A 56,505-nucleotide genomic window follows, 5' to 3' on the forward strand; every position below is an offset into this window, starting at 1 on the left:
CGTACTGGAGCTGGCGATCGACTACGCGCGCAACGGTCATCCCCTGGTGCCACGGGTCGGCGACACGGTTCGCACTGTGCAGCAGTTGTTCGAGGAGCACTGGCCGACATCAGCAGCGTTGTGGTTGAAGGACGGGCAGGCACCGACGGGCAGGTTCCGCAACGAGGCGTACGCCGCGACCCTCGAGAAGCTCGTGATCGAGGGCGAGTCGGCGGGCGCGGATCGGGTCGCGCAGATCGAGCAGGCCCGGAAGACGTGGCGGGAGGGGTTCGTTGCGGAGGCGGTCGACAAGTTCTCGCGGTTGCCGCATCGGGACTCGAGCGGTTCGGATCACGGTGGGTTGATCACCGGGCAGGACCTGGCGTCGTTCGAGGCGACGTGGGAGGACCCGGCCACGGTCGACTGGAACGGGTACACGGTCGCGAAGACCGGTCCCTGGGGCCAGGGACCGGCGCTGCTGCAGTCGCTTGCCGTACTCACCGAGCTCGGTGACCTCGACCTGGACAGCGCCGAGGGCGTGCACACGACTGTCGAGGTGATGAAGCTGTCGTATGCGGATCGCGAGGCCTGGTACGGCGACAGCACCGACGTGCCCCTGGACACGCTCCTGTCCCCCGCTTACGCCGCGGAGCGGGCCAAGCTGGTCGGGTCGAAGGCGTCGCTGGAGCAGCGGCCCGGCTCTCCCGACGGCCGTCAGCCGGTCCTGCCGTCGATTGCCCTAGGCAACAAGGGTGACGCGAGTACCGGCGAACCGACCGTGGCCCCGACCGGGGAGACGCGCGGAGACACCTGCCATGTCGACGTGATCGATCGGTGGGGCAACCTCATCTCGGCGACGCCGAGCGGCGGCTGGCTGCAGTCCTCGCCGACGATTCCGGAGCTCGGGTTCTGCCTCGGCAGCCGTGCGCAGATGTTCTGGCTGGAGGAGGGCCTGCCGGCCTCGCTTGCGCCAGGCAAGCGCCCGCGGACGACGCTGACGCCCACGCTGGTCCTGCGGGACGGGCAGCCCGTGATGGCGTGTGGGTCGCCGGGTGGCGATCAGCAGGACCAGTGGCAGTTGCTCTTCCTGCTACGTCATCTGGGCGGCGGGATGGATCTGCAGGAGGCGATCGACGCGCCGGCTTGGCACACGACCGGCTTCGCATCGTCGTTCTACCCGCGCGCCACCGAGCCGGGCGGGCTGGTGATCGAGAGTCGTCTCGGCGCCGCCGTACGCGACGAGCTGGTACGACGGGGGCACGTCGTGACCGAAGGTGATGCGTGGAGCCTCGGCCGGTTGTGCGCCGTACGGAAGGAGGCCGACGGGGTGTTGGCCGCGGCGGCCAACCCGCGCGGGATGCAGGGCTACGCGGTCGGCCGCTGAGCCAGCGCCGCCTTGGCGGCCGCTTCGACGTGATCCCGCGCCGCGCTCGTCGCGGCCGCGGGGTCGCCGGCCGCGATGGCGTCGACGAGGCGGATGTGTTCCTGCCAGGAATGCGGTGCGCGCTGGGCGGCGCCGACCCGGAAGACCCAGTGCACGTGGTGGTACATCGCGGCGGACATCGACAGCAGCCAGCGGTTGCCGCTGATCTCGATCACCGCGCGGTGGAACGTGCTGTTCAACTCTGCGACCTGGTCGAAATCCTCCGCGTCCGTCGCGGCGCTCGCCTCATCCAGCAACCGGCGCAGTCGTGCCACGTCCTCCAGCGTCGCCCGCTCTGCAGCCAGTCCGCCGGCGAGCGTCTCCAACTGCGCGCGTACGGCGAAGAGGTCACGCACGGCTGTTTCGTCGAGAGTCACCACCACAGCCCCGCGGCGAGGCAGGATCTGGACGAACCCCTCGGCCTCAACCACCCGCAGCGCCTCACGCACAGGGTTGCGGGACACTCCGAAGTCGTCCGCGAGCCGGGTCTCGGTCAGCCGCTCGCCCTGGGCGTAGTCGCCGTCGACGATCCGCCGGCGCAGCTCCGTGAGCACCTGCTCGCGCAGAGCCACATGGTCGGCGCCGATCGTCCGCACCGCAACCTCACTCAACTCCACCACCCCGAACTCCCTCTCCCCGTTGGCTTCCGCGCCACGGTAGCGGATATGACACGCGCTCGGTTTATGTTGGCGGCTTGAATATCAGACTGACGCCTTTGACGGATCCCGACTACCGGCCGTTCAGTCGCCGGATCGCCTGGCTCGCCTCGGACGCCGACGGCAACCCGGTCGGGTCCGCGTTCCTGCGTCTCAACAGCCGCGAGTCGATGTCGCATCTGGCCGAGCTCCAGCTCAACGTGCACCCGGCCGAACGTCGTCGGCACATCGGTTCACGGTTGCTCGACGCGGCCGCCGGCGCCGCCCGCGAGCACAACGTCCGCACTCTGCTCGCGGACGCGACCGCCGGCTCCCCCGCCGACCTCTTCCTCCAACACAACGGCTTCGCGATCGGCCTGACCCTGGTGTACGCGCGGCTCCGCCTGGCTGACGCGGACCCCAAGGCCGACGACGTCCGGGGCTATCACCTGGTCTCGTGGCGTGGCGTCGTACCCGACCCGTTGCTGCAGACGTTCACCGACGCGCGGACCGGTATGAACGACGCACCGACCGGGGACATCTCGTACGGCGAGGACCTGTGGGACGTCGAGCGGACCCGGCACGCCGCCCAGGTCATCGAGCAGCGTGGTGAGCAGCTGATGACTGTCGCAGCCGTCGACGAATCCACGGGCTCAATCGTCGGCTTCACCGAGCTCGTCGTACCGGGTGATGGCACGGGCGAGGGCCAGCACTACGGCACCGCCGTACTCCGCGAACACCGCGGTCGTGGCCTGGCCCGGTGGATGAAGGTCGAGCAGATCCGTCAGACCCGCCTGCGCTTTCCCGACCTCGCCGCCGTCTGCACCGACACAGTCGACACCAACACCGCCATGCGCCGGCTCAACGCGCACCTCGGCTATGAGCCCACCGCAACCATCCATCGGCGCGCGTTGACGCTCTGACCCTACTGACCCAGGATCTTCTGGACTGCGGCTGTGGTGATCGGGTGGTAGCCAGGGCGGGCCTTGGCAAAGACCTCGGCGGCGAAGGCGCGGTCCGTGCCGGCCAGCGCCCGGTAGACCGGGAGGACCAGCTTCATCCGGCCTACCTTGGTGAGGAATTCGGCCAGTTCGGCGTACGCCGCCTCGTAGCTGCTCGCGGCAACGATCTGGTACCAGCGCCGCGCGATCTCACCGTTCGCCGTGCCAGTCAGACCGAACGCGCGATCGAGCTGCTGCAACAGCAACGGACTCAGTACGTCGGGAGCTGCATCGAGGAATCGCAGCCACTCCTGCGTCGTCCACTGCGCCGCGCCACCCGGGAGCTCCCCGGTCGTCAGCCACCGCGTCCGAGCCTCGTCCACCGCCTGGAAGCGCTCCGACACCGCACGCCGCGCGAACGGCGGGATGCCCGGCTCATGCAGCCACGCCGACAGCTCCGCCGCGGTCACGACCCCAGGGTGCGGCTCGAGCAGGTGCTCCCGCAGGTGTGCCACGAAGTCGTCGGTGTTGATGCTGCGGAACGCGAACCGGTCGAAATACCCACGCAGGAACGGATCGAACACCTCCCGCGAGAACCGCTCCTCCAGCCACGACAGGAACCACGACCCCTTCAACGGCCCGGTCGCGGTCTGTCCGTGGTACTCGGAGCCATGGTTGAGCCCCGGCAGCTCGACCGCCAGCTCGGCCGGCGTCAGCGGGTCCAGCTTCACGACCGTCGCGTGCTGCTTGATCGCCGTCTCCATGACCGCGAACTCGGCGCCGTACACCGCCTCGACGATCCGGTTCTCGACGTACGACGTGAAGCCCTCGTTCAGCCAGATGTCGTCCCAGCTGTCCTGGGTGACCAGGTTTCCGGACCAGCTGTGCGCCAGCTCGTGCGCGACGACGCTGACCAGCGACTTGTCCCCGATCACCACGGTCGGCGTCGCGAACGTCATCCGCGGGTTCTCCATCCCGCCGTACGGGAACGACGGCGGCAGCACGAGGAGGTCGTAGCGACCCCATCGGTACGGACCGAAGAGCTCCTCGGTGACCCGCATCATCTCCTCGGTGTCGGCGAACTCGGTCGCTGCCCGCCGCGCCATCTCCGGCTCGGCCCACACCCCGGACCGCTCGCCGATCGGCTCGAACACCAGGTCACCGGCAGCGATCGCCAGCAGGTACGACGGAATCGGCTCGGGCATCACCACGTCGTACGAACCCGTGCGCCGCGACGTCGTCCCGTTGTCGGCACTCATGAGGACCATCAGCTCCGGCGGTGCGGTCACGTGCGCCGCATAACTGAAGCGGACGCTCGGAGTGTCCTGCACGGGGACCCAGCTGCGCGCGTGGATTGCCTGCGACTGACTGAACATGAACGGCAGCACGCCACCGGCCGTCATCGACGGCTCCAGCCACTGCAGACCGGTCGCCGTCGGAGCGGTCCGGTAGCTGATCCGCACCCGCTCGTGGTGAGCCGTCCGGATGGTCAGTGCCGAGCCGAGCTCCTGGTCCGGCAGGGCGAGGCTGTACTCCAGGGGCTCCCAGTCGCCCGACGACGCGCCTTCGACCGCGAGCACCGTGAGGTCGCGCGTGTCGAGGACGAACCGGTCCCCGGAACCCGACCAGGCGAGCGTGTGCGTGGCCGTACCAGCGAGCACCTTCGCGCTGAAATCCAGCGCGAGATCGAGCTCGAGATGGGTGGTCCGGACCAATGCTGGTTCGGCGTAGGAGTGGCGATCGTGCGTCACGGATAACTCCCCGAGTCAGTTGTCCGGGGAACAGTACCCACGCCTACGCCCGATGAGGCGGCCATTCTGAGCCAGCCGCACCATGGTGCCAAAACCCCGGTTTGATCCTGACGGAATTGCCACTTTATGCAGCTCGAATAGCAGACTGTCACTATGCTCACGCACGGAAGTCCCGAGCTGGTGCTGAAAAGGCGGCCGTTCGGTTCCTGGCTGCTCGGCCCGGCCGACCAGAGCGCCCGGCGGCTGCGCGTACGGCTGCAGGTGCTGATGACGACGTTCTCGATCGGGACCAACCTGATCGGCGCCGCGGTCGTGTTCATCCTCGCGTCGTTCGTGCTGCCGGGTCCGCCGCTGCTCGACCAGCTCCAGCTCGCCGAGGGCATCGTCGTACCGCTGTATTTCCTGGTCGCGGTGACGGTCGGCTGCGTGTGGAGCACGCGGCTCACGCGGCGGGTGACGAAGTGGGTGGACCTGGAGCAGCCGGCCACCCGCAAGGATCAGATCGCCACCCTTCAGCTGCCGCTGCGGCTGACGGCGATCGAGGTGCTGCTCTGGCTGATCGGTGTGCTGATCTTCACCACGATGGCGATCGTCCTTCAACCCGAGAACGCGCTGCGGGTCGCGGTCACGGTCTTCGACGGCATGATCGTCACCTGTGCGGTCTCCTACCTGTTGACCGAGTTCGCGCTCCGGCCGGTCGCGGCCAGAGCGCTGGTCGACTCGCCCCCGCCCCGCCGAATGCTCGCCGCCGGTCTCGAGGCGCGGATGGTCTTCTTCTGGGCGGTCGGTTCCGGGGTACCGGTGGCCGGGCTGATGCTGACCGGATTCCTCGCGCTCGTCGAGGGCGATGTCTCGTCCACGCGGCTCTCGGTCGTGATGCTTGCCGTGGGCATCGTGGCGCTGGGCAACGGTTGGCTGCTGACCTTGCTGTCGGCCCGTTCCGTGGTGGCACCGGTCCGCTCGGTGCGGACCGCGTTGAACCTGATCGGCGAGGGGAAGCTGGACGTAAGCATTCCGGTCTTCGACGGTACCGAGCTCGGCTCACTGCAGGCGGGCTTCAACCGGATGGCCGACGGTCTCCGTGAGCGCGAGCGGATCCGGGACGTGTTCGGGCGATACGTCGGGCCTGGCGTCGTTCAGGAGGCACTGTCCAGTGATCGGCTCGGCGGCGAGGAGCGGTTCGTCGCGGTGCTCTTCGTCGACCTGGTCGGCTCGACCGAGCTGGCTGCCAACCGGCCGCCGACCGAGGTCGTGCAGTTGCTCAACCGGTTCTTCGCGATCGTGGTCGACGAGGTGGACCGCGAGGGCGGGTTCGTCAACAAGTTCGCCGGTGATGCGGCGCTGGCGATCTTCGGCGCGCCGGCCGAGCTTCCGGATGCCGCGGGGAGCGCTCTGTCGGCGGGACGCGAGCTGGCCCGGCGGCTGACCGAAGAGTTGCCGGAGGCAACGGCCGGCATCGGGGTGACGGCCGGGATCGTGGTGGCCGGCACGGTCGGCGACGTACGGCGGCTCGAATACACGGTGATCGGTGATCCGGTCAACGAGGCCGCGCGACTCAGCGACCTCGCCAAGTCGGCGCCCGGGCGATTGATCGCCTCGATGACTGCCGTCGCGGACGCGGCGCCGACGGAGGCCGAGCACTGGCGGCCCGGAGCCGAGATCACTGTGCGCGGCCGCTCCCAACCAACCCAGCTAGCCGTGCCGCACTAGCTCATCAGCCCTGTCTTCGATCAGTTGGTAGAGCCGCGAGGCCCCGTGGAGCATCGCCCTGGTTTGGCGGTCGTGGGCCGCACGCCGTTCGGCGATCGCGTTCCGCAACGCCTCCGTGCTGCCGGTGCGACGCAATCCGTCCACCACCGGCATGATCTGCTCGAAGGAATACCGGCCTTGCCGCAGCATGTGGATGATCCGCGCATCCCGCACCTGCTCCGGCCCGTACCGCCGGTATTTCGTCCCGGGCTCCCGCATCGGCGCCAACAATCCGGCCGCCTCCCAGACCCGCAACGCCGACGTACGCACACCCAACCGATGCGCCAACTCCCCCACGAGCAGCGAAGGCCCACTCAGCGGCGGCTCGTCGACATATTCGGCAGCCATCGCGGCGAGCGCCTCGCTCGCGGCATCAGTCGCCAACCGCTGCTCATGCAGCGCCGCGTGCGCGGCGTCCACCAGCCGGTAGGCCTGGGCCTCGTCGCCGCGATGCACGGCCCGCATGATCTCGGTCGCCGGCTCCGGCCAGAACCCAGGCGCCAACGCCCGGTACGTCAGCAACGCCGACAGATGCTCGGGCCCATACTGCCGGTACCCCGTGGCGGACCGCGGCGCCGGCGGCAGGATCCCGGCCGCCTCGTAGTTCCGCACCAACTGCGTCGAAACCCCCGCCTGCCGCGCGAGGTCAACCGGCCGCAATCCCATGGGGCCTGAGACTATCGCCCACCGGAGACATCGACGGTCGTTCCAGTCATGTACGACGAGCGGTCCGAGGCCAGGAACGCGATCACCTCGGCGACTTCCGCCGCCGCACCAGGCCGTCCGAGCGGCGGCGTCGTACCCATGCGGTCGAGCCGGCCGGGCGCATGGATGTCGGTTTCGATCAGGCCGGGGCGGACGCCGAGTACGCGGACACCTTCCTTGGCGACCTCGCCGGCCAGGCCGATCGTGAGCGCATCGACAGCCGCCTTGGTGGCCGCATAGTCGACGTACTCACCGGCCGCACCCAGCACGGCCGCCCGTGATGACAGGTTGACGATCACTCCACCGGAACCGCCGTACGCCGTGGACATCCGTCGTACTGCCGCACCCGCGACCAGGAACGCACTGATCGCGTTGATACGGAAGACACGGTCAAGCCGGGCGGCGTCGTACTCGGCGACACGGCCTGCCGGGGACACGATGCCGGCGTTGTTGATCACGGCACCGATGGGCCCGAGCTCAGCGGTGACGGTGTCGAAGAGCCGCTCGATCTGATCGGCTTCAACCACGTCGGCCGGTACGGCGATCGCCCGCCGACCGAGCTCCGCACAGGCGTTCACAACCCGGGCGGCCTCATCCGCACGAGCCCGGTAGTTGACGCCGACGTCCCAGCCGTCGGCCGCGAGCGCCAGCGCCGTTGCGGCACCGATCCCGCGACCTCCACCAGTGATCAGCGCAACCCCACGTCCAGTCATGCGTCCAGCCTGTCACGGGGCGGGATCGCGAACCCCAGCTGCGTCTCGGTGTCGGTGAATCCGAGCGCGCGGTAGATCCGGATCGCGAGATACTCCGGATCCGCGACCATGACCAGCGTCTTCGCGCCACCCTCGGTGAGTCCGTACGTCGAGGCCCGATGGACCAGCGTGCTCGCCAGCCCGCGACCACGGTCTTCCACCGACGTCTGGACATCCTGGAACCGGGCAACACCCTCGCCGTCGAAGATCAGCCCGAGCGAACTCTGCAGCCGATCGCCGTCGAACGCGCCGAACCATTGCCCGTGCCCGGCCTCGACCAGCTTCCGCTTCGCGACCAGCTTCCGCCGGGTGAAGAGCACGTACTCGTCGTCGACCTGCATCGTCGCGGTCCGTAGACCCAGCTGCAGCAACTGCTCCCAGTCGTCGTCACCAGCGAGGACCCGGTACGTCGACTCGCCGTTCGGTCGGCGCGGTGGGACGACCTCGGTCGCGGTCATCACCACGTTCGGCTCGATCCTGAGCCCGGCCGCGACCACCTCGCCCTCGGCACCGATCGCGCCGTCCACGGTGTCGATGCCCAGGGCAACATGTTCCGCGGCCGGAAACTCCTGGCGGAACGTGTCGATCCGGGCCGTGGCGTCGCCGGGGGCGAACGGCGTACGGAACAAGAGGAAGTTGCCCCACCAGAAGCCGGGGTTCTCGGGCGTTCGCACGACGACGTACTCCCCCGCGTCGTGGAGCACGCTGCCGCTCAGCCGCAGCAGCAACAAGTCGGTCCGGAAGCCGAGGTTCGAGATCTCCACCCGCCTATCTTCACCGGGGCGTCAATCGGGTTGCGGTTGACATGCAGCCGTACGGCTGCCTATTGTTCATATGCAGCCAAACAGCTGCATGAATCGATCGGAGCGGGGATGGACGACGAGGTGTTCCGCGCCCTGGCCGACCCGAGCCGGCGGCTACTGCTCGACCTGCTGAATGCGCGCAACGGGCAGACGCTGCGGGAGCTCTGTGCCGGTCTGGAGACGGCCGGTCTGGAGATGGCCCGGCAGTCGGTGAGCAAACACCTCACCGTGCTGGAGGCCGCGAATCTCGTCACCACCGTGTGGCGCGGCCGGGAGAAGCTGCATCACCTCAACGCCGAGCCCATCAACGCCATCGCGGACCGCTGGATCAACCAGTACGACCGGAGGCGGGTCCAGCTGTTCGCCGATCTCAAGACGGCTTTGGAGGCCGAAACCATGAGCGACAACGAGTTCGTCTACACGACCTACATCAAGACCACGCCGGAGCGGCTGTGGGCGGCATTGACCGATCCGAAGTTCACCGAGCAGTACTGGGGCCTGCACCACGAGACCGACTGGAACGTCGGCTCAGAGGTGGTCTGGAAGATGGGCGACGTGACGATGGCCGGGCCGGGACAGGTCGTCGTCGAGAACAACCCGTACACCCGGTTGTCGTACACGTGGCACCACATCACGCCGGAGTTCGCGAAGGCGGTCGAGCTCTCCGACGACCTGTATCAGCGGGCCAGTCGTGAACCGCTGTCCACGGCCACCTTCGAGCTCGAGCCTGTCAACGGTCAGGTCAAGCTGACGGTCATCCACACCGGCTTCGAGCCGGGCAGCGCCATCCTGGAGATGGTGAGCCAGGGCTGGGTCAGCCTCATCTCCGACCTCAAGTCCTTCGTGGAGTCCACCCCCGCGCTCTCCGCCTGACCGGTCTCGTGCAGCCGGTCTGTCCAGGTGTCCGCCTAAGGACGTTTGTGGATGAGGAGTGGGAGGACGGCGGCGGCTCCTGCCTCGCGGAATTTGGCGGCTGCGACCGTCACCGGCCACTGCGATGAGCTGGCGTCGACCAGCAGCAGAACCGTGCGAGCGGTGATCGCCTGAGCGGTTGACTCGTCGATCGACAGGCCGTCCCGCCAGACCCTGGCTTCCTCGGCCGAGGAGAGGTCATCGGTGAAGCCACTGCGATCGACCGTCAGCTCCGCACGGTCCAGCCGCCCCACGGTGGCAAGGTGATCGGCGATCGCCACCGTCAACTCCCGGCGGCCGGCGGCCGGTAGCGCAACGACAACCTCCGGACGAGCCGACCACGAACCACGCCACCGCGACAGGGCCGCAACGGCACCGGCCTTCAGGACCTCAACCGCATCAGCCGTCGGCGCGTCCGAGAAGGCCGAGGTCAGGACCTCGCGCCACTCGGGGGCGTCGGCGTACACGATGATGCGGCCGGGCTCGGCGGACAGCTCGGCGGGAATCTTGCCGCGGGCACCGAACGCCCCGCCCGGCCACATCTTCCGTGTCTCGAGCACGTGCACCTCGCCGCGGAGCAACCGCGTGATCGTGGCGACGGTGTCCGCATCCGGCCGCTCCCCCAGCGGATCCGGCAGCGCCCCCAGGCACACCGAGCAGCGGCCACACGGCTCGGCGGACGGATCGTCCAGCGACTCCTGCAACAGTTGCATCAGGCAACGGTCGCCGCGCGTGTACGCGCGCATGATGTCCGCCTCGCGCCGTCGTACGCCGACGATCCCGTCGTAATGCGCCGCGTCGAAGGTCCACTCCGTCCCGGTCCGCACCCAACCACGCTCGACCCGGTCGACGACCCCGTCCACCGCCAGCTGCTTCAACATCAGCTCAACGCGCGTACGACGAAGCCCGGTCTCGGCCTCGAGCGACGGGACACTAGCCGGCTGGTCCGGCCCGTAGCCGTCCAGACCGCGCAGCAACCGCTGAACGTTCTCCGGCACCGGAATCGTCGCCGTCGCGAAGTAGTCCCACACGCCTGAGTCCGCGTCCGACGGCAGCAATGCCACGACGGCATGATCGATCCCGCGACCCGCACGCCCGACCTGTTGGTAGTACGACACCGGTGACGGCGGTGAGCCCACATGCACCACGAACCCCAGGTCGGGCTTGTCGTACCCCATCCCCAACGCCGACGTGGCAATCAGCGCCTTGAGGCGGTTGTCCCGCAATGCGTCCTCGAGCTGCTCTCGCTCCCCGGCCTCCAGCCCACCGGTGTACGCCGCCACGGGTACGTCGCGCCCGTGCACCTCCTGAATCAACCCCGCCAACCGCTGCGCGTCCGCAACAGTCAACGTGTAGACGATCCCCGACCCCGGCAGCTTCGGCAGATAGTCGACCACCCACGCGAACCGGTCGAGCGGCGACAACTTGTCCACGACCGCCAATTGCAGACTCGATCGCGCCAACGGCCCCCGCAGTACGAGCGTGGACTCGCCCAGCTGATGCGCGACGTCCTCGGTCACTCGCGCGTTCGCCGTCGCCGTGGTCGCGAGGACCGGCGTCTTCGGGTTGAGCTGCTGCAGTACGTCGGAGACTCGCCGATAATCCGGGCGGAAATCGTGACCCCAGTCGGACACCGCATGTGCCTCGTCGATCACCAGCAGCCCGACCTGCCCGGCCAGTCCGTCGAGGACCCTCCTCCCGAAGCCCGGGTTCGCCAAGCGCTCCGGTGAGACGAGCAGTACGTCGATCGCACCCGACCGCAGATCCTGCTCGATGCTCGACCACGAGTCGATGTTGTTCGAGTTCAACGTGGCCGCTCGCAGCCCGGCCCGGCTCGCGGCCACGACCTGGTCACGCATCAACGACAGCAGCGGTGACACGACCAAGGTCGGCCCAGCGCCTTCGGCTCGTCTGATCGCGGTCGCCGCCCAATACACCGCTGACTTGCCCCAACCAGTCGCCTGCACGACGAGGACCCGCGCGGCCGGCTCGCACAACGCCGCCACGGCCGTCTCCTGGTCGGCCCGCAGCCGCGCGCCGTCGCCCGCGATCGCCCGGATCACGCCACCCGCGATCTCCGCACGTGCCTCAGTCAAAGCGAGCGTCCCACTGGAGTCAGCCATGCCGAAACCCTAGACGCCCGCACCTACAGTTCGCTCCGCCGAACCACCAACCTGTGGATAACCCAGGCTCAAGCGCATTGACCGGGATGGCAGGGTTCGCCGTCCGGGGTGACGAGACGCTGGGGACCGGGGCCTTTGGCGGCCAAGGCGTCGTACGGATTGGCGAGGGCGCAGCGGTCGAGGGAGAGACAGCCGCAGCCGACGCAGTCCTTGAAGTCGTCGCGGAGTTGCTCGAGGTAGAAGATGCGCTTGTCGAGCTCGGCCTGCCAGCACTCGGAGATCCGTTCCCAGTCCGAGCGTGTCGGCGTCCGGTTGTCCGGCAGCAGCGCGAGGATCGCGGCGACCTCGGCGAGCGGGATGCCGACCCGCTGCGCGATCCGGATCAACGCGACCCGGCGCAGCGTGTCCCGCTTGTACCTGCGCTGGTTGCCCGACGTACGGCGACTCACGATCAGGCTCTGCCGTTCGTAGAAATGCAGAGCCGAGATCGCAACCCCACTGCGCTGCGCCAACTGCCCGACGGTCAGCTCACCCGGCTCGATCTCCATCGCCCATCCTCCAACCTCAACCTAGATCGAGGCTAGCTGACGCGGTCAGGCGGTCAGGCGGCGGCGGTCTCGGGCGGTGTGACCAACCGGCGCCCGATGCTTGCGGACATCAGAGCCGCCGCCGCGCACAGGCCGCCGGCCAGGTACCAGGCCAGGTTGTAGCTGCCTTGTGCGTCCCGGATCCAACCGGCGCCCGTGGCAGCCAGCGCCGCACCGATCTGGTGTGACGCGAACACCCAGCCGAACACGATCGGACCGTCCACCCCGAACCACTCCCGGCACAGCGCCACGGTCGGCGGCACGGTCGCGACCCAGTCCAGCCCGTAGAAGATGATGAACACCCAGACACTCGGTTGAGCCGTCGGACCGAGCAGCGATGGCAGCACAAGCAGCGACAGCCCACGCAGCGAGTAGTAGGCGATCAGCAGGTACCGCGGATCCCACCGGTCCGTCAGCCACCCGGACACGATCGTGCCGCCGACATCGAACACACCCACCAACGCCAGCAACGACGCCGCAGTGGTCGCCGGCATGCCGTGATCGTGCGCAGCCGTGACGAAGTGCGTGCCGATCAGCCCGTTCGTCGACGCACCGCAGATTGCGAACCCACCGGCCAGCAGCCAGAACGCCGGACGCTTCATCGCGGTCCGCAGTGCGTTCAGAGCCCGCATCGCACTGCTCCCGGTCGTCTGCACCCGCTGTCCGGCCGTGCTGCCCTCGGGAGCGCCGTACGCGCGGAGTCCGACATCGCTCGGGTAGTCCCGCAGGAAGAACAGCACCAGGGGTACGACGGCCAGCGCCGCGCCGGACGCGACCAGCGCGGGGACGCGCCAGCCGTAGTTGCCGGCCAGGCTCGCGATCAGCGGCAGGAAGATGAGCTGACCGGTCGCGCCGGCCGCCGTCAGGATTCCGGTGACCAGTCCACGGCGGTGGACGAACCACCGACCGGTGATCGTCGCGACGAACGTCATGGACATCGACCCGGTGCCGATACCGACCAGCAGTCCCCAGCAGAGCAGCAGTTGCCAGGACGCGGTCATGAAGACCGTCAGTCCGCTGCCGAGTGCGATCAGAACGAGCGCTCCGCTGACCACCCGGCGCAGACCGAGCCGGTCCATCAGGGCGGCAGCGAACGGCGAGATCAGGCCGTAGAGCAGCAGGTTGATCGACACCGCCGACGAGATCGTGGCATGCGACCACCCGAACTCCTCGTGCAGCGGATCCAGCAGCACGCCGGGCACCGACCGGAAACCGGCCGCACCGATCAGCGTCACGAACCCCACCACGGCGACCGCCCAGGCCAGGTGCACCCGGGCAGGCTTCTTCGTCTCGAGAATCTGCGTCACACGCTCAAGCCTGACGGTTCGACCGTCATCGAACCAGTGGCCAGAATGCCATGATGTGTCAAGATATGGCCATGAGCGCTCCGCACGTGATCGCCGTCCTGGCCCTCGAACCGGTGGTCGGCTTCGACCTGACCATCCCGCCGACCGTGTTCGGTGCGGCGACGACGGCCGACGGCACCAACCTGTACGACGTTCGTATCTGTGGACTCAGCACCGATCCGGTCCGGGTCAGCGCCGGCTTCCAGCTGATCCCGGACTACGGTCCCGAGGCGCTGGCCGAGGCGGACACCGTGATCATCCCGGGCACCTACATCGCGCAGCCGCGCTACGAAGGGACGCTGCCCGACGACCTGGCCGCAGCACTCGCGACCATCCGCCCTGGCACGCGGATCGCGTCGATCTGCACGGGAGCGTTCGTACTGGGCGCAGCCGGACTGCTCGATGACCGGCCCGCGACCACGCACTGGATCCGGGCCGACTTGTTTCGCAGTGTCTATCCACAGGTCAAGCTCGACGAGGATCGGCTCTTCATCGACGACGGGGACATCCTGACGTCCGCCGGGCTGGCCGCCGGCGTTGACCTGTGCCTGCATCTGGTCCGCCGCGACTTCGGCAGCGAGGTCGCGAACCGGGCCGCGCGACACTGCGTCGTACCGCCGTGGCGGGACGGCGGGCAGTCACAGTTCATCGAGCGCGTCGTACCCGAAGAGGGCAGCGAAGGCACTGCACCTACTCGCGCATGGGCGTTGCAGCGACTGGGTGACGAGCTCAGCCTGCCCGCGATGGCGGCACAGGCACGGATGAGCGTCCGCACGTTCAGCCGCCGCTTCAAGGCCGAGACCGGGCAGTCCCCAGGCACCTGGCTGTTGCAGCAGCGCGTCCGGCACGCGCGCCACCTGTTGGAGACGACTGTCCTGTCCGTCGACCGCGTCGCCGAGGAAGCCGGCCTCGGTACGGCGGCCTCCCTGCGCCACCACCTCCGCTCCGAGCTCGGCGTCTCCCCCATCGCCTACCGCAAAACCTTCCGCGCCGGCTGAGCTAGCCCAGCGTGTGTGGCCGCTTGTTCATCGACTCGACACCGTCGGCGGTCACCACCACGATGTCTTCGATGCGCGCGCCCCAGCGGCCGGGTTGGTAGATGCCGGGCTCGATGCTGAAGGCAATCCCGGGCTCGAGGACGAGGTCGTTCCCACGGACGATGTAGGGATCCTCGTGCACGTCGAGGCCGATGCCGTGTCCGGTTCTGTGGATGAACAGATCACCGAAGCCTGCGGCCGTGATCACGTCGCGCGCTGCGGCGTCGATCGATTCCGCGGACACTCCTGGGCGCACTGCATCGACCGCGGCCTGCTGCGCTTCCTGCAGCACGGCGTGCGTCGCGGCAACGTCGGCGTCCCGCGGTTCGCCGACCGCGTACGTGCGGGTGGAATCGGAGAAGTAGCCCTCGGCAACGGGTCCGCCGATGTCCACGACGACCACATCGCCCGCCTCGATCACGCGGTCGGACACGCCGTGGTGCGGGCTCGCGCCGTTCGGCCCGCTGCCGACGATGACGAAGTCGGGTGTCGTGTGCCCTTCCTCGACGATCGCGGCCGCGATGTCGGCGCCAACCTCCGCCTCGGTCCGGCCCGCGCGCAACCATTCGCCGACGCGAGCGTGCACCCGGTCGATCGCGGCACCCGCCTTCCGCAGCGCGTCGACCTCAGCCGCGTCCTTCCGCATCCGCAACTCCCGCACGATCGGCCCGGCCAGCACCTGCTCGGCCTTCGGCAACGCATCCCGGAAGGCGAGGACATGCAGTGCGGGTGTGAAGTCACTGACCGCGACTCGGTCTGCGCCACGCAGTCGGTCCGCGGCGACGCCGTACGGATCGTCGCCGTCGACCCAGGTGACGACGTCGACGCCCAGCTCGTCGAGCGGTGCACCGGCGAACCCGGGTGCCTCCAGCTTCGGTACGACGAGAGCTACCGGCCCGTCGGCGGGGATGACCAGTGCGGTCAGTCGCTCCAACGAGCCACCGGCGTACCCGATCAGATAGCGCAGGTCGGAGCCCGGCGCGATCACCAGACCGGTGCCCGCGGCGGCTGCGCGGGCGCGCTCCAGCCGGGCGCTGAGGACGGTGGCTTCGGGTGCGGGACCTTTGGGTGTACGACTCGACATGGATTGACTCTAAAACGGCCGGTTCGGAAACTGTCGGCGGGCGTTGCTACAACTTGTGCCCTGAAGATCTGGTCCCAGGTGGTTGGGTCGGCGAAAGGGCTATCACGATGAGTCTGAACCACGTGTCGTACGGCGAAGGCGTGCCGGTGCTTGCGGTCCACGGCTGGACGCCCGACCACCGCTTGATGACCGGTTGCCTGGAGCCGGTTTTCGCCGAGCTGCCCGGATACCGCCGGATCTACCCGGACCTGCCGGGCATGGGTCAGAGCCCGGCCGGGGACATCGACAGCTCGGACGGGATCCTTGCGGCTCTCGACGAGTTCATCGACGAGCAGATCGGGAGCGAGCCGTTCCTGCTGATCGGCGAGTCGTACGGCGGCTACCTCGCGCGCGCCCTGGTCCGGGAGAGACCGGCGCAGGTGCTCGGCCTCAACCTCATCTGCCCGATCGGCACGATCGTGATCAACGAGGATCGGCACGTGCCCGAGCACGTGGTGCTACGGACCGAGCCCGGCGTGCTCGAGTCGCTGGCCGAGGGTGAGGACTTCACCGACCTCGCTGTCGTTCAGACAGCGGCCGCGCTGGAGGCGTACCGGCGGGATGTGGCGCCGGGTCTGGCGTTGGCCGACACGGCCGCACTGGAGCGGATCCTGAAGAAACGGGTGTTGTCGGTCGATCCGGACGGCGGGCCGGCCTACGAGGGACCGACGCTGATCATGTGCGGGCGGCAGGACGCGGTCGTGGGGTATGAGGACACGTGGGTTCTGCTGCCGCAGTTCCCGCGGGCTACGTTCGCCGTGCTCGATGTGGCTGGGCACAACCTGCAGATCGAGCAGCCTGCGCTGTTCGCGTCGCTGATCCGTGAGTGGTTGGAGCGCATCGGCTGAGGGCTCCCCACGGATGGCTACTTGCGGGTAATGTCTGGCGCATGGTGACTGGCTCATGGTGCTCTGGTTCATGGTGACTGGCTCATGGTGACTGGGCGGCGTCGGATCGCGTGGCCGTTGCTTGTTGCGTTGACGAACGGGCGCGCGCGGATCTCGGATGAGCGGTTGGCGGCGGCCGTTCGGGGTCAGGTGATCCTGGTGACGGGTTCGTCGTACGGGATCGGCGAGGCGACGGCGCGACGGCTGGCTCGGGCTGGGGCGACTGTGCTGCTGGTGGCGCGGACTGCGGATCAGTTGGAGGTCGTGGCTGGGGAGATCCGGGCCGCGGGTGGTTCGGCGTTCGTGTATCCGGTGAATCTGGCTGATCCGGCGGCGGTGGCGGACCTGGTGCGGACTGTGCTGGCCGAGCATGGGCGGGTCGACGTACTGGTGAGCAACGCCGGCAAGTCGATCCGCCGGTCGATCGCGGATTCGTACCAGCGGTTCCATGACATCGAGCGGACTAATGCGGTCAACTATCTCGGGCCGGCCAAGCTGGTGGTGGAGCTGCTGCCGTCGATGCGGGAACGGCGCGCTGGGCACATCGTGAATGTGTCGACGGCCGGGGTGCGGACGCCGCCGATGGCCAGGTGGTCGGCGTACCTGGCGTCGAAGAGTGCGTTCGATGTGTGGCTGCGATGTGTGGCGCAGGAGATCCGCGGTGATGGGGTGACGACCTCGACTGTTTACATGGGTTTGGTGCATACGCGGATGAGTCAGCCGACGGCTGAGCTGAACAATCTGCCCGGCCTCACGCCGGAGCAAGCCGCCGAGCAGGTGTGTACGGCGGTCGCCGAGCGGCCGAACAACCTCACTCCCCCGATGGTCCGCCCAGCCGATGCCCTCGGCAACTTGTTGCGGGTCCCTACCGATCGCCTGCTGGAGCAGTACTACCGCTGGACCACAACCAGGCCGAAACGATGAGCGGACCCCTGCGATGAGCGGCCCGACGCGAACGGGGCCGACGCGACGCGCGGGCCGAAACGATGAGCGGACCCGTGCGATGAGAGGGCCGAGCCGATGAGGGGACCCGTGCGATGAGAGGGCCGAGCCGATGAGGGGGCCGCGGCCGGTTGGGCCGATGCGGCCGCCGCAGTGGCTGATGCAGGGGGCGGTGGAGGTTGGCGGGGCGTCGGTCTCGTTGCTGAAGTCGGGTGTGTGGCGGTCGGCGCGGCCGGGGCACCTGATCGGGATCGAGCGGGCGCTGCGGACGTGGGGTCAGTCGATGGCAGCACTCGGCGCGATCGCGGCCATCCGCTATCCCGACCGCCCAGCCATCATCTCCCCCGCGGACGGAACTCAAATCACCTACCAGGAGCTCGATCGACGCTGCGAGCGCATCGCTGCGGGCCTCCACGAGCACTACGGAATAGTTGCCGGCAGCAAGGTAGCGATCCTCTGCCGCAACCACCGCGGCTTCCTCGAAGCAACCCTCGCCGCCTCTCGACTCGGCGCCGACGTCCTCTTCGTCAACACCGAGTTCGCACCCTCACAAATCAAGTCGGTCCTCGACCACCACACCCCAGACCTCCTCATCCACGACCCCGAATTCACACCCCCACCCACCACCCCAGCCATCCTCTCCACCCCCGACCCATCCGACTCAGCTGCGCGCCCCAGCGCCCGATCCACCCCCGACCCGACAAGCACAGCCGCCCGACCGCCCGACCCGACGAGCACAGCCGGTCTGCCCGGCGCTGCGGGAGTAGACGGGGGTGTGGTGAGCCTCGATGTGTTGGCTGGGGCTGCTGCGCCTTCGGCTCCGCGGCCTGATCGGCCCGGGCGGATCACGATTCTTACGTCGGGGACTACCGGGGCGCCTAAGGCGGCGCCGCGGACGCCTACTGCGGGTGGGCTTGCCGGGTTGGCTGTTAGTGCGGTGGACCGGTTCGGGCTGCGGTCGGGTGAGCCGGTGATCATCTGTCCGCCGTTGTTCCACGGGCTCGGGTTGCTGTCGTCGATGCTTGCGCTCTTCCTCGGTTCGCCGATCGTGCTGCGGCCGCGGTTCGACGCCGCCGCGGTGCTGGCCGACGCCGAAACCACCCGAGCCGGCACGATCCTCGCCGTACCGGTGATGTTGCGCCGGTTGCTCGACCTCGGCCCTGAGGAGATCGCGCGGCACGACCTAGGTTCGCTCCGCACGGTCGTCTCCGGAGCATCCGCGCTAGGAGTGCCACTGGCCGAACGATTCATCGAACGGTTCGGCCCGGTGTTGTGCGACGCGTACGGCTCGAGCGAGGTCGGGATCGCGACCATCGCCACCTCGGCCGACCTCATCGCAGCACCCGGGACGGTCGGCCGGCCGTGTCTCGGCAGCTCGATCCGCATCCTCGACGAGAACGATCGTTCTGTCGCGCCCGGCGTGACCGGACGGATCTTCGCAGGCGGCGGACTGATGTTCGGCGGGTACGCCGACGGCTCGAACAAGACCGTGATCGACGGCCGGATGAGCACCGGCGATCTCGGTCATCTGGACACGACCGGCCGCCTGTTCATCGACGGACGTGAGGACGACATGATCGTCTCCGGCGGCGAGAACGTGTACCCGGTCGAGGTCGAGGAGTGCCTCGCCACCCATCCCGCAGTCGCCGAGGCAGTGGTCGTCGGCGTACCTGATGACGACTTCGGACAGCGCCTGATCGCATACGTCGTACTCCGCGAGCCGATCACCGAGGACGAGCTGATCGCCCACGTGAAGGCGCAACTGGCCCGGTACAAGACGCCGCGGCAGATCGTCGTACTGGACGACTTCCCGCGGAACGCGACCGGGAAGGTCGTGCGCAGCAGGTTGCCTTCGCCGAACTAGAGCGACCGAGGCGGATGCCCTGTGTAGGTGGGGATCACGGACCTGGGCAGCGGGCCTTTGATGCGGGTGGGGTCCTGTTGCTGCTCGAGGGCATGGGCAAGCAGGCCGACCGAGCGCGACAGGATGAAGAGGCCGCGAGCGAGCTCAGCGGGCAGGCCGAGCTCGGCGTAGATGGTCGCCGTAGCACCATCGACGTTCATCGGGACGGGCGCGAGGACGGCTTCCAGCGCGAGGGCGATCTCGAGGTGCCGACCGTCGATGATGCCGTCGGCAACCGCCTGCTCCGCCGCGGCGATCAGCGGATCCCGGCGCGGGTCGTGCAGATGGAACCGGTGGCCGAACCCAGGGACGTAGGCCTTCCGAGCCTTGTACGACGACACCAGCTCGCGAGCTGCAGCATGAGGTTCGTTGCCTTCGTCAACCGTTGCCCGCAGCTGGTACAGCATCTCGAGACATTGTTGCCCTGCGCCACCATGAACGTCGCCGAGCAGATTGACGCCGGTCGCGATCGCGTTGTTGAGCGCAAGTCCGCAGGAGGCAGCCATCCGCGCGGCGGCAATCGACGGGGCTTGCGGGCCGTGATCGACCGCGGCGACCAAGGTCTGCTCGAGCAGCTTGGCCTGACCCGGAGTCGGCAGTTCGCCGCGAACCATCAGCCAGATCATCTGCGGGAAGCTGACGCCGCCGATCAGCTCCTCGATCGGATAGCCATGGAACCGGATCACCCCGGGCTCGATGTCCGAGATCCCCGTCGCCCACCAGTCCGCGGCAGCATTCGACCCCATCAGGTGGCTCCTTGCTCGCGCAGGACATCAATCTCCGAACGCGTGTATCCGACCTCAGCGAGGATCTCGGCCGTGTGCTCCCCCAACCGCGGCGGTCGCATCGACGGGCCGACTGGTCGACCATCGACATGCACGCTGCTGCCGAGGACCCGGAGCTCGCGGTCACGACCATCAGGCATCGGCACCGAGTGCAAGAGTTGACGCTCGGTGAGCTGCGGCAGAGCGAGCGTCTGCTCGACGGTCAGGACCGGTGCGACCGGTACGCCGGAGCTCGCCAGCAGCTCGTCCCAGTGCGCGGCCGAGTGCTCCGACAGCGTCTTCTCGAGCTCTGCCTTCAGTTCGACCCGATGCGCCTTCCGGGCCTCGCGGGTCGCGAACCGTTCGTCGGTGATGAGCTCCTGGCGGTCGAGCGCCGTACAGAGCTCGACGTACTGCTCTTGTTTGTTGGCGGCGATGTTCAGCTCGCCGTCCGCGGTGCGGAAGGTTCCCGACGGTGCCGAGGTCGCGTTTTCGTTGCCCATGGCACGCGGTATCCGGCCGCCGACCAGGTAGTCCGAGACCACCCAGCCCATCGCGGCGACCGCGGTCTCCAGCATCGAGACGTCGAGATAGCTGCCCGCGCCGGTGCGAGCGCGCTTCACCAACGCCGCCGAGATCGCGAACGCCGCCGCGTAGCCGCCGAGCGTGTCCGCGATCGGGAATCCGGTCCGCGTCGGCGCGCCCTCGGACGTACCCGTCACGCTCATGATCCCGGACAACCCCTGGATGATCTGGTCGTACGCCGGTCGCCCGCGCATCGGACCGGTCTGGCCGAACCCGGAGACCGCGCAGTAGACCAGGCCCGGGTTCAGCGAGCGCAGGACGTCGACCGAGAAGCCGAGTCGTTCGAGCACACCCGGGCGGAAGTTCTCCAGCAGCACGTCCGCCTCGCGCACCAGCCGTTCAAACGCTTCCCGACCACCCGCGTTCTTCAGATCGAGAGTGATCGAGCGCTTCCCGGAATTCTGCGCCAGGAACGAGATGCCGAGCCCGTCCTTCGACAGCGACGGATCGGCACCGAGGTTCCGGGCCAGGTCGCCCGTGCCCGGCACCTCGACCTTGATCACGTCCGCACCCATCAAGGCCAGTTGGTACCCGGCGAAGGGTCCCGCCAGCACGTTCGTGAGGTCCAGCACTCGCACGCCGGCGAGCAGGTCCGCGTCAGGCTGCACTGAAGCCGCTCCAGCCGGTCGCCACGATGGTGTCGGCACAGCGTCGTACGGCGTTCACGTACGCCGGAAGCCGGTCATCGCTGAAGCGGGTGGTCGGACCGCCGATCGCGATCGCAGCCACGACGCGGCCGTCGGGACGCCGTACCGGGGCGGCGACACCGGAGGCGCCGAGCTCGCGCTCGCCGTGGCTGATCGCGAACCCTCGCGCGGCGGCGTCGGTCACGGCCGCTCGGAGCCGCTTCGCGTATCCGGCCGGGTGCGGTGCCAGCTGCGCAAGCTCCTCGATCAGCGAGGGGTCGACATCGAGGACCGGCGGATCGGTCAGCAGGACCTTCGACGCGGCGCCTCCCCACAACGGCATCGACGAACCGACGACGACCATGTGCCGAACGTTCAACGGGCCTTGGGCTTGGGCCAGACAGACGCGGGTGCGGCCGACGCGGATGTACAGGTTCGCGGTCTCGCCGGTGTCGGCGGCGAGCTTGCCCATCGCCGCGCGGACCGCGGGTGGGATCTCCATGGTCGCGCTGCTCAAGCGGGACCAGCGCAGGAAGCCGGGACCGATCGCGTACTTCCCCGGACCGGTTGACGCGACCAGCCCGCGCTGCTCGAGCGTGGTGACCAGCCGGAGCACGGTCGTCTTGGGCAGGCCGCTGGCAGCGGTCAGCGCGGCCAGTGTCCAGGTCGGATGCTCGTCGTCGAAGCGTTCGAGCAGGTCCAGCGCCCGGTGCACACTCCGCACCCCGTCGCCGTCACTCATCCGGCCCTCTCTCCCGCCACGGGCTCACCTCCGCGACCTTGTGACGATAACCCTTCCGTACCACTGAACGGAACCTATGTACCTCCTGGTGGAATGCTGCTACGGTCCTGGGCAATTCGCTCCTCGCCCCTGGGAGGTGTTCGTATGTCGCGACCCCGTACGGCGTTGGTCGCTGCGGGACTGACCGTGAGTTTGCTGGTCAGTGGTTGTTCGGCGCTGGAGAAGACGCTCGACGGCGGTAGCGTCGCCGGCGACTTTCCGAGCCGGAACGTCGAGATCATGGTGCCCGCCGCGCCTGGTGGCGGTTGGGATCTGACCGCCCGACAGTTCCAGCACGTCGTTCAGGAGAAGCAGCTGCTCCCCAGCGGCCGGTCCGTCTCCGTCGTGAACGTGACGGGCGCCGGCGGCGCGGTCGGCATCTCCAAGCTGGTCACGAAGAACCGCAAGGACCCACACACGCTGATGATCACCGGCCTGGTGATGGTCGGCGCACTCACGCTGAACCAGTCCGAGATCACGGTCTCCGACACGACGCCGATCGCGACCATCACCGCTGAGCAGGAAGTCATCGTGGTGAAGGCGGACTCGCCGCTGAAGACGCTGAAGGATCTGGTCGAGCTCTACAAGTCCGACCCGTCGAAGGTCAGCTGGGGCGGCGGGACGATCGGCGGCACCGACCACATCACCGCGGGCACGCTGGTGAAGGCCGCCGATGCCGACCCGTCGAAGGTGAAGTACATCAGCTACTCCGGCGGTGGGGAGGCGACGGCGGCGATCCTGTCCGGCGACGTGACCGTCGGCATCTCCGGGCTGAGCGAGTTCGAGGAGCAGATCACGGCCGGCAAGATGCGCGTCCTCGCGACCTCCGGCACCGCGCCCGTCTCCCTCGGCGGCAAGGAACTGCCGACGATGAAGTCGCAGGGGTACGACGCCGACGTCCAGAACTGGCGCGCGATCGTCGCACCACCGGACATCCCGGCCGCGGACCGGCAACGCCTGATCGACTTCGTCACCAAGGTCAACACCTCGCCCGAGTGGGCCGACATCCGCACGAAGAACGGCTGGACCGAGTTCTTCAAGACCGGCGACGACGCGACCAAGTTCATCGCCGCCGAAACCGTCCGCGTCCAAGCGCTGGAAAAGGAGCTCGGGATCATATGAGTTCTGCTGAAGAGGTCGAAGCGGCGGACGCCAAGAGCTCCGAAACCCAGGGCTCCGAGGTCAGGGCCGCGGATGTCGAGGTCGAAGCTTCGCGGGTGGTCCGGATTGTTGCCGCCCTGGTGCTGATCGTGTTGAGCGCGACGTTCCTGGTGGGCGTGTTCGACATTCGTAGTCCGAAGGGGCTGGATCCGGCCGGGCCGCGGTTCTTCCCGTTGCTGGTGACGTCGGCGTGGTTGTTGCTGTCGATCGGATATCTGGTCGAAGGGCTGCGGTCGCCGCGGAGTGCCGAGAAGCCGGACCGGAGCTGGTTCGAGCCGGTGACGATCTCGGCGTTGCTGGTGGTGTACGCGCTGCTCGTCGTACCGCTGGGCTACATGCTCGCGACCGCGCTGCTGTTCTGGGCCGCGGCGCGCGTGCTCGGGAGTCGCCAGCTCGTCCGGGACATCGTCGTCGCCGTCGTACTCGCAGTGGTTGTGTATGTCGCCTTCACCCAGTTCCTTGACATCTCCCTGCCGGAAGGGGTGTTGGGGCTGTGATCACCTTGACTGTCTTCGGCGATCTCCTGCACGGGTTCGGCACCGTGCTCGACCCGATGAACCTGCTCTGGGCCATCGTCGGTGTCACGCTCGGCATGCTCGTCGGCATCCTGCCCGGAATCGGGCCGGCCCTGACCATTGCGCTGCTGCTGCCGATCACGTTCAACTTCTCCGACCCGATCGGCGCGTTCATCATGTTCGCCGGGATCTACTACGGCGCGATGTACGGCGGGTCCACGACCTCGATCCTGATCAACACCCCAGGCGAGTCGGCGTCGGTCGCGACCGCGATCGAGGGTCACAAGATGGCGCTCAAGGGCCGGGCGCGGGCAGCGCTGGCGACGGCGGCGATCGGCTCGTTCGTGGCCGGGACGATCTCGACCGTGCTGCTCACGTTCGTGGCGAAGCCGATCGGCAATTTGGCCAGTCACTTCCAGGCGACCGACTATTTCGCGATCACACTGCTGGCGATGGTCGCGGTGACCGCGCTTGTCGGTCACTCGCTGGTGCGGGGACTGCTGTCACTCACGGTCGGTCTGTTCATCGGGCTGATCGGGCTGGACAGCCTGTCCGGTGCGCCGCGGTACACGTTCGGCACGCTGCGGTTGCTGGACGGGGTCGACGTCGTCATCGTGATTGTCGGACTGTTCGCGATCGGCGAAACGTTGCATGTGGCATCGAAACTACGGTCCACTCCCGAGCGTCCGGCCGTACTCGAGAAGGGGCGGCTGCGGACCGGATACCTGAGCAAGTCGGACTGGGGGCGCTCGTGGCGGCCCTGGCTGCGGGGTACGGCGCTCGGGTTCCCGTTCGGGGCGATTCCGTCGGGTGGCGCCGAGGTTCCGACGTTCCTGTCGTACTCGATCGAACGGCGGCAGGCGCGGAAGAAGGGTCGCGACGAGTTCGGCGACGGGGCGATCGAGGGTGTGGCCGGGCCTGAGGCGGCGAACAACGCGTCGTTCTCCGGAGTGCTGGTGCCGCTGTTGACGCTGGGCCTGCCGACGTCGGCGACGGCTGCGGTGATGCTGGCGGCGTTCCAGATCTTCAATGTGCAGCCCGGGCCGCAGCTGTTCGAGGATCAGGGCACGCTGGTGTGGACGCTGATCGCGTCGCTGTACATCGGCAACCTGATCCTGCTGATCATGAACCTGCCGCTGATCCAGATCTGGGTGCAGGTCCTCAAGGTGCCGCGGCCGTTGTTGTACGCCGGGATCCTGGTCTTCGCGTGTCTTGGGGTGTACTCGCTGTCGGGGTCCGGGTACGAGGTGCTGATGGCATTGCTGATCGGTGTGGTCGGCTTCTTCATGCGGAAGCTGGACTTCCCGATCGCGCCGGTGATCCTGGGTGTGATCCTCGGCCCGACGATGGAAGAGCAGTTCCGGCGGGCGCTGGTGATCTCGAACGGCGATGGGAGCGTTTTCTTCACCCGGCCGCTGAGCCTGATCATCATCGTGCTGACCGTGCTCGCGCTGTTCGTGCCGTACCTGCCGAAGATCGTCGCCCGGATCCGCGGCACCCAGCCCACCCACGACCGCCTCACCTTCGGCGAGGACGACTGACTACCCGGACCTGCGCCACTCATCAACCCGCCGCCGACTCCACCCACCCAGCGGGAGTTGCTGAATTGGTGCGCGGTTGGTGAGTGGCGTGGGTCCGACGGATGGGAGAGTGTGCTTGTGAAGATCCTGGTCGGTTATGTGCCAACTCCTGAAGGCGAGGCCGCGCTGACGGCCGCGGCCGCCGAGGCCGAGCTGCGGGGGGCGTCCGTGCTGCTGCTCAACACCAGCCGCGGCGACGCCTACATCGACGCCCGCTACGCCAACGCCGAGGAGCTGGCCGCCGCCGAGGCGAAGCTGGGCGAACGCGGGGTCGAGGTGACGATCCAGCAGGCGGTCTCCGGTGGCGACGTAGCCGGCGAACTCCTGAAAGCAGCTGCGGCCGAGGACGTCGGCCTGATCGTCCTGGGCCTCCGCCGCCGCTCCCCCGTCGGCAAACTGATCCTCGGCAGCACCGCCCAAAGAGTCCTCCTCGAGTCCCCCGTCCCAGTCCTCGCCGTCAAAGCCCCCTCCCTCCACGACTAAATCCAGGTGAGGGGCTGGGGTCGGGCGCCTAAACTGGTGTGGATATGCCTGATGCCCGGACCGAGTCGTCGAGTCCCACCCCAGCCACCGGTCCCGCACCCGTCAACGGACCCACCGCGACCAGCGGTTCTGCACCTGCCGTGACCACCGGTGCCGCGCCCGTCAACGGGCCGGCGGCGGATCCCGCCGTACGACGGCAACCGCGGAAGCGGGGTAATCGGCGGCGTGCGGCCAAGCCGTCCGGCGATCAGGTGGCGGTCGCTGACGTGAATCTGGCTGAGGTGGCTGGTCGGCTGGATGGGTTGTTGGGTTATGACCGGGAGCAGCTTGGGCGGCGACTCGAGCGGGTTCGGGGTATCAAGGACGAGCAGAAGCGGGCGGCTGCGCTGCAGGGCGCGGTGACGGCGGTCGAGCAGGCCGAGCGGCGGGTCGAGGTACGGCGGGAAGCCGTCCCGGAAATCACGTATCCGCCGGAGTTGCCGGTCAGCCAGTTGAAGGACGAGATCGCGGCCGCAATCCGCGACAATCAAGTGGTCGTCGTTGCCGGTGAGACCGGGTCCGGGAAGACGACGCAGATCCCGAAGATCTGCCTCGAGCTCGGACGCGGCGTGCAGGGCATGATCGGCCACACCCAGCCGCGGCGACTGGCCGCACGAACGGTCGCGGAGCGCATCGCCGAGGAGCTCGGCACCGAACTGGGCGACACGATCGGATTCGCGGTCCGGTTCACCGACAAGGTCAGCGACCGTTCGCTGGTCAAGCTGATGACCGACGGCATCCTGCTGAACGAGCTCCAGCGCGACCGCGACCTGACCCGCTACGACACCCTCATCATCGACGAGGCGCACGAGCGCAGCCTGAACATCGACTTCATCCTCGGGTACCTGAAGCGCCTGCTCCCCCGCCGTCCCGATCTCAAGGTGATCATCACCTCGGCGACCATCGACCCCGAACGGTTCGCCGAACACTTCGCCGACAGCAACGGCACGCCGGCGCCCATCGTCGAGGTCTCCGGCCGGACCTACCCGGTCGAGGTCCGCTACCGCCCGATCAACGACCCCGAGGACCTGAGCACGATCGACCGCGACCAGACGCAGGCGATCCTCGACGCCGTCGACGAGCTCGAGTACGAGGCCGACGGCGACATCCTGGTGTTCCTCAGTGGTGAACGCGAGATCCGCGACACCGCGGACGCACTCAACGACAAGTTCGCGAGCCAACGCGGGCGACCAGGTGCCGTCGAGGTGCTTCCGCTGTACGCGCGACTCTCGAACGCAGAGCAGCACCGCGTCTTCCAGTCCCACTCGAACCGCCGCATCGTGCTCGCGACCAACGTCGCCGAGACCTCACTGACCGTGCCCGGTATCAAGTACGTGATCGACCCCGGTACGGCGAGGATCTCGCGCTACAGCCATCGGACCAAGGTCCAGCACCTGCCGATCGAGCCGGTCTCCCAGGCCAGCGCCAACCAGCGCAAGGGCCGTTCGGGCCGGACCAGCGACGGCATCTGCATCCGGCTGTACTCGGAGGAGGACTTCGAGGGGCGCCCGGAATTCACCGATCCCGAGATCCTGCGTACCAACCTCGCGTCCGTCATCCTGCAGATGACCTCGATCGGGCTCGGCGACATCGCGGCGTTCCCGTTCATCGACGAACCGGACAAGCGCAGCATCACCGACGGTCTGCAACTGCTGACCGAGCTCGGCGCGATCGAGTCGGCCAAGGCGAACGAGCGTCATCGCCGCTTGACCCCGATCGGGCGGCAGCTCGCCCAGATCCCGCTCGACCCGCGGCTGGCCCGGATGATTGTCGAGGCCGACAAGAACGGTTGCGTGCGCGAGGTGATGGTGATCGCGGCAGCGCTCTCCATCCAGGACCCGCGGGAACGCCCGACCGACGCCGAGGCCCAGGCGCAGCAGGCCCACGCCCGCTTCCGCGATCCGAACAGCGACTTCCTCGGGTACCTGAACCTGTGGGCCTATCTGAAGAAGCAGCAGAAGGAGCTCTCCGGCAATCAGTTCCGCCGGATGTGCCGCAGCGAGTACCTCAACTATCTGCGCGTCCGTGAGTGGCAGGACATCTTCGCCCAGCTGCGTCAGGTCGCCGCACAGATCGGCGTCACCCTGAACAGCGGCGAGCCGGCCGACCCGCAGAGCGTCCACATCTCGCTGATGTCGGGGCTGTTGAGTCACATCGGCCTGAAGGATCCGGCCAACCAGCATCAGTACATCGGTGCCCGCGGCACCAAGTTCGCGATCTTCCCCGGATCCGGGCTGTTCAAGAAGCCACCGCAGTTCGTGATGGCCGCCGAACTCGTCGAGACCTCTCGGCTCTGGGCCCGGGTGAACGCGAAGATCGAGCCGGAGTGGGCCGAGGATCTCGCGCCGCACCTGATCAAGCGCTCGTACTCCGAACCACACTGGGAACGCAAGGCCGGTGCGGTGATGGCCTACGAGAAGGTCACGCTGTACGGCGTACCGATCGTTGCCCAGCGCAAGGTCAACTACGGCAAGGTCGATCCGGAGGTGTCGCGCGAGCTGTTCATCCGGCACGCACTGGTCGAGGGCGACTGGGACACGCACCACAAGTTCTTCCACGAGAACCGCAAGCTGATCGAGGAAGTCGAGGAGCTCGAGGAGCGCACCCGCCGACGCGACCTGCTGGTCGACGACGAGACGCTGTTCGCCTTCTACGACGAGCGGATCGGGCCGGAGGTCGTCACCGGCCGGCACTTCGACACCTGGTGGAAGACAGCGCGGCAACGCGACCACGACCTGCTGGACTTCGAGCGGTCGCTCGTGGTTCGCGAAGGCGCTGAGGTGAAGGAGGAGGAGTTCCCACTGCGCTGGACGCAGAACGGGATGACCTTCGACCTCACCTACGCCTTCGAGCCTGGTACGGACGCCGACGGCGTGACCGTGCACATTCCGCTGCTGGTGCTCAACCAGGTCAGCGCGGACGGGTTCGAGTGGAGCGTGCCCGGGTTCCGCGAGGAGCTCGTCACGACGCTGATCAAGTCGTTGCCGAAGGCCATCAGGCGCAACATCGTGCCGGCGCCGGACCACGCCCGACAGGTGCTCCCCCACCTTGACCCGACCTCCGGACCGCTCGTCGACGCGCTGGCCCGTGAGCTGCGAGAGCTGCGCGGCGTCGTGATCGAGCCGGGTGACTGGGATTGGACGCGGGTGCCTGAGCATCTGCGGATGACGTTCCGAGTGGTCGACGACAAGGGCAAGACCGTGGCCGAGGGCAAGGATCTCGCCCGGCTCAAGGAACGGCTGAAGCCGAAGACAACGGCCGCGATCTCGCAGGTGGCAGCCAAGGCGGTCAGCGGGCTGGAGCGATCCGGCCTGACCGACTGGACCTTCGGTGACCTCCCGCGGAGCTTCTCCGAACACCGCAACGGACTCACTGTCGCCGGCTACCCGGCACTGGTTGACGAAGGCAAGAGTGTCGCGATCCGGCTGCAGGAGACCGAACGCGACCAGGCCGCCGCGATGTGGAACGGCACCCGCCGGATCCTGCTGCTGACGATGCCGTCGGTCATCGACGTCGTCCAGCGCAACCTGACCAACCAGCAGAAGATGACGCTGATGGCAGGTCCGCATCGCAACGTGGGTGACCTGCTCGACGACGCGATCTCCGCTGCGGTCGACCAACTGATGGCGGCGGCCGGCGGACCGGCGTGGAACCTGACCGCGTTCTCGATCCTGCGCGACGCCGTACGGTCCGATCTCGCCGACACCGTGCTCACGATCCTGCGCCAGGTCGAGCAAGTCCTGGGCCACGCTCGTACCGTCGACAAGCAGATCTCCCGGGCCTCGAGCCCCGCGTTGCTCGCTGCCTTGTCCGATGTCCGCGGTCAGCTCGAAGGACTCGTCCACCGCGGCTTCATCACCGAGACGGGCGCTGCAAGACTCCCTGACCTGGTCCGCTACCTCCGCGGCATCGAACAACGCCTCGACAAGCTCGCCGCCAACGCAATGCGCGACCGCTCCGGGATGGCGATCGTCCACACCCTCACCGCCGAGTACGACAAGCGCCTGCGCGCGGTCCCCACCGGCAAATACCCCACCCCCGAACTCCTCGAAGTCCGCTGGATGCTGGAAGAACTCCGAATCAGCCTCTTCGCCCAAACCCTCGGCACGCCCTACCCAGTATCAGAAAAGCGCATCCGCAAGGCCCTGGCCGAGAGCTAGGAGTCGAGCAGGCGTTGGCCGTGGGTGTGGACGGCGGTGCGGAGTTCGGGTGGGTCGAGGATCTCGAACGGCCAGTAGATGCGGGCTACTTGGGCTACCAGGGGGCCTAGCTCGTTCGCTGCCAGGCGGACTTCGCAGGTAGTTGCGTCGATCGGCTCCACGACCGCCTGGCCTGGGGGTAGGTGGTTGGCGACGGTGGTGGCGTCGGCGTGCACTCGGATCCGGCCGACGATGTCCCAGGGTGCGACTCCGGTGCCTTCGGCAACTAGTGCGACGGGGTCGGGTGGGTTGTCGAAGCGGTAGCGGGCGCCGGTGCGGGTCGGGTGGGTGATGCGGTCGACCCGGAACGTGCGCCAGGCCTCGCGGTCGCGATCTCGGGCGACGAGGTACCAGCGACGGCCGGTGTGGACGATGCGGAGGGGTTCGACGCTGCGATCCGTCGTGGTGCCGTTGTGGGTGCGATAAGCGAACCGCAGGCCTTCGGTGTCGCGGCAGGCGGCGGCCAGGGTGGCGAGGGTGTCGCCGTCGACGGTCGGCAGCTCGCCCTGCGGGAACTGGGTGATCTGTGCACCGATGGCGGCGACCTGCTCGCGTAGTCGGGTCGGCAGGACCTGGTTGAGCTTGGTCAGTGCGGAGATCGCGGACTCCTCCACGCCGGACACGGTCGTCGTGGTCGCGACCCGCAGCCCGATCGCGACCGCCACGGCTTCCTCGTCCTCGAGCAGCAAGGGTGGGAGGCGGCCACCGGGACCGAGTCGGTAGCCGCCGCCGATACCGGCTTCGGCGTCGATCGGGTAGCCGAGGGAGCGCAGTCGCGTCACATCGCGCCGTACGGTGCGAGGCGTGACCTCGAGCCTGGTCGCGAGCTCGGCGCCGTCCCACTGAGGACGGGACTGGAGCAGCGACAGCAAGCGCAGCAGCCGGGTCGCGGTATCCATGATTCGTCTATTCTGCCTCGACCTGCGGACCGATCCTGTCCGCAGGTCGTTCTACGGTGGCAGCATGACGACGCTCTCGCAGAATCTCCTGGACCTGTCCGACTTCGCCTGGCAGCGGCTGCGCGGCCGCGTCGAGGACATGACCGACGAGGAATACCTGTGGGAGCCGTTCAACGGCTCCTGGTCGATCCGGAAGACCGACGCGGGCTTCGCCTCCGACGGGGCGTGGATCGCGCCCGAGCCCGCGCCGTTCACGACTCTGGCCTGGCGGATCACCCACATCGTCGACATGCTCCAAGGCGAGCGCACCGCGACCTGGTTCGGGCACCAGCCTGCGGCCGACGACGGGACGCCGCCAGTGCCCGGTACGGCGGACGAGGCGCGGGCGGCCCTGGATCACGCGTACGACGTCTGGCGGCGACGTCTCGCTTCACTCAGCCAGGACGATCTCGACCGGCCGATGGGACCGATCGCCGGCATGTGGAGTGAGAGCGACGGGACGTCGTTCGCCCTGCACATCCTCGACGAACTCATCCACCACGGCGCCGAGGTAGGCGCCGTCCGCGACTTCTACCGCGGAGAGCACCCCGAGGACCCCTTCACAGGTGAGCTCACTCCAGCCGACCGCCCCGCCCTACTCGCCGAGGCCGCAGCAGCACAACGATGGGACGTAATCCCCCGACTCGCCACCCAGGGCTTCGACGTCAACGCACGTACGAAGGACGGCTTCACAGCCGCCCACCTAGCAGCCGGCACCGGCACCCTGGACACACTGCGATTCCTGGCCGAACACGGCGCAGACCTATCCGCCAAAGACCCCCGCTTCAACGCTGACGCCCTCGGCTGGGCCAACTGGTTCCACCAACCAGAAACCGCCCACTACCTGAAATCCCGCTAACCCAGAGGTCTCAAACACCAACATCCCGAGAAAGCACAAAGAAAAAGACAGGCAAAGAAAAGATGGAGTGGCTGGGTGCCTGGCGGGCTGGGTGCGTCGGTGCGGCCGGTCGGTGATCGGCGTCGTCGGGAGTGCAGCGTCGTGCCGTGGGTGCGGGATCAGCTGCTGAGTGGGCGATCTCCAGGCCATCACAATCTGTGGTTCTGGTGAAGGTCAGGCGCGAGTCCGTCGCTGATCGGAGATTGTGATGGCCTGGAGAACCGTGCGCGGATGCCTTGTGTGCCCGCTGGGTGGTCGAGTCGTGGATTGTGGCGTGCTGAGGCGTGTCTGGCCGACCGCGATCCACGACTCGATGCCTGCACATACTCTGACCCGCCGACCACCACCGGCCCGGCCAGCCCGGCCAGGCACCCAGCACCCTCTCGATCTCTTCTTGCTCTTCTTCTTAGGTTTTGTTCTTCAGGTTCTTCAGGTTCTTCGGTGTCTTGGCAGCGCAAAGCGCCCGGCCTTGGGAGGGCGGGCGCTTTGTGGGGAGGTTTATTCCAGGCAGATTCTGAAGGGGTGGCCGGCTGGGTCGGCGTAGATTCGCCAGCCTCGGTCGGTTTCGGCGGGGGGTGGGTCCAGGGGGTCCAGTGGCTCGGCTCCGAGGGCGACCACGGTGGCGTGGCCGCTGGAGAGGTCCTCGACGATCAGGTCGAGATGGAGATCCTGCGCTTCGGTGCCTGGCCAGGTGGCCGGCACGTACTCCTCCGAGCGCCGGAAGGCCAGCGTCGAGAAACCGAGCGAGGAGCCGGGGCCGGTCAGGCTCCGCCAGTCCTCGTCGCCGTTCTCGTCGATCTCCAGCCCCAGCAGCGCTGAGTAGAACTGGGCGAGCTCGAGTGGGTCCGAACAATCCAGCACCACCGAGCCGAGCCGCCCGGCAGTACTGCCCGGCTGCTCTGCCACCTGCGTCATCTGTCCTCCAACTTCCCGTTCATTCGCCTGCTCCTGTCGGGGCAGGCCCGGCCAGGCCCGTCGTGGTCGGAAGGCCCGGCCGCCTACGATGACAGGTCCGGCGGACAGTTCGCATCTTTCGACACGCATTCTTGCTTCGTAAGACGGTCGCTGACAGTGAACCTAATCCGCTGCTCCCGCTAAACCGGCCTGACAGTGGTAGCGCGACGGCGCTCGGTGAGCTTGCGAATCTTGGCCCGGGTCCCGCAGTCCTCCATCGAGCACCAGCGGCGCGAACCGTTGCGGCTGCGGTCCAGGAACAGCCACCCACAGCCGCCCTCGTCGACCGGGCACGAGCGCAACTGCCGCAGGTCGACCGTCCGCACCAACTCGACCGCGGCGAACACCAGGCGATCCGGAATCATCAGCGCCGGCGCCGTCCCGACCCGCAGCTCTGCAACCCCCGGACCAGCATTGCGGGCGACCAGCATCGACCGGGCCGCGGCGGCAGCCCAGCGCAGCATCAGCCTTTCGTAAGTTGACTCTTGAGCCGATTCCGGTACGACGCCGACCGCCCGCTCGGACAGCAACAGATACGCTGCCTCGCGAATCTCGTAGGTCGCCCGTAGAGCCTTCTCGGCGAGGTCCGGAGCACCCTCCCAGACCGCCTCGATCGCCGCCGCCTCGGCCGGGTCGACCAGCGAGATCCGCTTGCTCCAGGCGAGCAGATCGGCCGGCCGTCTCAAAAAATCGTGGGCATCGAGGTGCCCGTCGGTGCGACCCTTTACGGTATTCACGAGGTCCAGGGCGGGATGCCCACCGACAACCCTGAAGTCGTCACGAGAACTGTCGGCCATGGCCCAGACGCTACCACCGTAACCATGTACAGCGGAATCACAGGTGAGGTCATGTCCGTCACGCACCGCCGCGCCACTGCGGCCCTGCTCGTCCTCGCGCTCAGCACGTTCTCGTACGTGACGATCGAAGTGCTGCCCATCGGTCTACTCACCGTCATCGCCGACGACCTCGGCAAGTCCCGGTCCGAGGTCGGCCTGCTCGTGACCGGGTACGCCGCCGTCGTCGTGATCGCCTCGATCCCACTGGCCCGACTCACGCTGCGACTCCCCCGCCGACTCGTCCTCGGCACCACGCTGGCCGTCCTAGCCGTCTCCACGGGCCTGTCTGCCGTGGCACCGACGTACGAGATCTTGTTTGCCACTCGTCTGATCACAGCGCTCTCGCAGGCGCTGTTCTGGGCGATTGCACCGCCGATCGCGACCAGCCTGTTCGCGCCCGAGCTGCGCGGCCGGGTGGTGGCGCGTCTCGCGATCGGTACGGCGCTTGCACCCGTCCTCGGCATCCCCCTCGGCACCTGGCTCGGTGAGCAGGCCGGCTGGCGCGTCCCACTCGGCGTGATGGCTCTGCTGGGCGCAGCGGCCTGCGCAGGCATCCTGTGGCTCCTTCCACGGGTCGACGCGCAGAACGGCACGTCCGGGCGCGGCAGCGCGCCAAACCGGCGCAGGTACCTCGTAGTCCTGGTCAGCTCGGCCATCGGAGTCACCGGCTTCCTGACCTACAACACGTACGTCACACCGTTCCTGCTGGACATCAGCGGCTTCTCCAGAGACGCGCTCGGTCCGATGCTGCTGGTGAGCGGAGTGGGCGGTCTGGCCGGGACGATCGCCGCGGGCCGCGTTCTCGACCGCTATCCGTGGGGAGCCGTGATCGTGTCGTACGCCGTCCTCAGCGTCGCTCTCGTGAGCCTCTATGCCTTGGGCAAGTCCCAGGTTGCGACGATTGCCCTGATCGCGCTGGCCGGGCTGGCGTTCAGCGGCATGGCCGTCGCGACGCAGAGCCGCACGCTCCAGGTCGCACCGGGCAGCACAGACGTCGCATCGGCGGGCACCAGCTCCGCCTTCAACGTCGGCATCGCCGCAGGCGCGTTCGTCGGTGGCGGCCTGATCAACAGCACCGGCGTCCGCAGCGTCGCGCTGGTCGGTGGTGTGCTCGCGGCTGCCGCCGTACTGGTGCTGCTGACCGAGCCTTTGCTGACCCGTCGGACCCATCTTGACGCGGAGAGCGCTGACCCGAACACTTCCGGGCATGGCTCTCATCCCCGTGCCCGTCGTCCAGCAGGAACTCGAGGGTGAGACATTCACCCTGCGGTCCTGGAACACCATCGGCATCATTGCCGACGCCAACGACCTGGAGTCCGTCCAGAGGGTCGCTGAGCAGCTCGCTGCCCAGCTCCGCCGGACCACCGGCTTCGCACTGCCGGTGGAGTCCGGCACCGGCGCCATCACCCTGTCCCTGAACGGTCCGAGCTCGCTTGAGCTGGAGGGCTACCAGCTACGAGCAGACCAGTCCGGTGTGACCGTTCTCGCCGCCACACCGGAGGGTCTGTTCCGTGGTGTGACCACTCTGCGCCAACTGCTGCCCGCCAAGGCCGACGCGGCGGACGTGCAGGCAGGTCCGTGGCAGATCGCCGGTACGACGATCTCCGATGCACCCCGGTATTCGTACCGCGGTGTCATGCTCGACGTCTCCCGGCACTTCTTCTCCGTGGCCCAAGTGAAGCGCTACATCGAACTGGTCTCGCTGTACAAGCTCAACCGGCTGCACCTGCACCTGTCCGACGACCAGGGCTGGCGGATCCAGGTCGACTCCTGGCAGGAGCTCACCAAGCACGGCGGAAGCTCCGAGGTCGGTGGCGGACCCGCCGGGCACTATACGAAGGCGGACTACGCCGAGATCGTCATGTACGCCGCCGACCATTTCATCACCGTGGTTCCGGAGATCGACACGCCTGGACACACCAACGCCGCGCTGTCGTCGTACGCCGAACTGAACGCCGACGGCCAGGCGACCGAGCTCTATACCGGCACCGAGGTGGGGTTCAGCTCGCTGACGGTGGCCAAGGACATCACGTACGCGTTCCTGGACGACGTGTTCCGGGAGGTGGCCGAGCAGACTCCGGGCGACGTCATCCACCTGGGTGGGGACGAGGCGCACGTGACCCCACATTCGGACTACCTCGCGTTCGTGCCGAAGGCGGCCGAGCTGGTGGTGAAGCACGGTAAGCGGGTGATGGGCTGGCATGAGATCGCCGATGCCGAGCTGCCGGCCGACAGCATCGTTCAGTACTGGGGTACGGACGACGAGCGGGCGCAGGGGCTGGTCCGCAAGGCGGTCGAGCAAGGTGCGGAGGTGGTGATGTCGCCGGCGAACCGCGCGTACCTCGACATGAAGTACGACGCGGACACGCCGTACGGGCTCGACTGGGCCGGTCTCATCAGCGTCGAGAAGTCCTACCGCTGGGACCCGGCGACTCTCGTCCCGGGCCTGGCTGAGAGCGCGGTGATCGGCGTGGAGGCGCCGCTGTGGTCGGAGACGCTCGACGACCTGGCGAAGGTCGAGTACATGACGTTCCCCCGGCTGCCGGGGATCGCCGAGCTGGGTTGGTCGCCCGTCGAGGCGCTGGACTGGGAGACGTACAAGGACCGGCTCGCTGCCCAGGGCGCCCGCTGGGACGTGCTCGGCGTGAACTTCTACCGAGCGCCGGAGATCGACTGGCAGTGAATCGGCCGGCCTGAATCGGCCGGCCTGAATCGACTAGCGGAGATTCAGTGCTTGAGGACCCGGTCGAGGAGCCAGGCTGTGTCCGCGTCCAGGTCCTGCTCGGCGACCGTGTGGTGCGTGGGGTATCCGTCGGGTACGTCACGCACCTCGAGGTCGTAGACGTACCGGTCCGGCTGTGGTTTGCCCGAACCGAGGTCGGCGGTCTCGAGGGCATGCAGCACGGCCTCGAGCCGGTCGGTGTCCGGCTCCGCCTCGGTGTCGACCTCGCCATGGGCCATCAAACCGGCGAAACCGCCGCTACGGGTTACTTTGACGATCAACCGAGTCTCCTTTGCTTCACAGAACTGCGACTCTTGCAACCTACGGGCCGGTTCGCGACACGCCGACACATTCACTCACCATCACCCGCCGTACCGGCGCATTGTCCTTCGTTGCCATCGCGAAAACCCCGCCCAGGAGGGCGAATGGGCAGGTCGGCGCGGGGTTCGGGCCTCGGCCAGGCCCGGCCTGCCCCGAAGCCGACCGGTCACTGAGCGTGGCGGGCGGCGACAATCAGCGACACGTGTTCTCGATCACCCCTTCCCCGTAGCCGCAGATCGGCTACAGTTGTCGCGTTGCACTTTTGGACTCCCACTGACTTTCGCTGTGCTGCATGGCCGGTTCTGTCTTCTGGGGCCTTTCGGCGACACGTGGCCCATGAGGTGTGGGTCGCGGTTTGTTACAAGCCATCAAGGAGATAGACACAAATGGCTGTCGGTACTGTCAAGTGGTTCAACGCTGACAAGGGCTTCGGCTTCATCACCCCGGATGACGGTGGCGCGGACGTGTTCGCGCACTACTCGGCCATCCAGACCTCGGGCTTCCGCTCGCTGGACGAGAACCAGCGGGTCGAGTTCGAGATCACCCAGGGCCAGAAGGGCCTTCAGGCGGAGAACATCCGCCCGATCTGATCCTCGGATCAGCCTTTCTCGAAACTGAAATGAAGGGGCCGCACACTCCGGTGTGCGGCCCCTTCGCCGTACCGGGGCGCCGGTGGCCAACAATGGTCGCGTGAGCGAGAACAATCGGTACCACCGCAGGGACGAGGACGCCGGCGAGCGGCTGGACCGGCAGTGGAACGAACTGCTCCAGGAGCTCCGGCTGGCCCAGACCGGCACGCAGATCCTGTTCGCCTTCCTGCTCAGCATCGCCTTCCAGAACAGGTTCCAGGACGCCGACGCGTTCACCCACGACGTGTACGCCGTCACCCTGGTCGCCTCCGCCCTCGCGGTCGGACTCTTCCTCGCACCGGTCTCGTTCGCCCGGATCGTCTACCGGCAGCGCCTCCGCGACCGGATGCTCCCCATCGCCGGCCGGATGACCGTCGCCGGCCTCGGCTTCCTGGTTCTCGCGATCGCGGGCGGCGTCCTGCTCGCGCTGGACGTCGTACTCTCCCGCTCGGTCGCGATCCTGATCACCGCGATCGTCCTGCTCTGGTTCACGATCTTCTGGTACGCCGTACCCGCCTGGGTGCGGCGTACTAGCGCAGACGCGGAATCACGTCCGTGACGATCTGCTCGAGCGTGTCCTCCGAGCCCGCGTAGACGCCCTCATGGCGCGGCCAGTGCGTAATCACATCGGTGAAGCCGAGTGCGGCAGCGCGGCTCACGACCTCCTCGAAGGCGTCCGGGCTGGACAACGAGTACCGCGCCGAGTCCAGCGCAAGATAGCGATCGAAGGCTCTGCCCTGCAGGACATCGTCCAAGCGGTGGCTGAGATCAGTGACAGCGGTGAACCAGGATTCGAAGTCCGGGGACTTCGGGCCGGTCGTCACCCAGCCTGCGCCGTACTGAACGGCGAGGCGGAGTGATCGTGGTCCGTTGGCCGCCATCACGAACGGCACCCGAGGCTGCTGGATGCAGCCGGGCAGCGTGCGTCCGTTCCGCGTCTCGAAGTACTCGCCCTTGAAGTCGACGCCGTCGGTCGTCAGCAGCTTGTCCAGCAGCTCGACGAACTCCGCGAACCGGTCCACCTTCTGCCGCGGCGATAGATCGGGACCGCCCTGGATGGTCGCGTCGAGGCTGCCACCCGATCCGATTCCACAAAGGAACCGGCCGTCGGAGACATCGTCGATCGCGAGGATGTCCCGCGTCAGCGCCAACGGGTGTCGGAAGTTCGGTGACGTCACGAACGTGCCGAGCTTGATCGTCGACGTGACCAGCGCGGCCGCCGTCAGCGTCGGCGTCGTCCCGTACCAAGGCGAGTCCTGCAGGCCGCTCCAGGTCAGGTGGTCATACGTCCACGCATGATCGAAGCCGAATTCCTCGGCCCGCTTCCACAACCGCTGAGCATCTGTCCACCGGTACTCCGGCAGGATCGTGATCCCGAATCGCATGCCCGCCAGACTAGTCCCGGCGTGGTGTTGGGAACGTCGCCAGGGAGCTGGTGCCGATGCTGCTGAGCCAGACCTTGCCGTCGCGCTCACGGACGCCGGTGGGCATGTGGAAGCTCGGGTGCTTGGCCCGGACGTCGTGCACGAGCGTGCCGGCGTCGTCGTACGCCTGGATCTCGATGATGTCGGCGGCCTTCGGCTTGAGCGCCTCGGGCAACGCCCAGACGGCCTTGCGCAGGAAGGGTTGTTTGGGCAGGAGGAAGTCGAGCAACGCGTTGCGGGGTGAGCCGACCGTCACCCAGATCAGGCCGTCGGAACCGCGGGAGATGTTGTCCGGCAGGCCGGGGATCGCCGCCACCTGCACGGGCTCGGCGTTCTCGACGGTCAGGTCCAGCGAGTAGAGGCCGTACGTCGCGGTCTCGGCCCAGAAGAGGGTACGGCGATCGCCGCTGAGTGCGACGCCGTTCGGAAAGGCCCGATCGGTCACCAGCCGGGTCACCTCGCCGTCCGGCGTCAGGCGGTAGACGCTGCCGGTCGCGGAGTGCTCGAGCAGGTCCGCCATCCACTCCTCGAAGCCGAAGCGCGTGGAGGAGTCGGTGAAGTAGATCGTGCCGTCCGGCAGGACGTCGGCGTTGTTGCAGAAGCGCATCGGCCGGCCGTCGATCTCGGACAGGAGCGTCGCGACGCGGCCGTCCTTGTCGAGCGTCAGCAGGCCACGGCTCGCATCACAGATCAGCACTTTGCCGTCCGGCAGCCACTCCAACCCGAGCGGTCGTCCGCCGGTGTCGGCGAGCGTCGAGATCGACCTGCCGTCGGCGCTGACGCGCAGGATCCGCCCGTCGACGAGCCCGGTCAGCACACTTCCGTCGTCGTCGATCAGCACGTCCTCAGGTCCCTGCCCTGGCAACGCGACCACGTCCACCTCGACCGGCGCCGGCTCCCGGGCCGGCGGCGCGGGCGGCGGAGTCCAGCGAACGGGCGCGATCGACGACTTCATGCCGCAGACCTTAGCGCGCTGCGCCCGCGCGGACACAAACAGCCACAGCCCGGACCGATCATCGATCGGTCCGGGCTGTGGCCAAGTACTGCTAGAAGATGACCTCGCCGCGGGCACGCCGCGCGCGGAGCTTCTCCAGGGCCTCCTCGAGAATCTCGGCCGCCTCCTGCTCGGAGCGCCGTTCCTTCACGTAGGCCAGGTGTGTCTTGTAGGGCTCGATCTTCGGCGGCGGGGGCGGGTTGTTCACATCGGTGCTGGTCGGAAGACCGCACCGTGGACAATCCCACGCCTCCGGGATGGCCGCCTCGACCGCGAACACGGTCGCCGTCTCGTGCCCGTTCGCACAGAAGAACACGATGCGCTGCCGGGGCGCGGTGTCGCCGCGCTCCGCCTCGCCCATCGGGCCGGCACCGACCCGGCTGCCACGAATCGCACTGCCACCACCAGCCACGGGAACCTACTCCCCTCAGCCGAGCTTGTAGAGCAGGCCGAGCGCGACGATGGACGCGAACCAGACCAGACCGATGCCGATCGTGATCCGGTCCAGGTTCCGCTCGGCGACCGAGGAGCCGCCGAGGCTGGACGACACACCGCCGCCGAACAGGTCGGACAGACCGCCACCGCGGCCTTTGTGCAGCAGCACCAGCAGCGTGAGGATAAGGCTGCAGATGATCACGACGATCGAGAAAGCGAGAATCACGAGGAGTAGCCTAACTGAAGGTCCAGGTAACGGCAGATACCGGCGAACTCGTCGGCCTGGAGGCTCGCGCCCCCGACCAGGCAGCCGTCGATATCTGGTTGGGCCATGATGCCACCTGCGCTGGCCATCTTCACCGATCCACCGTAAAGAATCCGTACCGAGTCGGCCACCGACGGTGAGATCGTCTCCTCGAGGCGGCCCCGGATCGCGGCGATGACCTCCTGCGCGTCCTCCGGAGTCGCGACCTCGCCGGTGCCGATCGCCCAGACCGGTTCGTAGGCGACGACGAGCTTGCGGACGTCGTCGGGCTTGAGGCCGGCCAGTGCTGCGTCGATCTGGTTGAGGCAGTGCGCGACGTGGCCTTCGGCCTTCCGCTCCTCCAGACCCTCGCCGATGCAGACGATCGGGGTCAGCCCGGCCTCCAGCGCCTTCGCGGTCTTCGCGTTGACCACCTCGTCGGTCTCGTTGTGGTACTGCCGGCGCTCCGAGTGACCGGTCAGCACGTACGTGCAGCCGAGCTTGGTCAGCATCGCCGCCGAGATGTCTCCGGTGTACGCACCGGCGTCGTACTGCGACACGTCCTGTGCGCCGTACCTAATCTTCATCCGGTCACCGTCGACCAGCGTCTGCACGCTGCGCAGATCGGTGAACGGCGGGAGCACCGTCACCTCGACGCGGTCGAAGTCGTGCTTCTTGTCCTGCAGCGTCCACGAGAGCTTCTGCAGCAGGTGCACGGCCTCGACGTGGTTGAGGTTCATCTTCCAGTTGCCCGCCATCAACGGCGTACGGGCAGCTGTGCTGTCCACCATCGTCAGTCCTCTTCCAGTACAGCGAGACCCGGGAGCTCCTTGCCCTCCAGGTATTCGAGCGACGCGCCGCCACCGGTGGAGATGTGACCGAACGCGTCGTCGGCGAAGCCTAGCTGGCGCACGGCCGCGGCAGAGTCACCGCCACCGACGACACTCAGCCCGTCCACCTCGGTCAACGCCTGTGCCACGGCCTTGGTTCCGCCGGCGAACGCCGCCATCTCGAAGACACCCATGGGACCGTTCCAGAAGACCGTCTTCGCCTCGGCGATCTCGGCCGCGAAGGCCTTGCCGGAGTCGGGGCCGATGTCCAGGCCGAGCTGGTCGGCCGGGATCGCGTCCGCGGCGACCACCGTGGCCGGCGAGTCGGCCTTGAACTCGGGCGCGACAACGATGTCGGTCGGCAGCACGATCTTGTCGGCGCCTTCCTTCAGGTAGCCGCGGACCACGTCGAGCTGATCCTCCTCGAGCAGGCTCTTGCCGACCTCGTGGCCCTGCGCCTTCAGGAACGTGAAGACCATGCCGCCGCCGATCAGCAGTTTGTCGGCCTTGGCCAGCAGGTTGTCGATCACCGCGAGCTTGTCGGACACCTTCGCGCCACCCAGGACGACGACGTACGGGCGGGCCGGGTCCTCGGTCAGCTTCTTCAGCACCTCGACCTCGGCGAGCACGAGGCCGCCGGCGGCGTGCGGCAGCTTGCGGGCCACGTCGTACACGCTGGCCTGCATGCGGTGCACGACACCGAAGCCGTCGCTGACGAAGAAGTCCGCGAGCGCCGCGAGCTCCTCGGCCAGGGACTCACGCTCGGCCTCGTCCTTGCTCTCCTCACGCGGGTCGAACCGCACGTTCTCGAGCAGCAGGACCTCGCCCTCGTCCAGCTCCTGTACGGCGGACTGCGCACTGTCGCCGGTCACATCCGCGGCGAAGTGCACGGTGATGCAGTCGGGCTGCAGGAGCTCGCCGAGCCGCTTGGCCACCGGGGCCAGCGTGAACTCGGGGTTCGGCTTGCCCTTCGGGCGGCCGAGGTGCGCGGTGACGATCACCTTCGCACCGGCCTTGGCCAGCTTCACCAGCGTCGGGACCGAGGCGCGGATGCGGCCGTCGTCGCCGATCACCTCGTCCTTGATCGGAACGTTCAGGTCGGAGCGGACCAGCACCCGCATCCCGGCCAGGTCCCCGAGGTCTTCGATGGTCTTCACAGTTCAGCTTCCTTCAAACCAACGTCCGGAGAGCCGAGGCGGAAGCACCACGGTTCTCCGGACGTGACGGGGTTGGGGATTGTCAGAGCGAGGCGCCGACGTGGTTGACCAGGTCGACCAGGCGGTTGGAGTAGCCCCACTCGTTGTCGTACCAGCCGACGACCTTGACCTGGTTGCCGATCACCTTGGTCAGGCCGGCGTCGAAGATGCAGGACGACGGGTCGGTGACGATGTCGGTGGAGACGATCTCGTCCTCGGTGTAGGTCAGGTAGCCCTTCAGCGAACCCTCGGCCGCGGCCGCCTTGTAGGCGTCCTTGACCTCGTCGACGGTGACCTCACGGCCCAGGGTGACGGTCAGGTCGGTGGCCGAGCCGGTCGGGACCGGGACGCGCAGCGCGTAACCGTCCAGCTTGCCCTTGAGCTCCGGCAGCACCAGGCCGATCGCCTTCGCGGCGCCGGTGGAGGTCGGCACGATGTTCAGCGCGGCGGCGCGGGCGCGGCGCAGGTCCTTGTGCGGACCGTCCTGCAGGTTCTGGTCCTGGGTGTAGGCGTGGATCGTCGTCATCAGGCCTTTTTCGATCGTGAACGCGTCGTTCAGGACCTTGGCCAGCGGGGCGATGCAGTTGGTGGTGCAGGACGCGTTCGAGATCACGGTGTGCTTCTCGGCGTCGTACAGCTGGTGGTTCACGCCCATGACGACGGTGAGGTCCTCGTTCTTCGCCGGGGCAGAGATGATGACCTTCTTGGCGCCGTTGTCGGCGTGCGTCTTGGCCTTGGTGGCGTCGGTGAAGAAGCCGGTCGACTCGATCACCACGTCGGCGCCGACGTCGGACCACTTCAGGTTGGCCGGGTCGCGCTCGGCGAACGCCTTGAAGCTGTGACCCGAGACGGTGATGTCGTCGTCGGTCGCGGAGACCTCGCCGGGGAAGCGGCCCAGGATCGAGTCGTACTTCAGCAGGTGAGCGAGGGTCTGGTTGTCGGTCAGGTCGTTGACGGCGACGACCTCGATGTCGGCACCGGACGCCTGGACGGCGCGGAAGAAGTTACGGCCGATCCGGCCGAAGCCGTTGATACCTACGCGTACGGTCACGGGACTACGTCTCCTCAGATCTAGCTTTCGAGCACTGCCGCTACAGCCCGAACATTAGCCCAACCGCCCACTCGACCAACTGGTAGTGTCCACATCAGACCACCGGTGCACCAACGGCTGTGCCAGACCAGACCACCGGCTGGTCCGCATCGCTCCCGCGTCCACTACCCCACCCATCCGCGTTCCGGACTGCCCAGGCGTGCGTACAGCGGCCTCCGGACACTCCCCGAAGACCGCCGCACGGTGAGACTGGTCCGCTAGCCGAGCCCGAGGGCCGGCTTCGCGGCGGGCGAGCCGACGATGCCTTTCCTGGCACCGTCACCACCCTTGGCGGGCTCGGTGGCACCTCCCAGTGGTGCCTGCCCGCTATTCAGCAGATCGCGCACGAAGGCCACGTCACCGGCCGTCCCGACGCCGACCGCGCCTGCTAGCTGCGACAGCTTCCCGGGCGCATCCCGAACCTCGTTGTCCGGCCAAGCTGACCCGGCCTCGGCCGACCCAGCCGCAACCATCTGGCCTTCCTGATTCCCTTCCTTCTTCTTCTTGTCCGCGGCGTTTCTGTTGTCCATCTTGAGCTGGTTCTCGGTTTTGACGCGCTCGAGATCGTTCTTGGTCTTGTCTTCTTCTTCTTGAGTACCCATCGACCCCTCGGTTTCTCGTCGTCACGGAAACCCCCGTCCGTGCAATCCAAGCAGCGAGGCGATGCCGTCATGGACGGCAGTCGATAACGATCTGGTCAGGCGGGGTCGAGCATCTCCGGGGTCAGGTTGGCCTCGGTGTTGGGGATGTTGAGGTCGGAAGCGCGCTTGTCGGCCATCGCGAGCAGGCGGCGGATCCGGCCGGCCACCGCGTCCTTGGTGAGGGCCGGCTCGTGCAGCTGGCCGAGCTCTTCGAGGCTGGCCTGCTTGTGCTCCAGCCGCAGCTTGCCCGCGACCTGCAGGTGATCGGGTACGTCGTCGCCGAGGATCTCCAGCGCCCGCTCGACCCGCGCACCCGCCGCTACCGCCGCGCGGGCGGAACGGCGCAGGTTCGCGTCGTCGAAGTTGGCCAGCCGGTTCGCGGTCGCGCGCACCTCGCGGCGCATCCGGCGTTCCTCCCAGGCCAGCACGGACTCGTGCGCACCGAGCCGGGTCAGCAGCGCGCCGATCGCGTCACCGTCGCGGATCACCACGCGGTCCACGTTGCGGACCTCACGGGCCTTCGAACCGATACCGAGGCGCCTCGCGGCGCCTACGAGAGCCAGCGCGGCCTCTGGGCCGGGGCAGGTCACCTCGAGCGAGGAGGACCGGCCGGGCTCGGTCAACGAGCCGTGTGCCAGGAAAGCCCCACGCCACGCGGCCACCGCGTCGCACGAAGCCCCGGACACCACCGCCGGCGGCAGCCCACGGACGGGCCGGCCGCGGTTGTCCACCAGCCCGGTCTGTCGCGCGAGCGCATCACCGTCACGAACCACGCGAACGACGTACTTGGTCTGCTTCCGGATTCCGGACGGGGAGATCACGACGACGTCCGACGGGTGCCCGAAGATCTCGGCGATGTCCTTGCGCAACCGCCGGGCCGCGGCGCCGCTGTCGAGCTCGGCCTCCACGACGATCCGGCCCGACACCAGATGCAGACCACCCGCGAACCGCAACACGGAAGACACCTCGGCCTTGCGGCAACAGGGTTTCGTGACCTGAATACTGGTCAGCTCGGACTTCACCTGTGCTGTCATCGCCATAGAGAGCATCCTCCCACCGGTGTCAAAGACCCTCGGGCTCGTCCCATCCTTTCGCTACCCGATTCCGAGGCCGGGCAGTCGACAGGACAGTAGGTCAACTGCCTGTCTCGGTATCTGTTACGGGTTGGTGCAACCTTCCGGCGGGTGGGGCGCGTTCCTTCGGCGAACCTGTGAGGAGGGGCATGAGAGCGCAGGACGAACAAGAGTTCACCGAGTTCGCGGCCACCACGATCCGGCGGCTGCGGCGTACGGCGTACTTGATGTGCGGGGACTGGCATCGCGCTGAGGACGCCGCGCAGGACGCGTTGGTGAGCGTCTACCGGCGCTGGAACCGCATCCAGCGCGCCGAAGGGCTCAACGCCTACGCACAGCGTTGCGTGGTCAACGCCGTACTCGACCAGTCGAGGAAGCCGTGGCGACGGCGTGAGCATCTGAACGACGCCGACGACACCGCCTGGGTCACACCGGACGCGGTGCGACCGGTCGACGACCGGCTGCTGGTCACGCAGGCGCTGGCTTTGCTGTCGCCTAGCCAGCGGGCGTGCGTCGTACTGCGGCACTACGCCGACCTCAGCATCGAAGAGACCGCGGACATCCTCCGGATCAGCCCCGGTGGCGTGAAGAGCCAGACGTCCCGCGGGCTGACCCGCCTTCGCGAACTACTCGAACACGCCGAAAGGAGCGCCCAGTGAGCACCGATATCGAACGCCTCCTGGCCGAGGCCGCAGACGACACCGACCAGCCGATGCACTCCACCGTCGACGACCTGCTGATCAAGGCCCGGCGCTCCGTCCGCCACCGCCGCATCGCCACCGTCACCACCGCCGCCCTCACCACTGCAGTCGTCATCGGCGGCATCGCCACCTGGTCAGGCACGCAGACCCGCGGCGAAGGCCCAGCGAGTACGACGAAGCAGACCATCACTGTGGACAACCGAGGCTTGATCGTCGACAACGAGTCCGGCCTCACGGTCGGCCCGCCGCCGGCAGTGAGCCCGTTGTCCGACGCCGAGGTGCTGGCCCGCTGCAAGCAGTACGACCGGGAGTACGTCGAGTTCCTCACCGAACGCAACGCCAACACCTACGACAAGGCCGGCACGATCAACGCGCGCTGGCAGGTCGTCGTGAAGAGCGGGGACAAGAACCTGCTGGAGGCCATGTTCCTGTCCCCGGACAAGTCGATCGTCTCGACCTGCACTATGGACAGCAAGGGAAAGCCTGCAACCAATGGGCGCATCAGCACCGCCGTGCTACCGGACGTGCAAGGCAAGTCCGATGCCGGTCCCGGCGGCGGTCCGCTGCACCCACCAACCGGCTCGCAGGAGGTGCCTGCAGCCGAGACCGCCGGTCTCCGGGTCCCCACCGACGTGACCCACGTGCTGGTGAACATCGCCGGTGAATCCACTCCTCGGCAGGCTCTGCTCGGTGCGGAGGGGTTCTACACCCTCGGGTACGCGGGCGGGCACCAAGAGCTTCGGGTCGAGCGGATCCGGGGGTACGACGCCACCGGCAAGAAGACGTTCGAGCTCATCCAGACCTCACCCACACCGCCGAAGACCCCCAAGCCTGTCGACCCGAGCGTGACGATCAAGACTGTCGATCCGATCACACCCGAGGTGGTGCTGAGCAAGGATCCCGCGACTGGGAAGGCGCTCGCTGCGGCGACGCCGGTAAGTCCGTTGAGTGATGAGCAGGTCCGTGATCGGTGCGCGTTGTGGGAGCACGAGATCAACACCAACCCGGTGTACGGGCAGAGCGGTGCGGTCAAGGATCCGCGGGACAAGGCCGCCGGACCGATCACGCAGTCATGGTCCGTGGCGCTGAAGACCGGTACCGGGGACAAGTTGACCGCGCTGCTCGTCTCGCCGGATCGCAAGGTGCTCGTCTGGTGCCACATGACGACGCCGACCACCAAGGGCGGCGAGAACGACTTCACCCGGACCGCGGTGAAGGCGGACGGCACCTTCGGCGACGCCTTCCACTTCGGGATGGTGCCCGAGGGCGTCGCGCAAATCGTGGTCGACCTGCCGAAATTCGGACCCACGAAGGCCCTGATCTCCAACGGCTTCTACATCTGGGGCGTCACCGGCGGCAACGACGACATCCAGAACGTCCGCATCCGCGGCTTCGACGCCCAGGGCAAACAGGTCTACAACACAAAACAACAACTCGACGCCAGCTAACCAAGCAACCAGGAGATTTGGAGTGGCTGGGTGCCTGGCTGGATCGGCGCGCAGCGGCCATTGGATGTGAAGGGTGACGGCCGGCGGCTGGCGGGGCGGTTCTGCAGGCCATCGCAATCACGGGCCTGGGTGGTGGTCAGGCGTGAGCTCCACGCTGGACGAGGATTGTGATGGCCTGGGCGTCGGTGCCTGCTAGCGCGCCAGCAGGCGGACCGGCCAGACCGGCCACGCTTTGTTCTTGTTTGGGTCTTCAGGACTTCTGAATAGCCCTCTTCTGGATAGCGCGCTCAGGCGAAGATTTCGCGGTAGACCTTGGCCAGTTTGTCGGGGGCGTGGTGGAGGTGGCGGTCGTCGTCGGCGATGTCGGCGATGACCACCTCCGCTCCGAGGGATTCCGCCGTACGGCGGAGAGACGCGGGGTCGGGGACGTGGTCGACGTCGGCGAGGACCACGTCGATGCGCAGGTCGGGGGCGTGGGCGGCGAGGACCTCGAGGTGGGTCTCGGGTGAGAATCCGTCCGTCTCGCCCTTCTGCTCCCCCAGGTTCAGTGTCAGCAGGCGACGGGCGCTGGTCTGCTCCAGCCCACGGCACAACGCCGGGACGAGCAGGTTCGGAATCACGGACGTGAACCATGAGCCCGGGCCGACCACGACCCAGTCCGCCTCCGCGATGGCGACCAGTGCCTCGGGGCAGGCCGGCGGATCGGCCGGGTCGAGGGCGACATCGACAACCTGCCCGTCGGTCGTCGCCACCTCGGCCTGGCCGCGGATCTCGGTGATCTGCTCCGGGTGATCGGGGACCAGACCGAGCACTCGCGCGGTGATGTCCAGCGGCACCGAGGACATCGGCAGCACGCGGCCCTGCGCTCCGAGCAGACGCGCCACCCAGTCGAGCCCGTCAACCGCCTCACCGAGCAGCTCCCACAACGCGACGATCAGCAGGTTGCCGACCGCGTGGTCGTGGAGCTCGCCGTTGCTGCGGAAGCGGTGTTGCAGCACGTCGGCCCACGTCCTGCCCCACTCGTCGTCGCGGCAGAGCGCGGCCAGCGCCATCCGCAGATCACCAGGTGGCAGCACGCCGAGCTCGCGGCGCAGCCGCCCGGACGACCCACCGTTGTCCGCGACGGTGACAACGGCCGTCAGGTGGTCGGTGACGTGACGAAGTGCGGACAGGGAGGCGGCCAAGCCGTGTCCCCCACCTAAGGCGACGACCCGAGGTGCTCGGGTCACTCGCGCCCCAGATCCCGATGTACCACCAACGTCGGTGAACCCTTCTCGCGCAGCCTTCGGGCGATCTCCTCGGCCATCGCGACGCTGCGGTGCTTTCCCCCGGTGCAGCCGATCGCGACGGTGACGAAGCGCTTGCCCTCGTTCAGGTAGCCGGTCCGCAAAGTGTCCAGCACGTCCACGTAGTTCTGCAGGAACTGCTGGGCCAACGGATGACTGAGCACGAAGTCTGACACAGGCTTGTCCTGGCCGGTCATCGGGCGCAGGTCGGGCTGCCAGTACGGGTTCGGAATGAAACGCATGTCGGCGACCACGTCCGCGTCGACCGGGATGCCGTACTTGAACCCGAACGACACCACGGTCGCCCGCAGCTCGGCGTTCTCCTCGTCGCCGAACGCGTTCACGATCTTGGCGGCGAGTTGGTGGATGTTCATGTTCGAGGTGTCGATGACCAGGTCCGCGCCGGCCCGGATGTCGCCGAGCAGCTCGCGCTCGCGCTGGATGCCGGTCAGCAGCCGGCCCTCGCCCTGCAGCGGGTGCGGCCGGCGGACGCTCTCCTGCCGGCGCACGATCACGTCGTCGGACGCCTCGAGGAACAGGGTCAGCGGCCGGTACCCCTTCAGCCGCAGGTCGTGGATCGCGGAGCTGAGCTCGTCGAAGAACAACCCGGTCCGAACGTCGACCACGATCGCGAGCCGCGGTGACGCGCCGGTACCGACGACCTGCTCGACGATCGTGGTGAGGAACATCGGTGGCAGGTTGTCGACCACGAACCAGCCGAGGTCTTCCAGTACGTCGGCGACGGAGCTTCGTCCCGCGCCGGACATCCCGGACACGATGATGAGGTTGCCGCCCGTTTCGTCCATCAGTTCTCAGATCTCCCTGGGTCCCCGTCGGCCGCCTCGACCGGGGCGACCGTCTCAACCGAACGTGGTCCGGCCGTCGCCGGTACGTCGTCGCCCAGTATCTCGCCTGTTGCGGTATTCACCGACGGCGCACGGCCGGTTTCCGCCTGCGTTGCCGCAGCGTTCACCGCCAGTACGACGGACTCGGCCAGCCGCGGCCCGAATCCGGGCAGCTCCGTCACCTCGTCGATCGTGGCCGAGCGCAACTTCTTCAGCGACCCGAAATGCCGCAGCAGCGTCTTCCGGCGCACCTCGCCGAGCCCCGGAACGTCGTCGAGCACGCTCTCGACCATCGTCTTCGACCGCCGGCTGCGGTGGTGGGTGATGGCGAACCGGTGGGCCTCGTCGCGCAGCCGCTGCAGCAGGTACAGCCCCTCGGACGTGCGGGAGAAGATGACCGGATCCTCTTCGTCCGGCAGCCAGACCTCCTCGAGGCGCTTGGCCAGACCACAGACCGGGATGTCGCCGAGGCCGAGCTCGTCCATCGCCTGGCGCGCGGCCGCGACCTGCGGCGGACCACCGTCGACGACGACCAGTCCCGGCACGTAGGAGAACTTGCGGGCGCGGCCCGTCTCCGGATCGATCAGCGCGCCCGACGGGTCCTCGTCGCCGTTCAGGGTGGCCCGCTCGTCCAGCATCCGCCGGAAGCGTCGCGTCAGCACTTCGGCGATCGAGGCGACGTCGTTCTGTCCGTCGACGCCCTTGATCACGAATTTGCGGTACTCGCTCTTGCGCGGCAGGCCGTCCTCGAAGACGACCATCGAGGCGACCACCTCGGTGCCTTGCAGGTTCGAGATGTCGTAGCACTCCATCCGCAGCGGCGCCTCGGGCAGCTCGAGCGCGGTCTGGATCTCCTCGAGCGCGAGGTTGCGCGTGGTCAGATCGCTGGCCCGCTTGGTCTTGTGCATGGTGAGGGTCTGCAGCGCGTTCCGCTCGACGGTCTCCATCAGCGCCTTCTTGTCGCCGCGCTGCGGGACCCGGATGAAGACCTTCGAACCACGCAGGCCGGACAGCCACTCGGTCAGCGCTTCGGCGTCCTCGGGCTCGGTCGGGACCAGGATCTCGCGCGGGATCGCGTCCGCGGAGTCATCGGCGTACATCTGCTGGATGAACCGGGAGACGAGGTCGCCGGTGGTCGCCGTGCCGTCGGCCTTGTCGGCAATGAAGCCGCGCTCACCGCGGATCCGGCCGCCGCGGACGTAGAAGATCTGGACGGCGACCTCGAGCGGGTCCTCGCTGAGCGCGATCACGTCGGTGTCGGTGCCGTCGCCGAGGACGACCGCGTTCTTGGCCAGTGCCTTCTCCAGGGCGGCGAGGTCGTCGCGGATCTTCGCGGCCCGCTCGTACTCGAGCTCGGCCGCGGCGGCCTTCATCTCGCGCTCCAGCCGGCGCACGTACGTCGCGGTCTGGCCGGACAGGAACGCCGCGAAGTCGTCGACGATCTTGCGGTGCTCCTCCTGGCTGACCTGGCCGGTGCAGGGGGCGGCGCATTTGCCGATGTACCCGAGCAGGCACGGCCGGCCGATCTGGCGATGCCGGTTGAAGACGCCCTTGCTGCACGACCGCATCGGGAACACGCGCAGGAGCAGGTCGACGGTCTCCCGGATCGCCCAGGCGTGACTGTACGGACCGAAGTACTTCACGCCCTTCTTCTTCTGACCCCGGCCGACCATCACCCGCGGGTAGTCCTCGTTGAGGGTGATGGCGAGCCACGGATACGACTTGTCGTCGCGGTACTTCACGTTGAAGCGCGGGTCGTACTCCTTGATCCAGGAGTACTCCAGCTGCAGCGACTCGACCTCGCTGGCGACCACCGTCCACTCGACCTTCGAGGCCGTCGTCACCATCGCCTGCGTCCGCGGGTGCAGGTTGACCAGGTCCTGGAAGTACGACGACAACCGGGCGCGCAGGTTCTTCGCCTTGCCGACGTAGATCACCCGCCCGGCGGAGTCGCTGAAGCGATAGACACCGGGAGAGTCGGGGATCGACCCGGGGGCGGGACGATAAGAGGACGGATCAGCCACCCAACCACCCTAGTTCGGGGTGCCGACAAATCCGGAATCCGGCCAAAGTTTCTATTGCTAGTTCAATGACACACTTGAAGGCATGACCCTTGAAGAGCTGGACCGAGTGATCCGTGCGTACGACGGAATCCGGGTGCTGGAAGCACAGGACGATGTCTTCTACCTCTACGACCCGGCCGGCGACCTGCCGCCGGAGCGGCAGCAGCCGTTCGCCACGATAGTCACTGGCGACCACTACGAGAAGGTCTCGCGCCTCGACGAGCCCGGGGCCTGGCGGCTGAACCTCGGGCTGACCAAGGCGACGTACACCTCGCTGTTCGGTCCGGTGCCGACCGAGCGCGACACCGAGTGGGTGCTGGACTCCGGCCATGACTACTCCGCCCGAGACACGTTGATGCCTCACCCGTTCTACGCCTCCCAGCACTGGGTCGCCATCGTCTCCCCCACCTCGCTCGTGCCGCTGCAGCCGCTGCTGACCGAGGCGTACGAGTTCGCCGTCCGCAAGTACTCGAATCAGCACGCCCGGCACAGTGCCGGTGTGGTGGAGAGCTGAAACGTTGCGGTCGCGTTGCGGATTACCTCATAAATCGAAGGTGACCCTCGATTGGGATGCGCGCGGGCTTTAGCGTGTGTCCCAGGGTAGATGTGCAGGATCTTTGCGTGAGGCAACAATGCCTGCGCTGACTCGAGGGAGTTCCGCCCATGTCCCCACTCGTTGGTCGATCACGCGCTGTTCTCGGTCTACTCGCCGCGTCCGCACTTGCCGTTACCGGTGTTGCCGGCACCGCAGCCGGCAGCGACGGATCCACCGTCTCCATCCACGGCGCCGGTACGCCGACTGCGATTCCTGACAGCTACATCGTCGTACTGGCCGGGCAACGCTCGCAGGCCGAGACGCGAGCCACCAACGCGAGCCTCGCGAGTAGCTACGACGTCAAAGTGCGCGATCAGTACGACGCCTCCCTCAAGGGCTTCTCCGCGACCATGACCGCGGACCAGGCCAAGAAGGTTGCCGCCGACAACCGAGTCGCCTACGTACAGCAGAACCAGAAGCTCACCGTCGCGCAGGACGACCCGCCGTGGGGTCTGGACCGGACCGACCAGCGTGATCTGCCGCTGGACAAGAAGTACGAGGCCGCCACGACCGCCGAGAACGTGAACGTCTACGTGATCGACACCGGGATCTACGCGGCTCACAAGGACTTCGGCGGCCGCGCGTCGGTCGGCACGGACACTGTCGGCGACGGCCAGAACGGCGTGGACTGCATGGGACACGGCAGCCACGTGGCGGGCACGATCGCGGGATCGACGTACGGCATGGCCAAGGGCGCCAAGATCATCGCGGTTCGCGTCCTCGACTGCACGGGCTCCGGCTCGACCGAGTCCGTGGTGGCCGGGATCGAGTGGGTGACCAAGAACGCGAAGAAGCCCGCAGTCGCGAACATGAGCCTTGGCGGCGGTGCGGACACCGCACTCGATGCGGCGGTGAAGGCCTCGGTCGACTCCGGCGTCACGTACGCCGTTGCTGCCGGCAACGAAAGCGGGGACGCCTGCCTGGGCTCGCCCGCCAACGAGCCGTCGGCGATCACCGTCGGCGCGACCGACGACGAGGACAAGCGGGCGACGTTCTCGAACTGGGGCAAGTGCGTCGACCTCTTCGCGCCGGGCGTCGACATCACCTCGGTCGGCATCACCGACCCGGACGCGACGGCCAAGATGAGCGGTACGTCGATGGCCACGCCGCATGTCGCGGGTGGGATCGCGCTCTACCTGGCCGATCACCCGGACGCCAAGCCGGCCGACGTCGCGGCGGCCCTGGTCGGGTCGTCGACCTCGGACAAGGTCGGCGACCCGGGCACCGACTCGCCGAACAAACTGCTCTACGTCGGCAAGGTCGACCCAGCCACCACCCACTAGCCGGATTTGCCTGGCTGACCCACGAATTTCGCTGGCTGACCCACGAATTTCGCTGGCTGACCCATGAGCTCAGGGGTTCCTGACCCGGGTTCTGGGTCAGGAACCCCGCATTTGGTGGGTCAGCCAGCGAAATTGTGTGGGGTCGGTTGGGTGGGTCAGGCGGACTGGACGATGTTCGTACCCTCGACCGCCACGCTCACCGCGGGAAGCGGCGACTGCGCCGGTCCGCTGACCGGGCTGCCGTCGGCGATGCTGAAGTGGCTCTGGTGGAACGGGCAGATGATCTGACCGCCCTCCACGGATCCGACCGGGTTGCCCTGGTGCGTGCAGATCGCGGAGAAGCCCTTGTACTGCCCCGCGGTCGGCTGGGTCACCACGACCTTGGCGTCGCTGAACACCTTCCCGCCGCCGACCGGTACGTCGGACACCGGCCCGAGCACCTTGCCGCCGCTCGCGGGCGGGGCCGTCGACGAAGGAGCCGTCGAGGACGGTGCGCTCGAGGAAGGCCCGGAGCTGCTCGGGTTACCCGTTGTGGTCGGCGAGGAGCCGGAGCCGGTGCTCCCCCCCGCGTCGTCGCTGCCACCGCAGGCGGCGAGGATCGGGGCGCTGGCACCCACCAGGGCAGCGATCGCCGCGCAGCGGAGCACGGACCGCCGGTCACGCATCCCTTCGGGCGTAGGAGCGGGAGCGGTGGGAGCGGGTGCCGCTGGTGACCCTGCTTCCAACATGGTGTCATCGCTCATGAATCTGGACCTCCAGGAGCTTGCCGGTCAAAGTAGTTGAACGCTATGCATCTTTGTAGCCGACCCTGCCAAACCGGGGCGGATACCGAGTCAAACGGGCGGATGACCGGTTCGGTTCAACAGTCTTCGGATTCAACCGCTGTTTGAGAGTTTGCTGTGAATCAGCTGGTAGTCCGGGTGACCGTCTCGACCACTCGGGCGGCCAGATCCAGGACCGCCCGCCGGGTCTCGGCCTGCAGTTCCTCGGAGTGCAGCGGCCAGGAGCGCGCGACGTGGGCGTCGTACGGCAGCACGATCGGATCGAGGCCGCGCTGACGGAACGCGTCGGCGAGCCAGCCGACCGAGCCCGGGTCGTGGTTCTCGACCAGGTTGATGACCACGACGCCCCGGGTCAGCAGCACGTCCTGACCTTCTGGAGTCAGCTGATCCAGCTGGGACAGGCAGTAGGTGGCGACATGTTGCACGGACGGGACCACCAGGACCGTGCAATGGCCGGACGACGCCAGCTCGGTGCTGATCTCGTCGTACATGGTGCCCGGGCAGTCGACCAGGGCCAGACCGACGTCTCGGGCTCCTTGGCCCTGCACTTCGGCGAGCGTCGTACGGACTGCGTCGGCGTTGCCCTCACTGCGGACCAGGGTGACGCCTTCGATCGCTCCAGCGCCGAAAGACAGCTCCAGGCGTCGCGACAGCTCGGCACCGCTGGGATCGGCGTCCACTGCGACGACCCGGTCCGAGCGTTGTGCAGTGAGCATCGTGGACAGGAGTGCGGTGACAGTCGACGTACCGCCGTTCGTGACCGGGCTGAGGACGCCGATGCGACGCATGATCGCGATCGGGCGGCGGATGGTCGCGATGTTGTCGACGTCGCGCTGCATCCGGCCGGAGGCACCCACCAGGAACGCGGCTTCGGACGCGATCCGCCGGAATCGGCGGAAGACCGAGTCACCCTCCTGCTCCGGGGGCATCGGCGTACCGATCTGGTCCGACTGCGGCATCGGCGGGGGTCCCCAGCCCGCATCCGGCCCGGCCGGCGGCGGGCCTGGCTGGTACGGCGCTTGGCCGGGATGCTGCTGGTGGGGCGGGTACTGCGGTTCCTGGTACTGCGGTTCCTGGTACTGCGGCTGCGGGTAGGGCGGGTATTGAGGGTCTTGGTACTGGGGAGCTTGGTAGTGGGGCTCCGGGTACGGCGGCGGCTCGTACGGTGCCTGCTGCTCGTACGGCGGGTAGGGCTGGTAAGGCGGCGGGTACTGCTCGTACGGCGGCGGCTGGTACGGCGGATACCCCTGCTGCTGCGGGTACGGCGGCTGGGGTGGGTAGTACTGCTGCTGTTCCGGGTACGGCGCCTGCTGCGGAGGCGGCGGCAAGTACTCGGGCTGCTGCTCTACCGGACCAGGTGGCGCGACGACGCCCGCATCGGGTGGAGCCGGTGCGGGTGGGGTGTCGGGGTGGGCCGGCTCTTCGGCTGGTGACTGCTCCGCCGACATCCGGCGCAGCATATCCCCTTGCCAGTCAGCTGATTCAGTCATTCCATCCGGTCGTCAGAACTTGTGCAGCAAGTCGGTGTAGACGCCGAACACACCCAGCGCCAGTGGGACCGTCACGATGATCGCGACGACCTCCACAGTATCGAGCACCTGTGTGAGCCGCGCACGGACATGCTCTGCCGGTGCGAAACCGAGACCGAACACGCAGAACATCGCAACCAGCACCAGCAGACCCAGCGCGATGAACGCACCACCCTGACCGTTCAGCGCCGCGATCAGCACGCAGCCGGAGACGATCGTGAACGCGGCCGCGAAGAGTACGGCGACCTCGGTCACCAGCGGGTACAGCCGGGACCGCGAGGCCAGGAGGAACGCCAGCACCAGCGCCAGCGCGACCGACCAGCCGGAGCCCTCCTGCAGCAACTGGATGCCCGCCACGGCCGAAGAGATCGCGATCGGGACAGTCGCCAGCGCCAGACCCAAGTGAGCAGCGTTCAG

General features: G+C 67.8%; 53 protein-coding genes (2 of these 53 running past the window's edge). 22 read left to right on the forward strand and 31 right to left on the reverse strand.

What is annotated here, in order from left to right; translation table 11 throughout:
* Positions 1-1,363, forward strand: the 3' portion of a protein-coding gene (locus ACWF4Z_RS29940) for a gamma-glutamyltransferase family protein (RefSeq protein ID WP_452246507.1). The gene continues 392 nt to the left of window position 1, outside the view; 1,363 of the gene's 1,755 nt are visible here — the last part of the coding sequence; its start codon lies off the left edge, out of view; the stop codon is at positions 1,361-1,363.
* On the opposite strand, the gene ACWF4Z_RS29945 is transcribed toward ACWF4Z_RS29940, so the two are convergent.
* Positions 1,345-2,022, reverse strand: a complete 678-nt coding sequence (locus ACWF4Z_RS29945) for a GntR family transcriptional regulator (protein ID WP_452246508.1) — start codon at positions 2,020-2,022, stop codon at positions 1,345-1,347. The genes ACWF4Z_RS29940 and ACWF4Z_RS29945 overlap by 19 nt on opposite strands.
* Before the next feature lie 95 nt (positions 2,023-2,117).
* On the opposite strand from ACWF4Z_RS29945, the gene ACWF4Z_RS29950 reads away from it, so the two are divergent.
* Positions 2,118-2,960 (forward strand): GNAT family N-acetyltransferase, encoded by an 843-nt coding sequence (locus tag ACWF4Z_RS29950; protein ID WP_452246509.1) that lies wholly within the window; start codon positions 2,118-2,120, stop codon positions 2,958-2,960.
* Positions 2,961-2,962: 2 nt separating this feature from the next.
* Here the strand turns inward: ACWF4Z_RS29950 and ACWF4Z_RS29955 are convergent, their stop codons facing one another.
* Positions 2,963-4,729 (reverse strand): M1 family metallopeptidase, encoded by a 1,767-nt coding sequence (locus ACWF4Z_RS29955; protein ID WP_452246510.1) that lies wholly within the window; start codon positions 4,727-4,729, stop codon positions 2,963-2,965.
* Between the two features lie 153 nt (positions 4,730-4,882).
* Between ACWF4Z_RS29955 and ACWF4Z_RS29960 the strand changes: the two genes are divergently transcribed.
* Positions 4,883-6,439 (forward strand): adenylate/guanylate cyclase domain-containing protein, encoded by a 1,557-nt coding sequence (locus tag ACWF4Z_RS29960; RefSeq protein WP_452246511.1) that lies wholly within the window; start codon positions 4,883-4,885, stop codon positions 6,437-6,439.
* Here ACWF4Z_RS29960 and ACWF4Z_RS29965 read toward each other — a convergent pair.
* The 3 genes from ACWF4Z_RS29965 to ACWF4Z_RS29975 are packed head-to-tail and all read right to left on the reverse strand — an operon-like array spanning position 6,422 to position 8,699.
* Entirely contained in the window at positions 6,422-7,144 is a 723-nt protein-coding gene (locus ACWF4Z_RS29965; protein WP_452246512.1) for a MerR family transcriptional regulator, read from the reverse strand. The genes ACWF4Z_RS29960 and ACWF4Z_RS29965 overlap by 18 nt on opposite strands.
* 11 nt (positions 7,145-7,155) lie before the next feature.
* A complete protein-coding gene (locus ACWF4Z_RS29970) occupies positions 7,156-7,896 on the reverse strand; it encodes an SDR family oxidoreductase (RefSeq protein ID WP_452246513.1) in 741 nt (246 codons plus the stop codon).
* Positions 7,893-8,699, reverse strand: coding sequence for a GNAT family N-acetyltransferase (locus ACWF4Z_RS29975; protein WP_452246514.1), 807 nt, complete (start codon positions 8,697-8,699; stop codon positions 7,893-7,895). Before ACWF4Z_RS29975 ends, ACWF4Z_RS29970 begins: the two co-directional genes overlap by 4 nt.
* Positions 8,700-8,807: 108 nt before the next feature.
* On the opposite strand from ACWF4Z_RS29975, the gene ACWF4Z_RS29980 reads away from it, so the two are divergent.
* Positions 8,808-9,611, forward strand: coding sequence for an ArsR/SmtB family transcription factor (locus ACWF4Z_RS29980; RefSeq protein WP_452246515.1), 804 nt, complete (start codon positions 8,808-8,810; stop codon positions 9,609-9,611).
* Positions 9,612-9,646: 35 nt separating this feature from the next.
* Here the strand turns inward: ACWF4Z_RS29980 and ACWF4Z_RS29985 are convergent, their stop codons facing one another.
* From ACWF4Z_RS29985 to ACWF4Z_RS29995, 3 genes are all read right to left on the reverse strand, one after another.
* The gene (locus ACWF4Z_RS29985; RefSeq protein WP_452246516.1) at positions 9,647-11,773 is read right to left on the reverse strand and encodes a RecQ family ATP-dependent DNA helicase; all 2,127 of its coding nucleotides are present in this window, start codon (positions 11,771-11,773) and stop codon (positions 9,647-9,649) included.
* A gap of 68 nt (positions 11,774-11,841) precedes the next feature.
* Positions 11,842-12,321 carry a redox-sensitive transcriptional activator SoxR gene (gene soxR / locus ACWF4Z_RS29990; protein WP_452246517.1) on the reverse strand — a complete coding sequence of 160 codons (480 nt, stop codon included), beginning with the start codon at positions 12,319-12,321 and terminating at the stop codon, positions 11,842-11,844.
* Between the two features lie 53 nt (positions 12,322-12,374).
* Positions 12,375-13,667, reverse strand: a complete 1,293-nt coding sequence (locus ACWF4Z_RS29995) for an MFS transporter (protein ID WP_452246518.1) — start codon at positions 13,665-13,667, stop codon at positions 12,375-12,377.
* 71 nt (positions 13,668-13,738) lie between these two features.
* On the opposite strand from ACWF4Z_RS29995, the gene ACWF4Z_RS30000 reads away from it, so the two are divergent.
* The gene (locus ACWF4Z_RS30000) at positions 13,739-14,704 is read left to right on the forward strand and encodes a GlxA family transcriptional regulator (protein WP_452246519.1); all 966 of its coding nucleotides are present in this window, start codon (positions 13,739-13,741) and stop codon (positions 14,702-14,704) included.
* A gap of 1 nt (position 14,705) precedes the next feature.
* Here the strand turns inward: ACWF4Z_RS30000 and ACWF4Z_RS30005 are convergent, their stop codons facing one another.
* On the reverse strand, positions 14,706-15,827 hold the full coding sequence (locus tag ACWF4Z_RS30005) for a M24 family metallopeptidase (protein ID WP_452246520.1): 1,122 nt from the start codon (positions 15,825-15,827) through the stop codon (positions 14,706-14,708).
* Positions 15,828-15,934: 107 nt separating this feature from the next.
* Between ACWF4Z_RS30005 and ACWF4Z_RS30010 the strand changes: the two genes are divergently transcribed.
* The 3 genes from ACWF4Z_RS30010 to ACWF4Z_RS30020 all read left to right on the forward strand — a co-directional run bounded on the left by ACWF4Z_RS30010 (position 15,935) and on the right by ACWF4Z_RS30020 (position 19,559).
* Entirely contained in the window at positions 15,935-16,714 is a 780-nt protein-coding gene (locus ACWF4Z_RS30010) for an alpha/beta fold hydrolase (protein WP_452246521.1), read from the forward strand.
* An 84-nt stretch (positions 16,715-16,798) separates the two neighbouring features.
* Positions 16,799-17,677, forward strand: coding sequence for an SDR family NAD(P)-dependent oxidoreductase (locus ACWF4Z_RS30015; RefSeq protein ID WP_452246522.1), 879 nt, complete (start codon positions 16,799-16,801; stop codon positions 17,675-17,677).
* Between the two features lie 190 nt (positions 17,678-17,867).
* Positions 17,868-19,559, forward strand: coding sequence for an AMP-binding protein (locus tag ACWF4Z_RS30020; RefSeq protein WP_452246523.1), 1,692 nt, complete (start codon positions 17,868-17,870; stop codon positions 19,557-19,559).
* Here ACWF4Z_RS30020 and ACWF4Z_RS30025 read toward each other — a convergent pair.
* Genes ACWF4Z_RS30025 through ACWF4Z_RS30035 form a run of 3 tightly spaced genes read right to left on the reverse strand, consistent with a single transcriptional unit; the run spans position 19,556 to position 22,315 of the window.
* Positions 19,556-20,344, reverse strand: coding sequence for a citryl-CoA lyase (locus ACWF4Z_RS30025; RefSeq protein WP_452246524.1), 789 nt, complete (start codon positions 20,342-20,344; stop codon positions 19,556-19,558). The genes ACWF4Z_RS30020 and ACWF4Z_RS30025 overlap by 4 nt on opposite strands.
* Positions 20,344-21,555, reverse strand: coding sequence for a CaiB/BaiF CoA transferase family protein (locus ACWF4Z_RS30030; protein ID WP_452246525.1), 1,212 nt, complete (start codon positions 21,553-21,555; stop codon positions 20,344-20,346). Before ACWF4Z_RS30030 ends, ACWF4Z_RS30025 begins: the two co-directional genes overlap by 1 nt.
* Positions 21,545-22,315 carry an IclR family transcriptional regulator gene (locus ACWF4Z_RS30035; RefSeq protein WP_452246526.1) on the reverse strand — a complete coding sequence of 257 codons (771 nt, stop codon included), beginning with the start codon at positions 22,313-22,315 and terminating at the stop codon, positions 21,545-21,547. Before ACWF4Z_RS30035 ends, ACWF4Z_RS30030 begins: the two co-directional genes overlap by 11 nt.
* A gap of 144 nt (positions 22,316-22,459) precedes the next feature.
* On the opposite strand from ACWF4Z_RS30035, the gene ACWF4Z_RS30040 reads away from it, so the two are divergent.
* The 5 genes from ACWF4Z_RS30040 (at position 22,460) to hrpA (ending at position 30,292) form a co-directional block, all read left to right on the forward strand.
* Positions 22,460-23,476 carry a Bug family tripartite tricarboxylate transporter substrate binding protein gene (locus ACWF4Z_RS30040; protein ID WP_452246527.1) on the forward strand — a complete coding sequence of 339 codons (1,017 nt, stop codon included), beginning with the start codon at positions 22,460-22,462 and terminating at the stop codon, positions 23,474-23,476.
* A complete protein-coding gene (locus tag ACWF4Z_RS30045) occupies positions 23,473-24,012 on the forward strand; it encodes a tripartite tricarboxylate transporter TctB family protein (protein WP_452246528.1) in 540 nt (179 codons plus the stop codon). Before ACWF4Z_RS30040 ends, ACWF4Z_RS30045 begins: the two co-directional genes overlap by 4 nt.
* Positions 24,009-25,571 carry a tripartite tricarboxylate transporter permease gene (locus ACWF4Z_RS30050; RefSeq protein WP_452246529.1) on the forward strand — a complete coding sequence of 521 codons (1,563 nt, stop codon included), beginning with the start codon at positions 24,009-24,011 and terminating at the stop codon, positions 25,569-25,571. Before ACWF4Z_RS30045 ends, ACWF4Z_RS30050 begins: the two co-directional genes overlap by 4 nt.
* Positions 25,572-25,688: 117 nt before the next feature.
* On the forward strand, positions 25,689-26,093 hold the full coding sequence (locus tag ACWF4Z_RS30055; RefSeq protein ID WP_452246530.1) for a universal stress protein: 405 nt from the start codon (positions 25,689-25,691) through the stop codon (positions 26,091-26,093).
* A 44-nt stretch (positions 26,094-26,137) separates the two neighbouring features.
* On the forward strand, positions 26,138-30,292 hold the full coding sequence (gene hrpA / locus ACWF4Z_RS30060) for an ATP-dependent RNA helicase HrpA (protein ID WP_452246531.1): 4,155 nt from the start codon (positions 26,138-26,140) through the stop codon (positions 30,290-30,292).
* Here the strand turns inward: hrpA and ACWF4Z_RS30065 are convergent.
* A complete protein-coding gene (locus tag ACWF4Z_RS30065; RefSeq protein ID WP_452246532.1) occupies positions 30,289-31,230 on the reverse strand; it encodes a helix-turn-helix transcriptional regulator in 942 nt (313 codons plus the stop codon). The genes hrpA and ACWF4Z_RS30065 overlap by 4 nt on opposite strands.
* Before the next feature lie 64 nt (positions 31,231-31,294).
* Between ACWF4Z_RS30065 and ACWF4Z_RS30070 the strand changes: the two genes are divergently transcribed.
* Positions 31,295-32,128, forward strand: coding sequence for a DinB family protein (locus ACWF4Z_RS30070; RefSeq protein ID WP_452246533.1), 834 nt, complete (start codon positions 31,295-31,297; stop codon positions 32,126-32,128).
* A gap of 537 nt (positions 32,129-32,665) precedes the next feature.
* Here ACWF4Z_RS30070 and ACWF4Z_RS30075 read toward each other — a convergent pair.
* Both ACWF4Z_RS30075 and ACWF4Z_RS30080 read right to left on the reverse strand, forming a co-directional pair.
* Positions 32,666-33,082: a VOC family protein gene (locus ACWF4Z_RS30075; RefSeq protein ID WP_452246534.1), complete on the reverse strand. Its 417-nt coding sequence runs from the start codon at positions 33,080-33,082 to the stop codon at positions 32,666-32,668.
* A 179-nt stretch (positions 33,083-33,261) separates the two neighbouring features.
* Positions 33,262-33,918 (reverse strand): CGNR zinc finger domain-containing protein, encoded by a 657-nt coding sequence (locus ACWF4Z_RS30080; RefSeq protein ID WP_452246535.1) that lies wholly within the window; start codon positions 33,916-33,918, stop codon positions 33,262-33,264.
* Positions 33,919-33,969: 51 nt separating this feature from the next.
* Between ACWF4Z_RS30080 and ACWF4Z_RS30085 the strand changes: the two genes are divergently transcribed.
* Positions 33,970-35,211 carry an MFS transporter gene (locus ACWF4Z_RS30085; RefSeq protein WP_452246536.1) on the forward strand — a complete coding sequence of 414 codons (1,242 nt, stop codon included), beginning with the start codon at positions 33,970-33,972 and terminating at the stop codon, positions 35,209-35,211.
* Positions 35,165-36,640: a beta-N-acetylhexosaminidase gene (locus ACWF4Z_RS30090; RefSeq protein WP_452246537.1), complete on the forward strand. Its 1,476-nt coding sequence runs from the start codon at positions 35,165-35,167 to the stop codon at positions 36,638-36,640. Before ACWF4Z_RS30085 ends, ACWF4Z_RS30090 begins: the two co-directional genes overlap by 47 nt.
* A 44-nt stretch (positions 36,641-36,684) precedes the next feature.
* On the opposite strand, the gene ACWF4Z_RS30095 is transcribed toward ACWF4Z_RS30090, so the two are convergent.
* Positions 36,685-36,960 carry a protealysin inhibitor emfourin gene (locus ACWF4Z_RS30095; protein WP_452246538.1) on the reverse strand — a complete coding sequence of 92 codons (276 nt, stop codon included), beginning with the start codon at positions 36,958-36,960 and terminating at the stop codon, positions 36,685-36,687.
* Between the two features lie 426 nt (positions 36,961-37,386).
* Here ACWF4Z_RS30095 and ACWF4Z_RS30100 point away from each other — a divergent pair, with 426 nt between their 5' ends.
* Both ACWF4Z_RS30100 and ACWF4Z_RS30105 read left to right on the forward strand, forming a co-directional pair.
* The gene (locus ACWF4Z_RS30100; protein WP_012921273.1) at positions 37,387-37,590 is read left to right on the forward strand and encodes a cold-shock protein; all 204 of its coding nucleotides are present in this window, start codon (positions 37,387-37,389) and stop codon (positions 37,588-37,590) included.
* Positions 37,591-37,690: 100 nt separating this feature from the next.
* Entirely contained in the window at positions 37,691-38,188 is a 498-nt protein-coding gene (locus tag ACWF4Z_RS30105; protein WP_452246539.1) for a DUF6328 family protein, read from the forward strand.
* Here ACWF4Z_RS30105 and ACWF4Z_RS30110 read toward each other — a convergent pair.
* From ACWF4Z_RS30110 to whiA, 9 genes are all read right to left on the reverse strand, one after another.
* On the reverse strand, positions 38,160-39,014 hold the full coding sequence (locus ACWF4Z_RS30110; RefSeq protein WP_452246540.1) for an LLM class flavin-dependent oxidoreductase: 855 nt from the start codon (positions 39,012-39,014) through the stop codon (positions 38,160-38,162). The two genes, ACWF4Z_RS30105 and ACWF4Z_RS30110, sit on opposite strands and share 29 nt — an antisense overlap.
* Before the next feature lie 10 nt (positions 39,015-39,024).
* Positions 39,025-40,008 carry an SMP-30/gluconolactonase/LRE family protein gene (locus ACWF4Z_RS30115; protein ID WP_452246541.1) on the reverse strand — a complete coding sequence of 328 codons (984 nt, stop codon included), beginning with the start codon at positions 40,006-40,008 and terminating at the stop codon, positions 39,025-39,027.
* 91 nt (positions 40,009-40,099) lie between these two features.
* The gene (locus ACWF4Z_RS30120) at positions 40,100-40,459 is read right to left on the reverse strand and encodes an RNA polymerase-binding protein RbpA (protein ID WP_131515924.1); all 360 of its coding nucleotides are present in this window, start codon (positions 40,457-40,459) and stop codon (positions 40,100-40,102) included.
* A 15-nt stretch (positions 40,460-40,474) separates the two neighbouring features.
* Complete coding sequence (gene secG / locus ACWF4Z_RS30125) at positions 40,475-40,708, reverse strand: preprotein translocase subunit SecG (protein WP_452246542.1); 234 nt, start codon at positions 40,706-40,708, stop codon at positions 40,475-40,477.
* Positions 40,705-41,517: a triose-phosphate isomerase gene (tpiA, locus tag ACWF4Z_RS30130; protein ID WP_452246543.1), complete on the reverse strand. Its 813-nt coding sequence runs from the start codon at positions 41,515-41,517 to the stop codon at positions 40,705-40,707. The genes secG and tpiA overlap by 4 nt, the downstream gene beginning before the upstream one ends.
* A 2-nt stretch (positions 41,518-41,519) precedes the next feature.
* Positions 41,520-42,713 (reverse strand): phosphoglycerate kinase, encoded by a 1,194-nt coding sequence (locus ACWF4Z_RS30135; RefSeq protein WP_452246544.1) that lies wholly within the window; start codon positions 42,711-42,713, stop codon positions 41,520-41,522.
* Between the two features lie 82 nt (positions 42,714-42,795).
* Positions 42,796-43,803: a type I glyceraldehyde-3-phosphate dehydrogenase gene (gap, locus tag ACWF4Z_RS30140; protein ID WP_452246545.1), complete on the reverse strand. Its 1,008-nt coding sequence runs from the start codon at positions 43,801-43,803 to the stop codon at positions 42,796-42,798.
* A 257-nt stretch (positions 43,804-44,060) separates the two neighbouring features.
* The gene (locus ACWF4Z_RS30145; protein WP_452246546.1) at positions 44,061-44,444 is read right to left on the reverse strand and encodes a hypothetical protein; all 384 of its coding nucleotides are present in this window, start codon (positions 44,442-44,444) and stop codon (positions 44,061-44,063) included.
* A gap of 95 nt (positions 44,445-44,539) precedes the next feature.
* Complete coding sequence (gene whiA, locus ACWF4Z_RS30150) at positions 44,540-45,523, reverse strand: DNA-binding protein WhiA (RefSeq protein WP_132403991.1); 984 nt, start codon at positions 45,521-45,523, stop codon at positions 44,540-44,542.
* A gap of 182 nt (positions 45,524-45,705) precedes the next feature.
* Between whiA and ACWF4Z_RS30155 the strand changes: the two genes are divergently transcribed.
* Entirely contained in the window at positions 45,706-46,215 is a 510-nt protein-coding gene (locus ACWF4Z_RS30155; protein ID WP_452246547.1) for a SigE family RNA polymerase sigma factor, read from the forward strand.
* The gene (locus tag ACWF4Z_RS30160; RefSeq protein ID WP_452246548.1) at positions 46,212-47,705 is read left to right on the forward strand and encodes a hypothetical protein; all 1,494 of its coding nucleotides are present in this window, start codon (positions 46,212-46,214) and stop codon (positions 47,703-47,705) included. The genes ACWF4Z_RS30155 and ACWF4Z_RS30160 overlap by 4 nt, the downstream gene beginning before the upstream one ends.
* Before the next feature lie 287 nt (positions 47,706-47,992).
* Here ACWF4Z_RS30160 and ACWF4Z_RS30165 read toward each other — a convergent pair whose 3' ends face one another.
* The 3 genes from ACWF4Z_RS30165 to uvrC are packed head-to-tail and all read right to left on the reverse strand — an operon-like array spanning position 47,993 to position 51,860.
* A complete protein-coding gene (locus ACWF4Z_RS30165; protein WP_452246549.1) occupies positions 47,993-48,934 on the reverse strand; it encodes a gluconeogenesis factor YvcK family protein in 942 nt (313 codons plus the stop codon).
* A complete protein-coding gene (gene rapZ, locus ACWF4Z_RS30170) occupies positions 48,931-49,797 on the reverse strand; it encodes an RNase adapter RapZ (RefSeq protein WP_452246550.1) in 867 nt (288 codons plus the stop codon). Before rapZ ends, ACWF4Z_RS30165 begins: the two co-directional genes overlap by 4 nt.
* On the reverse strand, positions 49,797-51,860 hold the full coding sequence (uvrC, locus tag ACWF4Z_RS30175; RefSeq protein WP_452246551.1) for an excinuclease ABC subunit UvrC: 2,064 nt from the start codon (positions 51,858-51,860) through the stop codon (positions 49,797-49,799). The genes rapZ and uvrC overlap by 1 nt, the downstream gene beginning before the upstream one ends.
* Positions 51,861-51,942: 82 nt before the next feature.
* On the opposite strand from uvrC, the gene ACWF4Z_RS30180 reads away from it, so the two are divergent.
* Positions 51,943-52,413 carry a DUF6194 family protein gene (locus ACWF4Z_RS30180; protein WP_452246552.1) on the forward strand — a complete coding sequence of 157 codons (471 nt, stop codon included), beginning with the start codon at positions 51,943-51,945 and terminating at the stop codon, positions 52,411-52,413.
* A 149-nt stretch (positions 52,414-52,562) separates the two neighbouring features.
* Positions 52,563-53,777, forward strand: a complete 1,215-nt coding sequence (locus ACWF4Z_RS30185; protein ID WP_452246553.1) for a S8 family peptidase — start codon at positions 52,563-52,565, stop codon at positions 53,775-53,777.
* Positions 53,778-53,932: 155 nt separating this feature from the next.
* Here the strand turns inward: ACWF4Z_RS30185 and ACWF4Z_RS30190 are convergent, their stop codons facing one another.
* From ACWF4Z_RS30190 to eccD, 3 genes are all read right to left on the reverse strand, one after another.
* Positions 53,933-54,442 carry a Rieske (2Fe-2S) protein gene (locus ACWF4Z_RS30190; protein WP_452246554.1) on the reverse strand — a complete coding sequence of 170 codons (510 nt, stop codon included), beginning with the start codon at positions 54,440-54,442 and terminating at the stop codon, positions 53,933-53,935.
* Between the two features lie 239 nt (positions 54,443-54,681).
* Positions 54,682-56,007, reverse strand: coding sequence for a hypothetical protein (locus ACWF4Z_RS30195; RefSeq protein WP_452246555.1), 1,326 nt, complete (start codon positions 56,005-56,007; stop codon positions 54,682-54,684).
* Between the two features lie 54 nt (positions 56,008-56,061).
* Positions 56,062-56,505, reverse strand: the 3' end of a protein-coding gene (gene eccD, locus ACWF4Z_RS30200) for a type VII secretion integral membrane protein EccD (protein WP_452246556.1). 879 nt of this gene lie beyond the right edge of the window; only the last 444 of its 1,323 coding nucleotides appear in the window; the start codon falls outside the window, past its right edge — the gene reads right to left on this strand; its stop codon occupies positions 56,062-56,064.

This window comes from Kribbella sp. NPDC055071 (assembly GCF_053608045.1).

Bases quoted from the DNA above. Each gene is read 5' to 3' on its own strand.
- ACWF4Z_RS29985 (WP_452246516.1), bottom strand. From the start codon at position 11,773: ATGGCTGACTCCAGTGGGACGCTCGCTTTGACTGAGGCACGTGCGGAG.
- ACWF4Z_RS30100 (WP_012921273.1), top strand. From the start codon at position 37,387: ATGGCTGTCGGTACTGTCAAGTGGTTCAACGCTGACAAGGGCTTCGGC.
- ACWF4Z_RS30195 (WP_452246555.1), bottom strand. From the start codon at position 56,007: ATGTCGGCGGAGCAGTCACCAGCCGAAGAGCCGGCCCACCCCGACACC.
- ACWF4Z_RS30000 (WP_452246519.1), top strand. From the start codon at position 13,739: ATGAGCGCTCCGCACGTGATCGCCGTCCTGGCCCTCGAACCGGTGGTC.
- ACWF4Z_RS29965 (WP_452246512.1), bottom strand. From the start codon at position 7,144: ATGGGATTGCGGCCGGTTGACCTCGCGCGGCAGGCGGGGGTTTCGACG.
- ACWF4Z_RS30065 (WP_452246532.1), bottom strand. From the start codon at position 31,230: ATGGATACCGCGACCCGGCTGCTGCGCTTGCTGTCGCTGCTCCAGTCC.
- ACWF4Z_RS30075 (WP_452246534.1), bottom strand. From the start codon at position 33,082: ATGACGCAGGTGGCAGAGCAGCCGGGCAGTACTGCCGGGCGGCTCGGC.
- rapZ (WP_452246550.1), bottom strand. From the start codon at position 49,797: ATGGACGAAACGGGCGGCAACCTCATCATCGTGTCCGGGATGTCCGGC.
- ACWF4Z_RS30005 (WP_452246520.1), bottom strand. From the start codon at position 15,827: ATGTCGAGTCGTACACCCAAAGGTCCCGCACCCGAAGCCACCGTCCTC.
- ACWF4Z_RS29970 (WP_452246513.1), bottom strand. From the start codon at position 7,896: ATGACTGGACGTGGGGTTGCGCTGATCACTGGTGGAGGTCGCGGGATC.
- whiA (WP_132403991.1), bottom strand. From the start codon at position 45,523: ATGGCGATGACAGCACAGGTGAAGTCCGAGCTGACCAGTATTCAGGTC.
- ACWF4Z_RS30035 (WP_452246526.1), bottom strand. From the start codon at position 22,315: ATGAGTGACGGCGACGGGGTGCGGAGTGTGCACCGGGCGCTGGACCTG.
- ACWF4Z_RS30015 (WP_452246522.1), top strand. From the start codon at position 16,799: ATGGTGACTGGGCGGCGTCGGATCGCGTGGCCGTTGCTTGTTGCGTTG.
- ACWF4Z_RS30070 (WP_452246533.1), top strand. From the start codon at position 31,295: ATGACGACGCTCTCGCAGAATCTCCTGGACCTGTCCGACTTCGCCTGG.
- ACWF4Z_RS30180 (WP_452246552.1), top strand. From the start codon at position 51,943: ATGACCCTTGAAGAGCTGGACCGAGTGATCCGTGCGTACGACGGAATC.
- ACWF4Z_RS30110 (WP_452246540.1), bottom strand. From the start codon at position 39,014: ATGCGATTCGGGATCACGATCCTGCCGGAGTACCGGTGGACAGATGCT.
- ACWF4Z_RS30145 (WP_452246546.1), bottom strand. From the start codon at position 44,444: ATGGGTACTCAAGAAGAAGAAGACAAGACCAAGAACGATCTCGAGCGC.
- ACWF4Z_RS29980 (WP_452246515.1), top strand. From the start codon at position 8,808: ATGGACGACGAGGTGTTCCGCGCCCTGGCCGACCCGAGCCGGCGGCTA.
- ACWF4Z_RS30010 (WP_452246521.1), top strand. From the start codon at position 15,935: ATGAGTCTGAACCACGTGTCGTACGGCGAAGGCGTGCCGGTGCTTGCG.
- ACWF4Z_RS30080 (WP_452246535.1), bottom strand. From the start codon at position 33,918: ATGGCCGACAGTTCTCGTGACGACTTCAGGGTTGTCGGTGGGCATCCC.
- ACWF4Z_RS30025 (WP_452246524.1), bottom strand. From the start codon at position 20,344: ATGGGGTCGAATGCTGCCGCGGACTGGTGGGCGACGGGGATCTCGGAC.
- ACWF4Z_RS30090 (WP_452246537.1), top strand. From the start codon at position 35,165: ATGGCTCTCATCCCCGTGCCCGTCGTCCAGCAGGAACTCGAGGGTGAG.
- ACWF4Z_RS30085 (WP_452246536.1), top strand. From the start codon at position 33,970: ATGTCCGTCACGCACCGCCGCGCCACTGCGGCCCTGCTCGTCCTCGCG.
- ACWF4Z_RS30040 (WP_452246527.1), top strand. From the start codon at position 22,460: ATGTCGCGACCCCGTACGGCGTTGGTCGCTGCGGGACTGACCGTGAGT.
- hrpA (WP_452246531.1), top strand. From the start codon at position 26,138: ATGCCTGATGCCCGGACCGAGTCGTCGAGTCCCACCCCAGCCACCGGT.
- ACWF4Z_RS29960 (WP_452246511.1), top strand. From the start codon at position 4,883: ATGCTCACGCACGGAAGTCCCGAGCTGGTGCTGAAAAGGCGGCCGTTC.
- ACWF4Z_RS30155 (WP_452246547.1), top strand. From the start codon at position 45,706: ATGAGAGCGCAGGACGAACAAGAGTTCACCGAGTTCGCGGCCACCACG.
- ACWF4Z_RS30185 (WP_452246553.1), top strand. From the start codon at position 52,563: ATGTCCCCACTCGTTGGTCGATCACGCGCTGTTCTCGGTCTACTCGCC.
- ACWF4Z_RS30190 (WP_452246554.1), bottom strand. From the start codon at position 54,442: ATGCGTGACCGGCGGTCCGTGCTCCGCTGCGCGGCGATCGCTGCCCTG.
- ACWF4Z_RS30115 (WP_452246541.1), bottom strand. From the start codon at position 40,008: ATGAAGTCGTCGATCGCGCCCGTTCGCTGGACTCCGCCGCCCGCGCCG.
- soxR (WP_452246517.1), bottom strand. From the start codon at position 12,321: ATGGAGATCGAGCCGGGTGAGCTGACCGTCGGGCAGTTGGCGCAGCGC.
- tpiA (WP_452246543.1), bottom strand. From the start codon at position 41,517: ATGGTGGACAGCACAGCTGCCCGTACGCCGTTGATGGCGGGCAACTGG.
- ACWF4Z_RS30045 (WP_452246528.1), top strand. From the start codon at position 23,473: ATGAGTTCTGCTGAAGAGGTCGAAGCGGCGGACGCCAAGAGCTCCGAA.